This window comes from Candidatus Neptunochlamydia vexilliferae (genome assembly GCF_015356785.1).
In the GTDB taxonomy this organism is placed as follows: domain Bacteria; phylum Chlamydiota; class Chlamydiia; order Chlamydiales; family Simkaniaceae; genus Neptunichlamydia; species Neptunichlamydia vexilliferae.
The window spans coordinates 1-42298 of sequence record NZ_JAAEJV010000015.1; the positions used below are offsets into that span (position 1 = coordinate 1).

Annotated in this window: 47 protein-coding genes; 12 read left to right on the top strand and 35 right to left on the bottom strand. The window is 47.4% G+C overall.

From position 1 onward, the window contains the following. Window positions 1-605: 605 nt before the first annotated feature. The 7 genes from NEPTK9_RS03945 to cdaA form a co-directional block, all read right to left on the bottom strand. Window positions 606-899: a hypothetical protein gene (locus NEPTK9_RS03945; RefSeq protein WP_194847531.1), complete on the bottom strand. Its 294-nt coding sequence runs from the start codon at window positions 897-899 to the stop codon at window positions 606-608. Further along, window positions 896-1417 carry a TrmH family RNA methyltransferase gene (locus NEPTK9_RS03950; protein ID WP_194847532.1) on the bottom strand — a complete coding sequence of 174 codons (522 nt, stop codon included), beginning with the start codon at window positions 1415-1417 and terminating at the stop codon, window positions 896-898. Before NEPTK9_RS03950 ends, NEPTK9_RS03945 begins: the two co-directional genes overlap by 4 nt. A gap of 396 nt (window positions 1418-1813) precedes the next feature. Beyond that, window positions 1814-2494: an RsmE family RNA methyltransferase gene (locus tag NEPTK9_RS03955; RefSeq protein ID WP_194847533.1), complete on the bottom strand. Its 681-nt coding sequence runs from the start codon at window positions 2492-2494 to the stop codon at window positions 1814-1816. 161 nt (window positions 2495-2655) lie between these two features. After that, window positions 2656-3897 (bottom strand): lysophospholipid acyltransferase family protein, encoded by a 1242-nt coding sequence (locus NEPTK9_RS03960; protein WP_194847534.1) that lies wholly within the window; start codon window positions 3895-3897, stop codon window positions 2656-2658. Then, complete coding sequence (locus tag NEPTK9_RS03965) at window positions 3894-5048, bottom strand: glycosyltransferase family 4 protein (RefSeq protein ID WP_194847535.1); 1155 nt, start codon at window positions 5046-5048, stop codon at window positions 3894-3896. The genes NEPTK9_RS03960 and NEPTK9_RS03965 overlap by 4 nt, the downstream gene beginning before the upstream one ends. Then, the gene (locus tag NEPTK9_RS03970) at window positions 5011-6261 is read right to left on the bottom strand and encodes a YbbR-like domain-containing protein (protein WP_194847536.1); all 1251 of its coding nucleotides are present in this window, start codon (window positions 6259-6261) and stop codon (window positions 5011-5013) included. Before NEPTK9_RS03970 ends, NEPTK9_RS03965 begins: the two co-directional genes overlap by 38 nt. After that, a complete protein-coding gene (cdaA, locus tag NEPTK9_RS03975; RefSeq protein WP_194847537.1) occupies window positions 6258-7055 on the bottom strand; it encodes a diadenylate cyclase CdaA in 798 nt (265 codons plus the stop codon). The genes NEPTK9_RS03970 and cdaA overlap by 4 nt, the downstream gene beginning before the upstream one ends. 46 nt (window positions 7056-7101) lie before the next feature. On the opposite strand from cdaA, the gene NEPTK9_RS03980 reads away from it, so the two are divergent. The 3 genes from NEPTK9_RS03980 (at window position 7102) to NEPTK9_RS03990 (ending at window position 10012) form a co-directional block, all read left to right on the top strand. After that, a complete protein-coding gene (locus tag NEPTK9_RS03980) occupies window positions 7102-8520 on the top strand; it encodes a cytochrome ubiquinol oxidase subunit I (RefSeq protein ID WP_228547017.1) in 1419 nt (472 codons plus the stop codon). A 165-nt stretch (window positions 8521-8685) separates the two neighbouring features. Next, complete coding sequence (gene cydB / locus NEPTK9_RS03985; protein WP_194847538.1) at window positions 8686-9708, top strand: cytochrome d ubiquinol oxidase subunit II; 1023 nt, start codon at window positions 8686-8688, stop codon at window positions 9706-9708. A gap of 82 nt (window positions 9709-9790) precedes the next feature. Continuing rightward, complete coding sequence (locus NEPTK9_RS03990) at window positions 9791-10012, top strand: hypothetical protein (protein ID WP_194847539.1); 222 nt, start codon at window positions 9791-9793, stop codon at window positions 10010-10012. Window positions 10013-10014: 2 nt separating this feature from the next. Here NEPTK9_RS03990 and NEPTK9_RS03995 read toward each other — a convergent pair whose 3' ends face one another. The 7 genes from NEPTK9_RS03995 to NEPTK9_RS04025 all read right to left on the bottom strand — a co-directional run bounded on the left by NEPTK9_RS03995 (window position 10015) and on the right by NEPTK9_RS04025 (window position 15550). Beyond that, window positions 10015-10854, bottom strand: coding sequence for an NAD(+)/NADH kinase (locus NEPTK9_RS03995; RefSeq protein ID WP_194847540.1), 840 nt, complete (start codon window positions 10852-10854; stop codon window positions 10015-10017). Next, window positions 10851-12725 carry a 1-deoxy-D-xylulose-5-phosphate synthase gene (locus NEPTK9_RS04000; protein ID WP_194847541.1) on the bottom strand — a complete coding sequence of 625 codons (1875 nt, stop codon included), beginning with the start codon at window positions 12723-12725 and terminating at the stop codon, window positions 10851-10853. Before NEPTK9_RS04000 ends, NEPTK9_RS03995 begins: the two co-directional genes overlap by 4 nt. Further along, entirely contained in the window at window positions 12709-12939 is a 231-nt protein-coding gene (gene xseB, locus NEPTK9_RS04005) for an exodeoxyribonuclease VII small subunit (RefSeq protein ID WP_228547018.1), read from the bottom strand. Before xseB ends, NEPTK9_RS04000 begins: the two co-directional genes overlap by 17 nt. Beyond that, window positions 12929-14263 (bottom strand): exodeoxyribonuclease VII large subunit, encoded by a 1335-nt coding sequence (xseA, locus tag NEPTK9_RS04010; RefSeq protein ID WP_194847542.1) that lies wholly within the window; start codon window positions 14261-14263, stop codon window positions 12929-12931. The genes xseB and xseA overlap by 11 nt, the downstream gene beginning before the upstream one ends. Window positions 14264-14462: 199 nt before the next feature. Beyond that, window positions 14463-14786 carry a hypothetical protein gene (locus tag NEPTK9_RS04015; RefSeq protein ID WP_194847543.1) on the bottom strand — a complete coding sequence of 108 codons (324 nt, stop codon included), beginning with the start codon at window positions 14784-14786 and terminating at the stop codon, window positions 14463-14465. A 23-nt stretch (window positions 14787-14809) separates the two neighbouring features. Then, window positions 14810-15145, bottom strand: a complete 336-nt coding sequence (locus tag NEPTK9_RS04020) for a hypothetical protein (protein ID WP_194847544.1) — start codon at window positions 15143-15145, stop codon at window positions 14810-14812. Window positions 15146-15148: 3 nt separating this feature from the next. Then, on the bottom strand, window positions 15149-15550 hold the full coding sequence (locus NEPTK9_RS04025) for a hypothetical protein (RefSeq protein ID WP_194847545.1): 402 nt from the start codon (window positions 15548-15550) through the stop codon (window positions 15149-15151). 234 nt (window positions 15551-15784) lie between these two features. On the opposite strand from NEPTK9_RS04025, the gene tpiA reads away from it, so the two are divergent. The 3 genes from tpiA to def all read left to right on the top strand — a co-directional run bounded on the left by tpiA (window position 15785) and on the right by def (window position 17518). After that, window positions 15785-16534 (top strand): triose-phosphate isomerase, encoded by a 750-nt coding sequence (tpiA, locus tag NEPTK9_RS04030; protein WP_228547019.1) that lies wholly within the window; start codon window positions 15785-15787, stop codon window positions 16532-16534. Between the two features lie 166 nt (window positions 16535-16700). Then, complete coding sequence (gene secG, locus NEPTK9_RS04035) at window positions 16701-16991, top strand: preprotein translocase subunit SecG (protein ID WP_194847546.1); 291 nt, start codon at window positions 16701-16703, stop codon at window positions 16989-16991. Further along, window positions 16988-17518, top strand: a complete 531-nt coding sequence (gene def / locus NEPTK9_RS04040) for a peptide deformylase (protein ID WP_194847547.1) — start codon at window positions 16988-16990, stop codon at window positions 17516-17518. Before secG ends, def begins: the two co-directional genes overlap by 4 nt. Here def and NEPTK9_RS04045 read toward each other — a convergent pair whose 3' ends face one another. The 4 genes from NEPTK9_RS04045 to NEPTK9_RS04060 all read right to left on the bottom strand — a co-directional run bounded on the left by NEPTK9_RS04045 (window position 17519) and on the right by NEPTK9_RS04060 (window position 22582). After that, window positions 17519-17863, bottom strand: coding sequence for a HigA family addiction module antitoxin (locus NEPTK9_RS04045; RefSeq protein ID WP_194847548.1), 345 nt, complete (start codon window positions 17861-17863; stop codon window positions 17519-17521). It lies immediately after the preceding gene. A 12-nt stretch (window positions 17864-17875) separates the two neighbouring features. Next, window positions 17876-18157: a type II toxin-antitoxin system RelE/ParE family toxin gene (locus NEPTK9_RS04050; RefSeq protein WP_194847549.1), complete on the bottom strand. Its 282-nt coding sequence runs from the start codon at window positions 18155-18157 to the stop codon at window positions 17876-17878. 91 nt (window positions 18158-18248) lie between these two features. After that, a complete protein-coding gene (locus tag NEPTK9_RS04055) occupies window positions 18249-20354 on the bottom strand; it encodes an LPS-assembly protein LptD (RefSeq protein ID WP_194847550.1) in 2106 nt (701 codons plus the stop codon). 560 nt (window positions 20355-20914) lie between these two features. Further along, window positions 20915-22582, bottom strand: coding sequence for a HEAT repeat domain-containing protein (locus tag NEPTK9_RS04060; protein ID WP_194847551.1), 1668 nt, complete (start codon window positions 22580-22582; stop codon window positions 20915-20917). Between the two features lie 105 nt (window positions 22583-22687). On the opposite strand from NEPTK9_RS04060, the gene NEPTK9_RS04065 reads away from it, so the two are divergent. Next, window positions 22688-23086, top strand: coding sequence for a hypothetical protein (locus tag NEPTK9_RS04065; RefSeq protein ID WP_194847552.1), 399 nt, complete (start codon window positions 22688-22690; stop codon window positions 23084-23086). On the opposite strand, the gene NEPTK9_RS04070 is transcribed toward NEPTK9_RS04065, so the two are convergent. The 14 genes from NEPTK9_RS04070 to NEPTK9_RS04135 form a co-directional block, all read right to left on the bottom strand. Further along, window positions 23056-23220 carry a hypothetical protein gene (locus tag NEPTK9_RS04070; RefSeq protein ID WP_194847553.1) on the bottom strand — a complete coding sequence of 55 codons (165 nt, stop codon included), beginning with the start codon at window positions 23218-23220 and terminating at the stop codon, window positions 23056-23058. The genes NEPTK9_RS04065 and NEPTK9_RS04070 overlap by 31 nt on opposite strands. Further along, entirely contained in the window at window positions 23217-25121 is a 1905-nt protein-coding gene (locus tag NEPTK9_RS04075) for a DUF3604 domain-containing protein (RefSeq protein ID WP_194847554.1), read from the bottom strand. Before NEPTK9_RS04075 ends, NEPTK9_RS04070 begins: the two co-directional genes overlap by 4 nt. A 43-nt stretch (window positions 25122-25164) precedes the next feature. After that, window positions 25165-26415, bottom strand: coding sequence for a hemolysin family protein (locus tag NEPTK9_RS04080; protein WP_194847555.1), 1251 nt, complete (start codon window positions 26413-26415; stop codon window positions 25165-25167). Continuing rightward, complete coding sequence (locus NEPTK9_RS04085) at window positions 26412-27488, bottom strand: ankyrin repeat domain-containing protein (protein WP_194847556.1); 1077 nt, start codon at window positions 27486-27488, stop codon at window positions 26412-26414. Before NEPTK9_RS04085 ends, NEPTK9_RS04080 begins: the two co-directional genes overlap by 4 nt. Next, the gene (gene ybeY / locus NEPTK9_RS04090; protein WP_194847557.1) at window positions 27466-27915 is read right to left on the bottom strand and encodes an rRNA maturation RNase YbeY; all 450 of its coding nucleotides are present in this window, start codon (window positions 27913-27915) and stop codon (window positions 27466-27468) included. The genes NEPTK9_RS04085 and ybeY overlap by 23 nt, the downstream gene beginning before the upstream one ends. Continuing rightward, window positions 27912-28073, bottom strand: coding sequence for a small basic protein (locus NEPTK9_RS04095; RefSeq protein WP_194847558.1), 162 nt, complete (start codon window positions 28071-28073; stop codon window positions 27912-27914). Before NEPTK9_RS04095 ends, ybeY begins: the two co-directional genes overlap by 4 nt. Window positions 28074-28075: 2 nt before the next feature. After that, window positions 28076-28258, bottom strand: coding sequence for a hypothetical protein (locus tag NEPTK9_RS04100; protein ID WP_194847559.1), 183 nt, complete (start codon window positions 28256-28258; stop codon window positions 28076-28078). 60 nt (window positions 28259-28318) lie between these two features. Continuing rightward, window positions 28319-28741 carry a DNA polymerase III subunit chi gene (locus NEPTK9_RS04105; protein WP_194847560.1) on the bottom strand — a complete coding sequence of 141 codons (423 nt, stop codon included), beginning with the start codon at window positions 28739-28741 and terminating at the stop codon, window positions 28319-28321. Next, on the bottom strand, window positions 28734-29369 hold the full coding sequence (locus NEPTK9_RS04110; protein ID WP_194847561.1) for a DUF502 domain-containing protein: 636 nt from the start codon (window positions 29367-29369) through the stop codon (window positions 28734-28736). The genes NEPTK9_RS04105 and NEPTK9_RS04110 overlap by 8 nt, the downstream gene beginning before the upstream one ends. Then, window positions 29366-30028, bottom strand: coding sequence for a DUF502 domain-containing protein (locus NEPTK9_RS04115; RefSeq protein ID WP_194847562.1), 663 nt, complete (start codon window positions 30026-30028; stop codon window positions 29366-29368). Before NEPTK9_RS04115 ends, NEPTK9_RS04110 begins: the two co-directional genes overlap by 4 nt. A 211-nt stretch (window positions 30029-30239) precedes the next feature. Continuing rightward, on the bottom strand, window positions 30240-30599 hold the full coding sequence (locus tag NEPTK9_RS04120; protein WP_194847563.1) for a hypothetical protein: 360 nt from the start codon (window positions 30597-30599) through the stop codon (window positions 30240-30242). A gap of 505 nt (window positions 30600-31104) precedes the next feature. Then, on the bottom strand, window positions 31105-32043 hold the full coding sequence (locus tag NEPTK9_RS04125) for an F-box protein (RefSeq protein WP_194847564.1): 939 nt from the start codon (window positions 32041-32043) through the stop codon (window positions 31105-31107). 91 nt (window positions 32044-32134) lie between these two features. After that, window positions 32135-32917 carry a hypothetical protein gene (locus tag NEPTK9_RS04130; protein WP_194847565.1) on the bottom strand — a complete coding sequence of 261 codons (783 nt, stop codon included), beginning with the start codon at window positions 32915-32917 and terminating at the stop codon, window positions 32135-32137. Window positions 32918-32927: 10 nt separating this feature from the next. Then, window positions 32928-34688, bottom strand: a complete 1761-nt coding sequence (locus NEPTK9_RS04135; RefSeq protein ID WP_194847566.1) for a hypothetical protein — start codon at window positions 34686-34688, stop codon at window positions 32928-32930. Window positions 34689-34762: 74 nt separating this feature from the next. On the opposite strand from NEPTK9_RS04135, the gene thrS reads away from it, so the two are divergent. Genes thrS through NEPTK9_RS04155 form a run of 4 tightly spaced genes read left to right on the top strand, consistent with a single transcriptional unit; the run spans window position 34763 to window position 38833 of the window. Then, window positions 34763-36691, top strand: a complete 1929-nt coding sequence (thrS, locus tag NEPTK9_RS04140; protein WP_194847567.1) for a threonine--tRNA ligase — start codon at window positions 34763-34765, stop codon at window positions 36689-36691. Beyond that, a complete protein-coding gene (locus NEPTK9_RS04145) occupies window positions 36691-37473 on the top strand; it encodes a ParA family protein (RefSeq protein ID WP_194847568.1) in 783 nt (260 codons plus the stop codon). Before thrS ends, NEPTK9_RS04145 begins: the two co-directional genes overlap by 1 nt. Beyond that, the gene (locus NEPTK9_RS04150; RefSeq protein ID WP_194847569.1) at window positions 37449-38168 is read left to right on the top strand and encodes a CT583 family protein; all 720 of its coding nucleotides are present in this window, start codon (window positions 37449-37451) and stop codon (window positions 38166-38168) included. The genes NEPTK9_RS04145 and NEPTK9_RS04150 overlap by 25 nt, the downstream gene beginning before the upstream one ends. Next, window positions 38165-38833: a putative nucleotide-diphospho-sugar transferase gene (locus tag NEPTK9_RS04155; protein WP_194847570.1), complete on the top strand. Its 669-nt coding sequence runs from the start codon at window positions 38165-38167 to the stop codon at window positions 38831-38833. Before NEPTK9_RS04150 ends, NEPTK9_RS04155 begins: the two co-directional genes overlap by 4 nt. Here NEPTK9_RS04155 and NEPTK9_RS04160 read toward each other — a convergent pair. Genes NEPTK9_RS04160 through ung form a run of 3 tightly spaced genes read right to left on the bottom strand, consistent with a single transcriptional unit; the run spans window position 38807 to window position 41575 of the window. Next, a complete protein-coding gene (locus NEPTK9_RS04160; RefSeq protein ID WP_194847571.1) occupies window positions 38807-39670 on the bottom strand; it encodes a small ribosomal subunit Rsm22 family protein in 864 nt (287 codons plus the stop codon). The two genes, NEPTK9_RS04155 and NEPTK9_RS04160, sit on opposite strands and share 27 nt — an antisense overlap. Further along, entirely contained in the window at window positions 39667-40899 is a 1233-nt protein-coding gene (locus NEPTK9_RS04165; RefSeq protein WP_194847572.1) for an MFS transporter, read from the bottom strand. The genes NEPTK9_RS04160 and NEPTK9_RS04165 overlap by 4 nt, the downstream gene beginning before the upstream one ends. Then, window positions 40892-41575, bottom strand: a complete 684-nt coding sequence (ung, locus tag NEPTK9_RS04170) for a uracil-DNA glycosylase (protein ID WP_194847573.1) — start codon at window positions 41573-41575, stop codon at window positions 40892-40894. The genes NEPTK9_RS04165 and ung overlap by 8 nt, the downstream gene beginning before the upstream one ends. Window positions 41576-41715: 140 nt before the next feature. Here ung and NEPTK9_RS04175 point away from each other — a divergent pair, with 140 nt between their 5' ends. Continuing rightward, window positions 41716-42231: a hypothetical protein gene (locus NEPTK9_RS04175; RefSeq protein WP_194847574.1), complete on the top strand. Its 516-nt coding sequence runs from the start codon at window positions 41716-41718 to the stop codon at window positions 42229-42231. The last annotated feature ends 67 nt before the right edge of the window (window positions 42232-42298 follow it).

Here is a 42298-nt window from a genome sequence, read left to right on the forward strand (position 1 = left end):
AAGGTTGTGGAGAACAAGGATCGTTTTAGTTAACCGGTGCCTTTGAGGCACCCCTGTCTGCCAGTCCCTTTTTGGTTAAATGGGGGTAAAGCTTACCGGCAGCCCTTGGGGCTGCTCCTCACCGTTAAGCTCCTCGCTCTGCGAGGATGTCCTAACTGCGCGGCGCAAATCCGCAGGAAGCTTATTAACCTGAATTTCGGGTTTATTTTGCTCAGCTCCAGAGGGAGTTTTGCTTAAATTTTCTTCTTTTTGATCGAAGGTAAGGGTCTAAATGGCCCTTTCCGAGATCAAAAAAGAGAAAAGAAAGCTAAAATCCCCTGAGGTTGAATGAAATAAAATCGAAATTCAGGTTATTAGCTTTCAAGGAGTTGCAACAAAGCAGATGAAGATGTTATGGTTGCAGAAATGCATGAGTTATTCTTGCCCAGCTCCTAAGCAACCCAACTCAACGAAAAGAAAGCTTTTCTGCAGACTTTAGACACCAAGTGCGATAGCTTTGGAGAAGCAACGAAATCGTAGATATGATCGATAATCCTTACATGTCACCGATTCGGGTTTCAGCCATATTGCTAAAACCAAGTTTTGAAGTTGTTTGAGTATAAAGCTTAAAGCTTTTCACTTACTCTCATAATAAATTTGCGAAGATCATATGAAAGCTTAGGAGTATAGCCTTGTAAATTATTTTTAATCGCCTCTTCTAGGTATTTTTTAAACCGAATAATCCGAAAATTAACTGTGCCGTCCGGGTGTAGAGTAACATGGGCAGTTTCTGAAGTCCCTCCAATTTTATGTTGCAAAACTTCATCCCTACCTCTTCCATCTGACCTTCTATAGACCACATAATTTATGGTATTGGAACCCTTGGTATACTGTTCACTGGTTAATTGTACTTCCTTCACATTAGACTCCTTATGATTTCAAAAATCGCTATAGAGCAAGCGGTTGCTACGTTCATAGACGAACCATGACCCAGCATTGGAATATGAACCGCTTTGTCTGATAGATCTAAGAACTCTTGGCTTACACCTGTATTTTCAGAACCTATAATCAAACAGATTTTCTCATAATGAGCAAAGGATAGCTCTCTGATATCAACACTGTCAGAAGTAATCTCAAGGCTTAAGATTGTATATCCTTGAGACCTTAGGTTTTGCAACAAAAAGAGTGGGTCTTTTTCAAAAGAAAAAGAAACATACTTTTCAGTTGCTCTTGAAGTTTTTCGAATTTTGCTATTTGGAGGGGTAGGGGACGAACCAGATAAATAAATTTTTTCGATGCCAAATGCATCTGCTATGCGGAATAAGCTACCAACATTCATTGGGATGTCAATATTATGGGCAAACAATGAAAGAGGATACTTTTTAAAGCTTGGCAAATGGTGCACATGGTCTAGCTGTATGTTTTTTGTTTCACTCACATTAAGCTCCCGTAAAAAAAAATCTAGAGCCGGAATCGAACCGGCGACACAAGGACTTTCAGTCCTCTGCTCTAACAACTGAGTTATCCAGCTTTATACACAAATAAGCTTAAGAATCGATTTTCCTTCATCAGGTGCACGCTCCTATCTTCTGGATAGAAACGTTCTTTAATAAACTTAATCTAAGCCGCTGACCTTGGAAAACTCTAATTCTTTATCATGCCCGTTTATTAAAAGGCTATTGTAAAGCTTTAGGAGTTTTATTACAATGGATTTTCTAGTCCTGAGGCTTTTCCCAGCAATTATGAATGAACAGATGGAGGAGTGGACTTTCTCAACTCCTTAGCTAGTGTTTAGACAGCCTGGGAGTCCTCTTCCTTTAGGGAGAGGAGGATATCAAAGCGAGTAAGAACTTGCTAAAATTGAGATCCCCGCAAGAGCAGCGGTTTCTGTGCGGAGTGTATAGGAGGCGAGGCGGACCCCTTGGGCCAGGGTTTCGAGGTGCTTGACCTCATCGTCGGTAAAGCCCCCTTCAGGGCCAATGATAAGGGTAGCGGGCAGCTTGCTAACAGATGAGAGGGCAGGCGCACCACTCCTCAAGTCTCCAAAGTAAGCGTTCCCCTCAATGTTTGGGAAACCCCAGGTGAGCTGAGGAAGGTCCAAGCGGCCACACTGCTTCATCGCGCCGATAATAATCCGATGGAAGCGCGCTTCTTGATTTTTAGAAAGTTCTTTTTTTTCACTCCGCGCAGAGGGGTAGAGGGCAAAGGTCGACACCCCCAGCTCGGTTCCTTTTTGGAGGATGAGCTCGAGGTTAGACAGTTTGGGAAGGGCTTGGACCAAGGTGAGGGACGGAAGGGCTGGAGGATGGGTTGTACTTTGGCCGATCGTAATGTGCGCCTCTTTTTTGGTGATTGTTTCGATGGTGCTGGTTGCCAGGACATTTTTCCCATTGACGAGCTCGATGGTATCCCCCTCTTTTTTCCGCATGACGCGGGTAAGGTGGGAAAACTCTTCTCCCGTAAGGAGGACCTTTTTTTCTAACGGGGCATTGATGTAAAAGCGGTCATGAGGCATCTTTTTTCCTAGAGCCAGTTGTAAAATTACTGATTAATCGATTTTTGGAAGATTTTTGCAAATTTTGCTTTTTGATGCAAGCTCACATACCCTTTAGGGTAGGGGGATTGCATCAAAAAGCAAAATTTGTGAAAAGAGCCGAAAAGCGATCATCAGGAATTTTATAACTGGCTCCATAGTGTATTGGGGCGGGTGAGCGCCTTCTTTAAGAGGAGGGGAAGGGGGTCGCCTGGGTGAAGGTGTTCACGAGCAGCTTTTTTGAGTCCTTTGAGATCAAGCACCTTAAAGGCACTTTGTTTGAGGAAGTGGGGGTGGAGGGCGCTGACTGCGGTGAAGTTAAAGACGAGCTTAAACCGGTAGTCGGTGATAAAGAGGTCGCTTTCGTTTTCATAGGTCATGACCTCAACGTCATCTAAAGGGACTTCGGTCCCCTTGGGCACAAGGAGAGTGATGAAGGCTTGGGGGTAGATTTCGCGGAAGGTCGCTAGGACCGAGAGGTCAAAGTTTTGGGGAAGGATAATGAGAATCGTATCCCAGCGGAACCGGTAGTAGACGTTGAGGGGAGTTTCTTGTTTCCAACGGTTGTGTTGCCAGAGCCACTGCCCAGGCCTTTTCTCGATGTCTTCTTCTAAAATCGCAAGGGCACTTTTCATCATCCGGTGAATTTCGCTTTCGAGCTTTTCCTCTTTATTGGGCCAGATCGGGTCGGAGTAATGGATAAGATACTTCCCTTTTTCTCTTCGGATGGTGGCGGTCATAATGGGACACCCTGTCCGGTAAGAGAGAATGGCGGGAAGGGGAGTGGTCCACGCTCTTTTACCAAAGAAGTCAAAGGCGTAGGGGCTTTCTGGCATCCCTTGGTCCCCCACGATGCCGAGGAATTTTCCCTGCCGAAGGGCGCGGAGTCCCTCTTTAAGTCCTTGTTTGGGGGTGATGATCTTTCCTCCAAACTTTTCACGAATGGCAACGACCCAGTCGTAAAGGGCTTTGTTTTTAATCGGGCGGCCAATGGCCACTCCGGGCATCCGCTCGGTCCCTTCAAAGAAGAGGAGCTCCCAGTTGGCTTGGTGGCCACAAAAGAAGATCACGCCGGTTCCTGCGTCGATCAGTTTTTGGGCAATTTCAGGATTTTCACAGTGGATGATCTTGCCACTTTGTTTCAAGCGGGAAAATTTGGGGTACTCTAAGCAGGTAATGGCTAGGTTTTGGAACGCTTTGCGCGCCGTTTTTTTGAGGGGATGAATCCCCGCTAGGGCAAGGTTAGAGAGGGTTCTTTTCCGATACTTTGTCATGACGAAATAAGCAAGGGTGCCAAGCCCTTTTCCAAGAAGGTGGATCGCTCGGAAGGGGAGGATGCTAAAAGGATAGGTAAGGGTCCGAATGGCAATATAGGATAAGTTCATAAGCGCTCTAATGTGAGGTCGATGATGGAGGATACTTGGTTTGAAAGGTCGAGATGCTTCACACTTTCTCGGATCGTTTGGGAGCGGACCCACGTTTTTGGGTGCATCATCGCGGTCATCAGCGCCTCTTTTAAAGAGTCGGGGTCTTGAAGGGCTTCGATGACCGTTCCACTTTCTTCTTGGAGGACTTCATATCCTCCGTTATATTTTGAGGAGACGACAAAAAGACCCATCGAAAGGGCTTCGACAGTCACATTGGCAAAGGGGTCGTAGATCGAGGGGATGACAAGGGAGTCGGCGAGCTGATAGAAAGGGGTCACATCAGCCCTGGGACCGAAAAAGCTCACGTGCTTTGAGAGGCCGAGCTGATTGGCGCAGGTCATAAACCGCTCGATTTCTCGCTCTTTTCCGACAACGGAGAGGTGAAAGTCGCGGTTTGGCAAAAGGGAAAGGGCTTTGAGCAAAAAGGAGAGCCCTTTTCGCTGGTAGCCACTCCCCACAAAGAGGAAATGGTACTTTGCCGGATCGAGGAAAAGCTCCTCTGCCACCTTTTGTTTTTTGAGTGTCCACTCATTAAAATCCTTCTCTTTTAAGTGGGCTCCATTGTGGATCACTTCGATCTTTTCAGGGGAGACGTTGTAGTGGCGCAAGATCTCATTTTTCACCATATGGGAGTTGGTGAAAAGGGTCTTGAGAAGGGGGCTTTCAAAGGCTTTTTTCTCGAGGTGGAGAATCGTTTTGTTCAGGGGGTTTAGCGCCTCTTTTAGGGGGGAGTAGTTTTCAAAGGTTTTTCGCTGCTCCAAGTAGGTTTTATGGACCCCATTGCCAGCGCGGAGATGGGTCTGGTGGGTGGTCCGATCGATCCCAAAAATAATGGGGGACTTTGCCCACTTTTGACACTGCCGGTCAAAGGCTTTCATCTTCCCCCATCTTGTGAGGGGGAGAGTGTGGATGTTCATCAAGGGATGAAGGGGGGTTGTTGGGGCGGCGTCGGCTGTCAAAATGTCGACAGGGCAGCCCCGTTTAGCAAATCCTTGGGCGAGCAGGTTTGCCCATTTTTCGAGCCCTCCGCGGGACCGATAGTGGCGGGTAAGGAGGGTGACTTTAGGGAAGTTATTCATCGGCTTTTTGTTCGGTGATCGAGACGGCATTTCCCTGAAGTTTGGGGCAGAGATCGAGGAGGTCGTGCTCTGTTCTGTAAAATTGGAAGCGGTTCATATAGCTACGGAAGCGGTTGCGCAAATAGTCATCTCTAACCTGGGGCTGAAGATTACGGAGCTCTTCATCGGAGGCATCAGAGGTTAAAAGGCGGACATACCGGTCTTCAAGCGCTTTGGCATTGATGAACTGGATGCTGTAGTCAAGGCATCCCTTTTTGTTTTTATTGACGATGACGGTGAGTTCGACCATCTCCTTAACAACGTCTAAGAAGAGGGCACTCACCCCTTTGACATAGAGGGGAGGGGTAATCATCTTTATTCCGCCACGGTTTTGAATCAGCTCACTTGTCGTAAGGTTGACCTTGGAGGGGTTGATCGTTCCCTCTTGGCTAGGGGGGTAGTATAAAGAGATGGGAACGGGCGTATGATATTCGAGCACTCCGTAGCGCAAGAAATCGATCCGGAGATACTTTGCATTGGTGTCATTGATCTCAATCGGGGTGGAGGAAAGGAGGGGAAGGGAGATCTGCTTCCAGTGATTCGGCACAAAGAAACTGACCACATCTTTGTGTTCATCGGTATCTTTAGAGGTCAATTGGTCGAGCTGCCCCTTGGTAATATCGTTGAGGTTAAAGGTGAGCTTGAGTCCCCGGTGCTTAAGATTTTTGACCACATTTGCGGGGCCACTCACGGTCACTGAAAGCTCATAGGGCCACACATCGATAAACTGATAGCCTCGAGGAGCTTCTCCAATCGGTTTGGTGATGATAATCGGGATTTTTTCTGACATGAGATTTGTCAGTTTGATGATGAAGTTTTGCTGTGAAACTTTGCGGATTCCTTGTGAGACGTTGACGTCGGGGTTGTCTGAGCGGAGATTTTTCTTATTAATCGAGGCAATCCACTCACCTTCCCTTCCCGTTGCATCAAAAACCACCTGAAGATCGTTAGAATTGAGTTCGCTCAGGAGCTTTTTATTTCCCTCAATGGTGAGGTTGACCCGTTTGGTTAAAAAGCCATTTGACTGGATCCCCTCAACCGTTTTTCCTGGGGGGATGTTTTCAATTTTGACGGGGACATTGATCACAGTTTTGCTTGTGATGAGGGTATTATTGACCAAAAACCAAACGGCAATGGCTAAGATGATTGCGAGTAATTTCCGGTTCCGGTGCTCGAGGAAAAGTTTCTTAAAGAGGCTTTTCATTTCTTGATCCACTCCTTAAGCTGAAAGCGGGAGGGGAGGGTCTTCTTTGTTGGGGGGTTGAAGATGCTTCGGATAATTCCTTGAAACCGGTCTTTTTTAAGCCCTCGGGTCATGATCCCATCTCGGGCGATCGAAACCCGCCCGGTCTCTTCCGAAACAACAACCAGGAGAGCGTCGGTCAGTTGGCTCACCCCAAGGGCGGCGCGGTGACGGGTTCCCATCGACCGGGAGACCTGGACACCATCTTCCGCTAATGGGAGGATGCAGGCGGCTGCCACGATCGTTAAATCGTGGATGATCACCGCTCCATCGTGGAGGGGGGTGGTCCGTGCAAAGATCGATTCGAGGAGCTCGGGAGAGAAGTTGGCGTTGAGCAGCACCGCTTTTAGGGCAAAGTCGTTGAGAGAATCTTCATTTTCAATCGCGATGATTGCCCCTGTTTTTTTATCGGAGAGGCGGTAGACCGAGGCGGTGAGCTGCTCTAAAAATTTATCAAACTCGGTGATCTCTTTGTACCGTTTTCCTTTGAGGCTGAGTTTCGAAAGGGCAACGCGGAGCTCGGGCTGGAAGATGATCAAGATCCCGATAACCGCTACGCTTAAGATATCGAGCATCAGCTTATGGAGGACGGGGAGGTTGAAAACCGAGGAGGAGGCAAAGATCGCAAGGAAGGCAAGGAGCCCCAAAATGAGGTCCATCGAGCGGGTGTTCCAGAAGAACGAAAGGATATAGTTAATCATGATCGCAATGATCGCAATTTCTATGAAGGGACTGATCGCATAGTAGAACGCCATAACTCTCGCATTATAGGTCTTTATTGAGTTGCTGACAAGAGATGAATTGACAAATATTTTTTCAACAACTAACGTGAACGAAAAACTTGAGATGTATTTCATGGATGTAACCGCTCTTTCACGCATTCAGTTTGCTTTAACCGCAGGCTTTCACTATCTTTATCCTCCCCTTAGCATTGGACTGAGCCTAGTCATTGTGATCATGGAGGGGATTTATCTTAAAACCAAAGATCCCCGCTTCAAAAAGATCACCATCTTTTGGACGAGGATCTTTGCCTTGAGCTTTGCCCTTGGGGTGGCAACAGGACTGGTGCAGCTTTTTGCCTTTGGAAACAACTGGGCCCGTTACTCCCGCTTTGTGGGGGATGTCTTTGGAAGTGCCCTTGCTGCAGAAGGGGTCTTTGCCTTCTTTTTGGAGGCTGGTTTTATTGGACTGATGCTTTTTGGGTGGAACAAAGTCCGCCCGGGGATCCACTATTTGGCAACGATTTGTGTTGCCTTTGGGGCTCACTTTAGCGCTACTTGGATTGTAGCGGCCAACTCGTGGATGCAAACCCCAGCAGGGTATAAAATAGAGGAAGTCATGGGAGAAGCGCGCGCGACCCTGACCGACTTTTGGGGGATGATCTTTAACCCCACATTCCTCGATCGGCTCACCCATGTTCTTATTGGGTGTTGGCTTACCGGCGCTTTCATGGTCATTAGCATTTCGGCTTACTACTTTCTCAAAAAGCGGCACACCGACTTTGCCAAAGTCAGCTTAAAAGTTGGGCTCACCATTGCCTCGGTGATGGTCATCTTGCAGCTCGTTTCTGCCGACAGTTCGGCGCGGAAAGTTGCCGAATACCAGCCCGCCAAGCTTGCAGCGATGGAAGGGGTTTATCGGACAGAGTCCCATGCCGCGATGAACCTGATCGGCTGGGCTGATAGTAAAACCCGTACGGTAAAAGCCCTCCAAGTGCCAGGTCTTTTAAGCTTTCTTGTTTACCGCAATACCGAGACCCCCGTTACAGGGCTCGATCAATTTCCCGAAGACGATTGGCCGATGGTCAACGCTGTTTTTCAAACCTACCACCTCATGATCTACATGTGGGTTGGGATGTTTATTGCGGCGGTTTTAGGACTCATCCTTTGGAAGAGGAAAACCTTTGAGACGGGGAAGTGGATCCACCGCTACCTTGTCCTCAGTGTTTTCTTTCCCTTCGTTGCTAATGAGGCGGGATGGTTTACCGCTGAGATGGGGCGGCAACCGTGGATCGTCTATAACGTTCTTCGGACCGCAGATGGGACCTCCCTTTCCATTGACCGGGGGCAGGTGATCGGCTCCCTGATCATGTTTAGCTTTATTTATATTTGCCTCTTTTCCCTCTTTATCTTTCTGCTCAATCGGAAGATCCAACATGGCCCCGAAGAAACTAAAGAAGATATTGGTTACCGCGACCCTTATAAGCTAGGAGCAACATAATGAACCTATCCCTAAACTCTATCATTTTTCCTTTCCCCCTTTTCTGCATCTTTTTGCCGCTCTATGTTTCACCCTTGTCTTTTGGACAATGTGCTCAAATAGAGCGACAAAAACCTGCTAGAAAATTTTGGAAAATTAAAAACGATTTAATTTAGGGATAGGTTCATGTTCGAAGCTTTTCAAGTGATTTGGTATTTAGTGATTGGAGCGAGTGTCATTTTTTACACTGTGCTCGATGGATTTGATCTTGGGGTGGGGTGCCTCCATCTCTTTACCCGAAGCGACACTGAGCGGCGGGTGATGCTCAATGCGATTGGCCCCGTGTGGGATGGGAACGAGGTGTGGCTGGTCATCGCCTTTGGAGCCCTTTTTGTTGGCTTTCCTCCCGTTTATGCCACCGTTTGCTCTGGCTTTTACACCCCCATCATGATCCTCATTGCGGGGCTCATGTTCCGGGCTGTGGCGATCGAGTTCCGCTCCAAGCAAGAGTCTCCTCGGTGGCGCTCCTTTTGGGATGTGATGTTTAGCTTGGGATCCTACCTGATCGCCTTTATCATTGGGATCATGATGGCCAACCTCATTATTGGGATTCCCATTGATAAGGATCAGATTTTCTATGGGAACTTTTGGAGCTTTTTCACCCCTTACACCGTTCTTGTAGCGATCACCGGTGTGGCTCTCTTTTCGATGCATGGGGCGATCTTTATGCTCATGAAAACCGAAGGGGAGATGCACGAGCGGATCCGCCGGTGGGTCAACCCTGCCATTATCCTTTTTGTGATCCTCTATGTCCTCGTCACCTTTTCCACCCTTGTTCACCAGCCTCATATGATCGCAGTGATGAAGGAGCACCCCTGGCTTTTTGGTGTGGGACTTTTGGCAGCCTTGGCCATTGCCTACATCCCCGCTTGCGTTAAGCGCGGGTGGGATGGAACCGCTTTCCTCTCCTCGTGCGCCAGTATTGCCCTTCTCTTTTCCCTGTTTGGGATTGGAACCTATCCTAACCTCGTCCGCTCTACCCTCGACCCCCAAAATAGCCTAACCCTCTTCAACGCCTCGGCCGGATTCAACACCCTTAAGGTGGTCCTCATCGTAGCGATTATCGGTGTCCCCCTCGTCCTTGGCTACGGCTGGTGGATCTACCGGATCTTCCGAGGGAAGGTTTCCCTCGACGAAGCAAGCTATTGACCCCCTAAACTTCAGAACTTAAAAAATATATTGAAGTTTCCGAGGCACTATGGTACCATAAAGCCATAAACAGAGGTTAACTATGGATTGGACTCAGTCTTTTGCAATCATCTGTATATTTGCCGCATTTTTTATCTATCTAATCGCTAAGCTTGAAAAGCTTTCTGAAAGGGTTAGTTCTGTGGAAACACGTCTATCTGTCATGGAAAATGAATTAAAAAATAACAATCAACGTCTGTCCTCGATTGAGGGATATCTCGTTCCAAAAAAAGTCTTCAAGTTTGAAGACAGAGAAGCCAAGTAAAATTAGCGCAACTTCCCGGACCACCCCAGCTTGTGGCGGAGGGTCGAGAAGTAGTCGGTGCGGTTAAGGCTCACCAGCTTGAAGGTACGGGTTGACTTGGTGAGGGTGATCGTGTCGCCAGGCTTGAGCTCGAAGTGGTGGAGGCCATCAGCGACAAACTCAATGAGACTTGTGTGACCGTGGTAGGTGATCTCGATGTTTTCCTTAGGGGTAAAGACGATTGGCCGGTTCGAGATGGTGTGTGGGCAGATGGGGGTGAGGACGCAGGCATCGATGGTGGGGCTGATGATCGGCCCCCCGGCGGCAAGGGAGTAGGCGGTCGAGCCATTCGGGGTTGCGATGATCACTCCGTCAGCTTGGAAGGTATTGAGGAAAAGACCATCGACATGGATCGAGACTTCAACGAGATGGGGGGTGCGTGCCCGGTGGAGGACACAGTCGTTCATCGCAAAAAAGGTTTGTCCACCGCTTGACTTCCCTTCAAACATCAGCCGCTCTTCTATCGTATAGGCGCCACTGACAAGATCTTCTAAGCTGGAGAGCATATCGGGGATGGGAACATCGGCCATAAAGCCTAAGTGCCCGAGGTTAATCCCAAGGATGGCGCCGCTTAGGTGGGAGTATTGATGGGCCACCCGAAGGATCGAACCATCACCTCCCATTGTCATGAGGACCTCAATCGATTGGGGATCGACCGAAGAAAGAGGGTCAGTCCTAAGCGCCTCTGCTTTGTCATCTTCAACCACCACTTGACATCCCTTTTTAGTGAGAAATGCAAGAGCCTCTTCAGCGAGCTTTTTCGCCTCTTTTTCGTGAACTTTGGGGAAGAGAGCAATGATCATGAAGCGACCTGGACATTCAAAGCTTTTGCAATGTTTTCTGGGGTGATCCCATACCGCTCTAGAAGATCGCTATGCTTCCCATGCTCGATCAGCTGATCGGGAATTCCAAAGTTTTTCACCCGGAGGTGGGAAAGCTCATTTTGGAGAATAAAGGTATTGATCATTGAGCCAAGTCCTCCCTGCAGTGCATGTTCCTCGATGGTCACGACCATCTCTGCCTCTTGGAAGTAACGGAGAAGGAGCTCTTTGTCAAGGGGCTTGATAAAGACGGGGTCGATGACCGCTGCAGAAATCCCTTCCTCAGCAAGAAGTTCGCGCGTTTTTAAGGCCACCTGATCTAGATGTCCTAGCGAGAGAATGACCACGTCTTTCCCTTCTGCGAGGACTTCTCCTTTACCAACTTGACGTTTGTAAAGCGGCTTTACATCTTCATCTGTTGGGAGATTGGGATAACGGATGGCTGCGGGGGACCTCCAGTCGAAAGCGCTTTCGAAAAGTTCTTTGAGAACGTGGCCATTTCTAGGTTGGGCGATCACCATATTGGGCATGCTACCCAAGTAGGAGATGTCATAAAGTCCTTGGGCAGTCACTCCGTCGCCTGTGGCAAGGCCGGCGCGGTCGATGGCGATGACGACAGGGGAGTTTTGGACGCAGATGTCGTGGTAGACGCTATCGAATGCCCGCTGCAAGAAGGAGGAGTAGACGGAGGTGACCACTTTGAGTTTTCCTTCCCGGGCGATTCCGCCGGCGTAGGTGAGGGAGTGCCCTTCGGCAATTCCGACATCGATACACCTTTCAGGATATTTTTTCATGAAGGGGTCGAGACAAGAACCGACCGGCATCGCGGGGGTAATGGCAACAATATTCGGATCTTCATCGGCCATTTTTAGGAGGTGGCTCCCAAAAACCTTGGGGAAGGAGGGGGTGGAGCTTTTCGGGGGAAGGAACTCTCCGGTCACCCGGTTAAAGGGCTTGGCACCATGGTAAGGGGTGGGGTTGTTAATCGCATTTTGCATCCCTTGCCCTTTGACCGTGAGGACATGGACAAGGGTAGGATGTTCCACCTCTTTAAGGGCTTCGAAGGTGTCAACCAGCTTCTTGATGTCGTGTCCGTCGATCGGGCCGACATAGGAGAGGCCAAACTGTTCAAAGAAAGGGGCGGTGCTGATGAGGTTTTTCATCGACTCTTTCATCTTATTTCCCTGTTTAGCCAGGGTTTCTCCATACCCCGGAATCTTCGAAACAATTTCGGTGAGCTCTTCGTAGATATTATTGGCGGTGGGGCTATTGAAAAAGCGGCTGAGGATCCCGGTGATTGCCCCGACATTTTTGGAGATCGACATCGCATTGTCATTGAGGACAACGAGAAATTTTTTCGTCTTGCGGGGGATATTGTTCATCGCCTCTAAGGTGAGGCCGCAGGTGAGCGCTGCATCGCCGAGGATGGGGAGGATCGTCTCTTCTTGTCCTCTAAGGTCCCGGTTTTTTGCCATTCCCAGAGCAAGCGAAAGGGCATTGCCCGCATGACCGGTAAAGAAGTGGTCGTGGGGAGATTCGGGGGGGTGGACAAATCCTGAAAGGCCATCGGTCTGCCTGATGGTGGGAAAGAGGGGGTTACGTCCCGTTAATAGCTTATGGATATAGGACTGGTGGCCGACATCGAAGATGAATTTATCTTCAGGGGAGTTAAAGACCCGGTGGAGGGCGATGGTCAGCTCGACGATCCCTAAGTTCGAAGAGAGGTGTCCTCCTGTGACCGACAAGACATCCATGACGCGAACGCGGATCTCTTCGGCAAGCCTTTTAAGTTCCCCATGGGAGAATTCTTTAAGCTGCTGAGGATGGGTGAGGGTGTCAAGGATAGGTGTCATTGGCGGCGGCAAAGGGGGCTGTCTGAGGGGTTTCTCCTCGTCCTTTGATCAAGGTTTCAATTTTTTGCTCCGCCTGGCTTAGTTTTGACGAACAAAGGGTGATGAGTTTGTTCGCCTCCTCATATAGCGCAAGCGATTTTTCAAGGGGCGTTTCGCCGCTATTTAGTTCTCCTAAGATCTGTTCCAGTCTTTCGTAGGCCTTTTCAAACTCCATTGATCTCCTCAACTCGTGTTTTGATACTTCCATCATGGAAGCGGAGAGAAATTCTCTCACCTTTCTCTATGGCATTGGATGACAGCATAACCGAATTTGTTTTTTCCGCAAAGGGAATGCAATACCCCTTTTTTAAGACTGTCTCTGGGTTGACCGCATCGAGGTGGCCTATAAGCTGGGCGAGGCGCTCTTTTTTTCGCCTTAGGAGGTGAGCCATTGCCACCCCAACCCCCTCCTGAAAACGGCCTAATTTTTCCTTAAGATGGATGAGCTGCGCCGTCGGTTTTTTCCCTTCAATCGCCCGACTCGCAGCTGTTAAGCGAAGTTTTTCCTGTCCCACCCTATAGCGGATCGCCTGATCGATCCGGGTTGAAAAGTCGTCCACCCGCTGGATATGCTCTTTTAAAACCCCATAGGGGGAGGCGAGTAAGGGATGGCGCTTTGCCCCGGCTACCAGCTCTTTTTTGTGGGCGATGTGCCGTTTTAAAAACTGGTCGAGCTGCGCCGCTGCCCCTTTTAAAAAGTCGATCTGGGCGCTGTATTCCCGAACAGAAATCTCCGCAGCAGCTGATGGAGTGGGGGCGCGCACATCGGCGACAAAGTCGGCCAGCGTTGTATCGGTCTCATGCCCCACCGCTGAAATGACCGGGATCTTTGAGTGGAAAATTGCCTCTGCCACAACCTCCTCGTTGAAGGGCCAAAGGTCCTCCAAGCTACCGCCGCCCCGTCCCACAATCATCAGATCGACGAGGTGGTGCGCATTAAATTCTTTAATCGCCGCTGCAATCTCTTTTGCCGCTTCTGCTCCCTGAACCCGGACAGGATTTAAAATCAGGTGGAAGTGGGGGAAGCGCCGTTTCAGCACATGCAAAATGTCTTGGATGACTGACCCCGTAGGACTCGTCACGACCCCAATTGTCTTTGGATACTTCGGTAAAAGCTTTTTATGCTCGGGGGCGAACCATCCCCGTCTCTTAAGCTCCTCCTTGAGCTGGTGGAATTTTAGCAGGAGCTCGCCTACCCCCGCATGTTCCAGCTCCCGGACGATGATCTGGTAGCTTCCTCGTGGGGCGTAGAGGCTCAGCTCTCCTCGGACGATCACCTGGTCGCCTGCCTTAGGGAGGCGGGCGACCCGCTGTGCATTGCCGCGGAAAAGGACCGCCGAGATCTGGGCATCCCGATCCTTGAGGCTGAAGTAGAGGTGGCCCGAGGCCTGCTGCCTGAGGTTGGTTACTTCTCCTTGCACCTGCAGCTGAGCAAAGCGGGGCTCCAGCTCCCGCTTAATCGCCAAGGTGAGTTCTGTGACCGTTAGAGTCTTCGTCATGTTAAAAGATTAGGGCGTGTCATTAATTAAAACAAGTTGAAAGAGTTTTTCAGGGGAGAAAAGTTCAAGGCGCCTGATGCAGGGAGCCCGAATTGGGCTCTCGAAGGAAGGCAACGATGAAATTTTCCTCATGAAAAACTAAGGCAACGAAGTGTAATTAATGACACGCTCCAATCGATCAGAGGGGAAATAGCAAGGGCTATTTTCCAAAGGTAATATCGAAAAAATAGAGTAAGAAAAAGATTATTGAGATAATAAAAAGAATGATCGAAGTGAAATAGTAAATGGAGTTTTTATTTTTATGAGCATCGAAGGCTAGAACTCCTGAAAAAAGGAGGCTTATTCCAGAAAAGCTTAGCCAAGTGCTTAAATAAATCGGCCAGCTGGTTGCACATATGAAACCAATCACTCCACCAATTAAGATATCGAGGACTCGTCTTTTATAGTCTTTGGCCTTGAAAATGCGCCAGGCTTGGTAAGGAATAAGGGTGATAAGCACAATAAAAGGTATTTTCTCAAGCATCACTAATAGCTCCTGTTCCTAACTTATTCGTACGTTTCATATTCTTCATCCCCTTCGCTCTCTTCATATTCTAAATTTTCGGAATACTTATTGGCAGCATCTAAGAACTTTTCTGTTCCAATGATAATTCCACCGATAGTACCGGGGATGTTACCACTTGCAGCAGCAACTCCTGCCCCGGCTGATGCAACAACACCCTTCATAACATCCATTGCAATCTCTCCACTGCTGTAAGGCTTTTCTGAGGTTTCTTCTTGTTGGTTAGTTTCAGTCTCAGTCGTTTGGGCTTCCTCAGTAGCAGAAAGATTGGATGCGGTAAAACAAAAAGATAAAGAAAATAAAATCAGTAATTTTTTCATCTATCACTCCACTTTTTGTAATGCTGAGTTTATCTTTATGAGTCCTATTCCCCAATCTGTGAAGGACTCTGCAAATCGGTCTGTTTCTGGTTCAGCATATCTAAAGTGTTTTCTAATGGCTTTTATTGAAGAAAGTCTATTCCCTTTGACAACATAAAATGCTGATTTATTAAAAGAGTCTTCCATTTCGGATTCTTTATCTGTTGACCATTTTACAAATTGATCTGCCAAAAAATCAGTAATATAGGTCTTTTGGTCAAAGCAACTAGCAAGAACCTCTTCAGCTTCTTTCCCAAACCCTGACTTTGCTAATAGATAGCTCATGTGAAGAGTTTGTGGAGTTACAGAGCAAAAAAGGGCTCCAGGAAAGATAAAGCAGAATAGCAAAAAAAATCTCTTTAACATGGTACTTCCTCGACCTTTGCGTTAAATCGAAATAATCGTACCAAGAAATAATTTTTCATTTCAATGAAAAATTTGCATGAATCTCTGGTGCCTAGGGCGTGCCATTAATGACACGTCCCAATCGATCAGAGGAGAAATAGCAAGGGTTTCCTCGAGGAAAAATTTGCACGAATCTTCGGTTGAACGTTAACAAAAAAAATGTTATCCTGGGGGAATCAAAAAAAATGGTTAATTATGAGACAACAATTTCTCGTTGGAAACTGGAAGATGCACATGGGGACAAAGGAGACGGCTGAGTTTGTGGCTGCCCTCCTCCCTCAGATTGGAGAAACCACCACGTTTATTGGGATTGCTCCTCCTTTCACCTCGATAGAGGTGGCGGCGAAGAGTGCTGAAGGGAGCTACCTCCAGGTGGGAGCGCAGAATATGAGCGAATATCCCCACGGCGCTTATACGGGAGAGATTTCGTCGGCGATGGTTAAGGAGTGTGGTGCCACCTTTGTATTGGTGGGGCACTCGGAGCGGCGGGCCATTTTTCACGAGGATCATGCAACCATTCACCGGAAGGTGAAGTGGGCGATTAAGGAAGAGCTTTTGCCGATTCTCTGTATTGGGGAAACCCAGGAGCAACGGGACAAAGAGATGACGCGGGAGGTTCTTGCCGAGCAGCTCGGGAAGGCCCTTGAGGGATTTTCGGGAGGGGATCTAGGGAATCTTGCCGTTGCTTATGAGCCGGTATGGGCGATCGGAACGGGAAAGACAGCGACTCCAGACATCGCGCAGGAAACCCATCACCTGATCCGCACCTTCGTCCGGGAAAAATGGGGCGATGAGGTGGCTGACCGCTTGCCTCTTCTCTATGGAGGATCGGTCAAACCTGACAACATCAAGGCTCTTATGGCAGAGCCCGATATCGACGGGGCCTTAGTGGGGGGCGCTTCCCTCAAGGTCGAGTCATTTGCACAACTTATCAAGGAAATATGAACCTATCCTGCGTCAAATTAATTTCTTTATTTCAGCCTTTTTGGCACCTTTTGAAAGTCTCCATTGAGCCCTTGTCTCATGGACAATGTACTCAATGGAGACTTTCAAAATCTGCTCAAAAATTCAAGAAATCAATTAAATTTTTTAACACAGGATAAGGTTCTTAATGAGCGTACTTTTTTACATCTTTTTATTTTTATTCGTGGGACTTTGCACCCTCCTTTGCTTTGTGATCTTGATTCAAGAGAGCAAGAGCTTGGGGCTGGGCGCCTCTTTTGGAGGAGATGCAAGCGATTCCCTTTTTGGAACGTCGACAGCGGCGGTCCTGAAGAAGTTTACCGCCTACCTTGCGGGATTTTTTCTTCTGGTTTGCCTCGTTCTCTCTATATGGTCGTCGTCTATCGGGCGCTCTGCTGCCAAAGCTCCCATGGGTGTAACCATTGAAGAGGGTCCATGATTCGCGATCTTGTCTACTACGGCCATCCTGCTCTTCGGACTAAGTGCACCGAGATCACTGAGATCACCGAAGATATGCGTCAGCTGGCCCAAGACCTGATCGAGACCGCTCTAGAAAAAGATGGGGCAGGTCTTGCGGCTCCTCAGATCGGCTACACCGTGCGGATGTTTGTCTCCCGTTATGACAATGGAGCTGACGCCGAAGGGTGGCCGATCCTCTGCCCTCCTAAGATCTACATCAACCCCAAACTCTCGAACCCCTCCAAGGAGATGGATACCCATGGAGAGGGGTGCCTTTCGATTCCTGGCCTTTATGAAAAGGTGACCCGTCCTTTAGAGATTGATGTGGAGTGGATGGACCTTGATGGGAATATCCAGACTGAGCGAGCGACGGGCTGGAGGGCCCGGAACCTGATGCATGAGAATGATCACCTCAATGGAGTTCTCCATATCGATCGGATCCACCCCAACCGGCGGAAAAAGATCGATCCTGCCCTCCGCAAACTTAAGAAAAAATATAATCCTTAATTATGCAGGGATTTTTCGGGTCATTTCATCATTTTCTTTGATTGAAATGAACTTACCATTTTTAAGAATTGGTTGGATAAAATCGTGTTCGTACTCTGTTTCTTCTACCCATAAGTCATAAGTTTGCTGCAAATTAAGCCAAAGTTGAGGAGTCGTATCAAAGGCTTCTGATAAAGCAATTGCTATTGCAGGAGTTACACTTGCTCTACCAGTCCTAATCTTAAATAATGTATTCCGTGCAATCAACAACCTATCTGCAAGCTTCTGCAAATTAAGATCAAGAGGCTTAATATAAAGTTCATCCAAGATTTTTCCTGGATGAGTTGGTTTTCTTTTCCGCTTCATAACTAACTCACTCTAATGGTAGTCGATTAAATTTACATCATGTGCATCGCCTTTTTCAAAGCGAAATATTATTGTCCAATTCCCGTTCACATGAACAGAGAAAAAACCTTTTAAGTCACCCTTTAAAGGGTGAAAATTTGACCCGGGAAAATTCATATCCTTAGCTTCCTGGGCTGCATCAAGAAGGTCTAGAATAAGTTCGATTTTAGCTGCATGTGCTGCCTGAATACCGGCCTTAATGCCAGACTCAAAAAACTTTTTCAGTCCCTTGTGCTTGAATTTCTTAATTGCCATGTAGTTTTCTACTTTCTCTTATTGTAACCTATATGGTTACATTATGTCAAGCGTTGGAGAAATATTTTTTAATCGACTGGTTTCCAGTTTGTTATTGCTTCACCACGGAGATGGCGCCATAGACCTGGTCGTCGTTACGCTCGGGTGTTAAGGTATGGGCGACTGTGAGGCGGAGGCGCCAGCTGGTGCTAATGGTGGTGATCAGATCGACCTTTGCTTCGTTGTAGTTCGGTTCGCCACCCCGTCCCCAGCCGATGTGGGACTCGAGACGGGCGGTCCACTGGGGAGCGAGCTTGATTTGAAGGCGGGAAAGGAGCGTATTGCGCCCATCGGAAAGGGGAGAGTCAAGAAGCTCTGAAATGGGACGGGTCACCTCCATAATAAAGTTGTCGGGATCATTATCCCGCCAGTCAAACCGTCCCCGATGGCGAAACTCGGTCTTAAAAGCAAAGTTCTCGTTGATTGTCCAGGCAAGCCCGACGTTGGCGTAGTTGAGAGTTTGTTCTTCGATGTTCCAGCCAACGCGACCGGTGAGCTTCCAAGAGGGGAAGTTCCAGATGAAAATGCCGCGGAGCTTGGGAATGGTTTTCTTAAACGTCGAGTCACCAAAGAAGGCATAGGCATGGAGATCGACGACGATATTGGGATCGAAGAGGGGATGTTTTTTAGAGAAAAAGAGGTTGCGCACCCCCGATTGGATAATGTTAAAGCGGTTAAAGCCATCTTGGGTGCTAAAGATGTAGGGAGTCGTAGGTGAAATAGTGGGATGGGTCATCCCATTATAGTAGACATAGGGCTTGAGAACATGGCGGACCGTTTGGTAGTGTTTTTTGAGGGTCAGATCAAGGAGGAGCTGATAGGTGAGGACTCCTAAGGCTGCGGTCCGATCTTTTTGGCTATCGCTGTAGAAAACCCCTTTGGCGCCGATGAGGGGGGTGAGGGTAAAGCCGCGGAAGGAAAAGGGGCGGTAAAGTTGGTTGTAGGTGGAGAGGCGGGCAGCGTTAAAGTCGGGAACAGCCGATTCGATATCGCGGGCAGAGACATAGTCAAGATAGGCCACTTTAAAACGGTTTTCAGAGATGATGCCGCTATTGCCAATTTCAAAGGAGCGGGGAGTCCAAAAAGACTCGGGAAGCTTTTGCTTCATCCCTTGGAAGCCATTGACACGGAATTTTCCGTCGACCCCAACGATCATCCAATCTTGATAGTTCCGGAATTCCAGCCGGGTTTGCTTGGCAGGGCCTAGCTCAAAGTTTTCACTTCCAAAGTCGGTTTGCATATTGCGGTCGCTTAGCCAGTCATAGGTGGCATAAAACTGGGTGTTTTCATCTTCCGTTTTTGCTTTATAGATCCCTTGGAGGCGGTAGTGGGTGCGGGCCTTTTTGGAGTTGGTATCCCGGAAGAAGACATCATGATCGAGATAGCTACGCGTGCGAAACTCTTTCCGCTTATCGAGGGAGTGGTAGTCTGACTCAAGTGCGCCTCCAACCCCTTTAGTGGGGCGAACGTTGAGTTTAAAGAAGAGGTCGAACTGTTCCCAAGAGTAGATCCGGTAGCGCATCCCAAGCTTGGGGCTGAGTTTCTTTTCCCAGCCGATACTATAACGGACAGGGGAATCTCCTGTTGACTTGAGGTTACTTTTAAAGGCGGGGAGCCACAAAATCGGAGTGTCGAAGAAGCGGAAGGTGACATTGTCAGCAGCAAGGAGGCGATCCTTGGTGATCTTGAGCTCTCTCGACTGGATTTTCCAATCACTTTTTTTACTTTCACTGGTGGTGACAAAGGCGTTGTAGAGATAAAAGCTTTTGTCGCTATTGAGGCGGATTTTTTCTCCCCCTAAAAACCACATATCAACAGCCGTCACCCCTTCATGAACGACCCCTGTTTTGGTGATGAAGTCATACTCGAGTCGCTGTCCTACATAGACCCGTCCCCCACTTTCTAGCATGAGATCGCCCTCGGCAACCACCTGGTGGATCCGCTTTCCCTTTTCCATCTTGTTGGTGTAGAAGATGTGGCGGGCTTGGATCCGCAGCTCTGGCGAAGAGATGACTCCGCCCTGATTGGTTGAAACGACCCCTCCTTGGTATTCGGGATCTTTTAGGTGCACGGTGAACTCTTGGTCCCCGAATAGGGGCAAGAGGAGCAAAAGGAAGAGAAGAAAATAAGCGCGCATGCTAATGAGTATACCCCTCATGACCACCTGATGTCAATTGGAGGGTTTTTTGATTGTTCTTGATTCAAACCACTTAGAACTTCTAAAGAGCCATATAGAGATGCGTCGGGGCTGGTGCCCCCGCTGCCCCTTGAGCTTCAATCTGGCAAGCCAAATCGATCTTCCTCGGGGGCCCGGGTTACAACCCTGTGCGGGCCCCTCGTTCAGATCGATTTTTCACAGCCATCTTGAAGCCGCGGACAGCTCACGGCATGGCTTTTCTCCGCCTCCGGCTTCGAAGCCATGTCCGTTCACTGGAGAGTTTTCTTTTTTTATCTCCCCAGCGAACTGACGTGAGTTCAAGCCCGAAGGGCGCTGAAGCGAACGCGGTGAGCTGTCCGCGGCTTCAGGGCGAACCTGTAAAATTGGCATGAAGGAGGGGCTTGTCTAGGGCTGCGCCCAGCCCCCCGACTGAAGGTCCGATTTGACTGTTCGCTTGAAGCTCAAGGGGCAGCGGGGGCGCAGCCCCGACGTATCTATATATGAACCCTTGGATTTATCAGCTGGTTTAATATCTAAACTTTTATACAGCACAAACCATTTTACTGAATAGCCTTAAGCAAAAGGCCCGCAAGGGCAAACCGGTTTTTTTTGTTTCCCCGATGAATCGCTCGGAGGAGAAGATCGATCCCTTCTTTTTCGTGACTCTCGGCAAGGGTCTCGTAAATCTCGATGAGAAGGCGGGAGGTCTCCTTTGGAGTGAGAATAAAAGAGCCTGCGGCTTCCTTCCGGTCGGTCCAAGCGAGCATCTCCCGAAACTGGAAAAGCTCATGGTCCCGCTCCTGTTCAAGCCATCTGTAGAGGGTCTCTTTGTGAGGTCCTTCGACTCTCATTCGGTAGAGAACCAGGTGGCAGTAGGTGCGGATGAAGGGGGCTCCAGCGCGGCGCGACTCCTCCTGAAGAAGGGCAATGGCCCCTTTGGTGCTCAGGTTTTCCAGAAGGTGGATCAACATGGGGATGAGATCGTTTTCTTTTTTATTAAAGATCTCCCGGGCAATGGTTAGAAAATCTTCTTCGGGAAGCTCTAGGGCATCTTGGAGAATTTGCTCTCGCAGGGCCAGGGTGATCGCAGAAATGTCTTGCTGGATCTTTTTGGAGTATTGAGTTGCTGAGGGAATCACTTTCCAGGTCATCAGCGCATGGCCTAGAGAGTAGACGGGCTGAAAACCGAGATCTTTCTCATCCTTGATGAGGATATTTAAAAGGGTGGGAATCGCGTTCGATTGTCGCTTCTTGAGTAGCGCAAGGGCGGCATTTGCTCGGACATGGAAGTTATAATCGGAAAGGAGGGTACTTAAAAGACGGTCGGTATTGGGCATATCGACAAGGAGGGGAATGGCAAGGGGATTTTTCTCTAAGGCGCTTTTCATAATCGTTTCGCGGTAGGTGATCTCCCCAAGCTTTTCAAGGGAGCGACAGGCGGCAAGTTTCACATTGGAATGGGGGGACTGCGCCAATTTTTTTAAAAGGGGAATCGAGTGAGAATCTTTGAGATACCCTAAAGCTGCGGCGCAGGTCTCTTGCTCTGCTTGATCGGCATGGGTTGCAGCGGCGCGGATCTCACTTAAAAAGTCATCCCGCCCATAGCGCGCTGCAGAAAGGATCGAGGCAATGCGGACACTTAAGTAGCGGTGCCCCACCAGCCGCTTGAGAACCCCTGCGGCATCGGCCGTTCCAATCATCGCAAAAAGCTCAGGAAAGTAGACGTGCATATAGGGGGGAAGCTTGTGCATGAGGGAGTCGATCATCCCCGTCACTTTTTCAGAGCGGCGCATCGCTAAGGCATATGCTGACTCCATCCGAACTAGAAGATAAGGGGAGGAGAACGCTTTAAAAAGGAGGTCTTCAACCAGATCATCTTGAAGGCGGCTTAGGAACTGAATCGTTGCCATTTGGATGACGGGGTTTTGGCTGGCAATCCCCATCTCATAGAGCTCCATCCCTTCCTGGGAACCGGCGGTTCCTAGCCCATACATGCTGAGGAGTTGGCTTTCCTCATCATTGCTTCGGGCTCCTTGAGAGATGAGGATATGGCCCATCTGCTCCAAAATGGTGAAGTCATGTTTCTTATTTTCCTTGACCCATGCCTCATAAAGGGCGAGCCCCCGCTCGATCTCTCCAGCCTGCATGAGGTAGAGGACCTGGTGCTTGGAAGCCGCTCCCCATAAGGAGGAGACAGTCAGAATGATTAAAAAAAAGAATCGCTTCATTTCCTATAAGGATTGAGTTTTTTTTATTAAAACGCCACCCTAAAAATTTTTCTGGCGATTTACTCGCTTTTTCTCTATCATTTTAGTCAAGCTGAGGAGGCTAATATGCTACCTGTAACAATCAATGAATGTCAGAATATATCTACTGATACCGGCGATGGAGAGGGACTCTGGGCCCTTTACAAGATGGTTGAAAGCGTTGTTGTCTTTGCGTATAGCATTATTTTTAGGTGCTTTCCTGTGCAGACAAGTCTAGAAGGGAGAGGCTCCTCTAGTGCTTCTAAGATCTTTATAGACGAGTTGACTAAGACTCAAATAACTCAGCTTCTGGACTTGCATAAACAAGACAAGCTTACTCCACAAAATCTTACAAAAAACATTAAGAACTTTCCTGAAGATATACTAGAGGACATGAAAAAACATCTTAATGTGCAAACAGCAGAAGAGGCTGCTCAGTCCGCTAATATCATCAGCTACTTGCAGCTTTTGTTGCTTGTATCGTGACAAACGTCACACTCTTTTTTTTCTGGATTTCCACACCGCTTACATTTTAAGGGGTGTTGCGACTTTAAAAGATGCCCGATCCCAAGCCCGAGCATACAAAGGAGGACGATGATGATCGCTAAAAGGATGGTCACTTGCCTTTCTTCTTTTCAGGGGCTGATGGAGCGCCAAGATCAACCCAAATCGGGGAGGTCCACGCAAGGTGGCCATCGGCTTGCATCACGCGCATATAGTAGTAGACAAAAGGAGGACGGTCATCCTTTGATTTTAGGGTAATCTTCTCAAGGAGCTCGTCATCATCAAAGGCAAAATCGAAGGTCTCCCCTTTAGGGGTGAGGGTGTGGAACGGTTTTCCATTCCGGATGATAAGGATCTCCTTGATCGGGGCAATACCGACAGCATAGCCGGTGATGTGGCGGTTATAGGCAAGGCCGGGCTTTGCCTTGGTATTGAGCTCTGATCCCATGGGGTGTCCAGCAATTTCAAGGCCTGCCAATATGCGGGGGCCGGTCGTTGCGTAGCACGATTTTTTATCGAGCGCTTGGACGAGTCCATCGCGGGAGTGATTTGCGGCAAGAATAGCGGTCAGGCCTGGGGAGTATTGGGCCTGGGCCTCATCGAAAAGTCCTTTGAAAACTCCACGATCGTCAAGGCCGCCAGCGACGAAGCCAAAGCGGTAGTTTTTGTTAAGCGCTTTTCGAATCGATCCGTCAGCCTTTTCCTTGATTCCTTTCTTTGACTTAGAAGCGATGGGGCGAGGGTTTCCTTCAGCTTTGGTACATTCGGAGGAGCCCCAAGCGTTGTAGATCTCGACTACTTTTTCATATTCGGGATTAAAGTTTTCAAAGTCGTAAAGGGTTTCCGATCCCATGGTAAAGATGGGGATAGAAACGAAATCTTTTGGGGTGTGACTTTTATAGATTTTTTTCAGGTGGCTTGCTTTACTCTCTTTTTTCCGCAGGAGGGGTTTCGAGTCTTTAAGGTAGACGATTTGGCGGAGCCCCTCTTCTCCTGGCGTTCCGGTCCATTGGAGACCGAGGAAAGTGGTGAACCGGTCATCTTCGTTAAACTCAGAAACGTGAGCGCCGATCCCTTTCCAGATATCGGCAGAGGTCTCTTCCTCACTTTCAAAGGATGAGGTTCCAAAGAATTGGAGGGCCTCATCATCACGGATGTGACGCAGACAGGACTCGATATTTTCCTTCGCGTCGTGGAGGACCAATTCCCCATGAAAATTTCCCCAGTAGAGTTGGCGACTGGTATCGGAAAAACACTTAATCGGGGCCGATAGGAAAACTTCATCCGTAGAAAGGTTTTTTAGCTGGATCTTGTAGACCCCCGGCTCGTTAAAGTAGAGGTTGGGGAGGTTGATAAATCCTGTTTCGGGGACAAACAGTTTCCAGCTGATATTTTCTCTCAGTTGCTCGTAGGAAAATTCGATGAGGGTGCCTTCTGGAGCATGCCCGGTGAGGTTTCCAAACTCATCCTCAAAGCGGACGATTACATCGAACCGCTGGTTTTTATTGACGACAGAGGGAACGATGATCCGGATTGAGTGGAGCTGCCCTCCCTTCACATCGACATGGAAGGTTTCATGCTCTTTGTATTCTCCTTTCCCCTTGGGGTCGACATAGAGGTTAAAGGGGCGGCGGCGGAAGGTGTGGGACTGCGCGCGGTTCCCTTTTTTTTCAATACCGGTCTCTTCAGGGGTTCCAAGGAAGATGGCGATCTCCTCACCCGCTTTGACATCGCCGGGGAGGGTGAACTCGAACTGAGGAAGAGAAGATTCGGGTGTTGCTACTTCGGTTGCCGCCAGAGACTTTTTATTGGGCGTTTCCATCCAAATCAGATTTTTTTTGCTTTTGAGGTTTGACTGGGGGATTTCCCAGTCGAAGTTGCGCCCTTTGGAGCCTAGGTCGAATTTGAGGCGGGCTCCTTTTGGAAGGTCGTTTGCGGGGGCGTAGATGAATTTCCACGTTTTTTTCTCCCCTGCAAGGGCGGTTTTTGGTTCGGCGTAACTGATTGAACGGCGCATAGATCTCTTGAGGTTAAATTTTTATACCCATTTTAACACAGGATTAATTGTTGTTCAAGAGGAGCTTTTCAATGGCTCGATCGCTCGATTTCAACACTTCCAAATCAAAATTATCGTTATGAATCTTCCATCCCTTAGTGGGGATCGTCTCCGCTCGGTGGAAGACATACCCCCCAATCGTGTCATACTCAGGGCCTTTTGGAATGGAGACTCCCAGCTCTTTTTCGATGTCGACGATGGTCATCTTCCCATCGACCACCCATCCCCCATCGGGGTGGGGCGTGTGGTGCTGCTCCTCTTCGATACTATCATGCTCATCGATAATTTCCCCGACAAGCTCTTCCAAAATATCTTCGATCGTCACCACCCCTTCCGTTCCTCCATACTCATCGACGATGATGGCGAGGTGAATCTGCTCACTCCTAAACTCTTGGAGGAGGGCGGCAATCTTTTTCGTTTCGGGAGCATACAAGACAGGCTTAATGAGGTTTTCTAGGGGTGTTTCAAGGGGAGACTGCTCATTTTTTTCGATGCTTTTAAAGTAGTATTCGATCACATCTTTGTAGAGAAGAACCCCGACAATCTCATCGACATTTTCTTTGTAGACGGGGATCCGGCTATATCCTTCTGAGATGAACTTTTGGGCGGCCTCGTGGACCGTTTGGTTGATCGATAGAGAAAAGATATCGATCCGCGGGACCATGATTTCTCGGGCGATCCGCCCTTGCATCGAAGCAAGCGCGCTAATGATTCGCTTGTCAAAAGGTTCCAGATAGTCAGAAAGTTCCGACTCAAACGCAAGCTCCAAGATCTTATCTTTGATTCTCCCTTTAGAAACTTTTCCTCTCAGGAGGCTTTTTTGGACCTTGAGAAGGAGGAAAGTGATCGGCGAGAAGAGAAGAAGGAAAAAACTTGCTACAGGGGTGGTCATCCGGAGGAAGAGGGGAGGGGCAGAGTGGGCAATAAGGCGGAAGAAAGCGTCACAAACAAGGGCAATAGCCAATAGCAGGCAAACCCCCAAAAGAGAGAGAGGAGCAAAGTAGATCAGGAAGGAGATCGCATAGAGGAGATAAAGGAGGTGCTTTGTCGCACTTAAAAGGTAAAAGAGGTTGTCCCATGGATTTTTTGAGAAGAGCTTTTTGACAAATGTGTAGGTAAAAAAGTAGTGGGGCTTTTTCTGGAACTCCTTTTTACTTTCGATTCTTCCTAAGATATGGAGCGCTTTCGTCAGTCCTGTGATTGCGCAGGCGCCAATAAGGAAAAGGATGGGGAGGAGGAGATATTCAATGCTCATTCACGGGCCTTTTTGGGATTTTTCAAAAGAGCCTGGATGATACTCACCGAGGTGAGCTCTAAGGGGGTTTTTTCTGCTGCACACTTGGTTTTTGGGTTGGCCCCATGCTGAATCAAGAGCTTGGCCGTTTCGAAGACATTGACCGAATCAGGGTTTAAAACGACAAAGTGGAGGGGGGTAAACCCATTATAGACCCCTGCGGTGAGCATGGCTTGGACATGAGCGCGCCCCGTTTCAACAAGCGCTCTGACGATCTCTGTCTCTGCTTGCATCGCTGCAAAATGAAGGGGAGTGGCTCCCCCATAATTCTGGCCGTGCTGGGGAGCATTAATATCAGTGCTGGGACAGTTGATCAAAAGCTTTGCCTCCTCCTCGAGCCCCTGCATCGCTGCAAAGTGTAAGGGGGTCGCGCCATCGCGCGTTCCAAAGTTGGGGTTGACCCCAGGATGGTTTAAAAGGAGCTTAATCAGAGGAGGCGCCCGGTTCGTGACCGCAATGTGGAGAGGGGTAAACCCTTCCTGAGTCGGTTGATTGACCTTGATCTCCTTTTGCTTAAGGAGAAGCTCCGTTGCCTCATAATTCCCATTGGAAACCGCAATAATCAGAGGGGTCGATTGGTAGTTGTTAGGGGCATTCACATTCACCCCCTTGGAGAGGAGGAAGGTGATGATCTCTTTTTTGTGTCCCCCTTTTTTCGAGCAGCAAGCCAAGTGAAGGGGGGTGTTTCCATCCTTGTCGCGGGCATAAACAAGACGCATCCCCTCTTTTTCATATAAAGAGACGACGCCTACGAGGTCACCACTTAGGCAAGCGCGAAAGAATTCCGACTCAGGGCCCCCAAAGAGGAGCGCTTGAGCCATCAATGCAAGGAAGAAAAAATACTTGGGGACCTGTTGAGAGAGCCGCTTTCTCCAGATTTCACGATGACTTTCGAGAAAAATCCGGAAGTTTGCAAATTGACATATGCCTAAGTATAGGAGATTTGCAAACCTCCGGGTTTTTCCGGAAGGGGAGTGAAAGGTGGAGGAATGGGCTTTTTCAACAGGCCCCTTATTGGCTGAGAAGAAGGTCATGCTCTCTAAAATAATTGATTGCCGATTTTTCTTCACCCCTCATGATCTGAATATCTTCAGGATTTTGGTCATCGAAGCCCAAAAGGTGGAGGAGGCCATGGGTGATGTAGAGGGAAACCTCTTCGTAAGGATCGCCCCCTTTTTTTGTCAGATAATCGAGGGCCACTTCGGGGCAGACAAAGATTTCGCCCAAAACAATATACCCCTCTTCCATCGGATCGTCGATGGGGAAGGAGATGCAGTCTGTGGGGGAGGGGTCATTAAAGTAGAGGTCGTGAAGGTGGGAAATTTCCTCTTTGTTAACGAAGTGGAGGGTCACTTCATCAATCCGAATGCTTTTCCATTTTAGGAAAGCTTCAACGAGGCGCTCCACCTTTTCTTCAGAAATGGGAAGAGCGCTTTGACTAGAAATGCAGTGGATGTTCACTGCATGGTGGGCGTTTTAGGAAGGCCAGTGACCTTTTTATCCTCGCCCTCTTTCCAGCGGCCGAGTTTTTTGAGGACATCGATCCGCTCGAATCGCTTGAGGACGTTCCGTTTTTTCGCCCCTTTACTTGATTTTCCGTAACTTGGGTGACGTGACATGGTTAACTCCTCCCTCCTTTCACTTTAGGGATGAAGGTGCTATGGGCGGCCTCTCCCGTAAAAACGTTCGCATGTTCTTTAAATCCCTTGGGGAGGTTGTCCTTGAGGGGACCTGTTTTTTCTGAGCCGTAGCGGGGTTTTCTAGGGCACCGCTTGAGGCGATCTTTCTTACTTACTCGTGTCATAATAGCTTACTCCGTTAATAAGAAATAACTATAGCAGTTTAGGCGGAATCTTTCAAGCTTTTAATGAGTGATGATGGTGAAGCCGGCTGTTTTATAGGCCTGGTAGCGCTCCTGGGCAGTCTTATTCTTCTGCGTGGAGGCGAGATCTTCGATTTCATAAATTTTTATAAAGGAAAAATTTTTATTGTCGACCGGCTCCGGGCAGAGGTTAAGGATGCTTCGGGCTTCATTGGGGTTTTCCTTGGATGAGGTGAGGACAATCAGGTCCTTGCAGGGGGCATCTTTGATCACATGGGGGAGAAAGCTATCAGGGGGCGAGCGCCATAAAAGAAGGTCGACATACTCCAGCCCCTTTTCGTGAGGGACGCGGATCAGGAGAGGCTCTTTTTTTTCAAAATATTCCTCAGCAAGGCGGACAATCAGCCCCTTTTTCTCCTGATCGCTTCGCACCTGAAAGAAAAGGGCACGGATCTCCTTATGCATCCTTTTCCTCCTCGGGATGGTAGATTCCGCAGGAAAGAAGGAATTTAAGGAGATCTTCGGTCTCGAGATTGGTCTCTTTGATCTCATCTTTTTGGTACATGACCAAAAAGCCCGAGATGGGGTGAGGAGCCGTTGGGATGAAGATCGACTGGAGGTCTTTCTTCTTTTCGGTGATCTCTTCTGGGGGATCTCCAGAAAGAAGCCCCATCGCGCGGGTCTTTTCATGGGGGAAAGGAACGGTCACCGTCCCTTTAAAGAGCTGTTTTTTCCTTTCGCTAAAGACGCTGCTACTCACCTCACGAGAGATCCGGTAGATCGTCTTGATAAAGGGGATCTTTGCAAAGATCCGGTCGGTGAGCTTAATAATCCAAGAGAAAAAGATCCTCCGTCCTAAAAAACCGAGAAATAGCGTAAGAAAAAAAAGCAAAATCAGAACGATAATCCGGCTGACAAAAAGGAGGATATACTTATGGCGGGATCCCAGCTCAGCTAAGCCATGACCCGTAATAAAGTCAGAAACCATCCCTGCAAAAGGGGCCGTGAGAACATCGACGATAAAGACAACGACAACAAGGGTAATCGTAATAGGGAGAAGGGTCGCTAGACCTGCGAGGAAGGTTTTTTTCATGGCGCCGGTTCTTCTGGGATTTGGGTCGGGTGCTCAGGGGTAATCACACCACACGAGACGATATATTTGATCGCTTGTTCCGGCTTAAGATCGAGGAAGATCATCTCCTCTTTTTTGTACATCAGAAGAAACCCTGTTGTCGGGTTAGGAGTCGTTGGGACCAAAACGGAGTAGAGCTCTTCGCCTACCCCCTCACAGCACACCTTAGGCGACTCTCTCGAAACCAGCCCCATCACATAGGAGCCCCCCTTGGGGAAGGGGACCATGACCACCTGCTTAAAGGAGCTCTTATCAGTGACAAAAATGGTCTTAATGATCTCTTGCGTTGTCTTGTAAACCTTGTTAACAAGGGGGATCCGGTGGAGGATTTTATCACTGAGGTTGATCAACGCCTTAAAGAAGAACCAGCGGGCAATCATCCCTAAAAGGAAGGTGAAAAGAACAAGGCAGAGCAAGATCAGGAGCTTACTGCCGTAGAGGACCACCTGCTCGGGTGTTAAGAACAAAAACCCCTTGTTTAGGAGATTCATGTCTTGCAAAAAGCCAGAGACAATGCCGATGAAAGGCTTGGTTAAAAAGTCGACGATAAAGACAACGATGGCGATCGTCACCGCCAGGGGCAAAAGAATGACGAGCCCCGTCACAAGATATTTTTTCATAAAAACCTGAGTGTTGGTTTTGCTTTACTTCGATCTCAGCGAGAGTTTTGTTTAAATTTTTTTCTTCTTTTTCGAAGGTAAGGGTCTAAAATGGCCCTTTCCGAGGGAAAGAAGGGGAAAAGAAAACAAAAATCACCTGAGGCGGGGTGAAAGAAAACCAACACTCAGGTTACTAGATCCTTTAGCTCATAGGATATGAGCTAGATCTTTATTAATCAACCTTGGTGAAGTGTTTGCCAAGGTCATTGAGAGATTTGGCTAGGGCATCTCTGGCTTCGGTATAAGGTTTATTATTTTCTCGCCCATTAGCAATAAGCCAAGGACTGGAGCCATGCGCCCGGATCGCATTACGAAAAGCTAGAAACTGGGTATGGATTTTGTTGATTTCTTCTTGGGAGACTTGTTGTAGTCCTTCATAGAGCCCTTCTTCAATCCTATCACAGTCTGATTGTGCTGTTTCACCACCTTTCCAACCGAGAGTTGCAAAGTGGTTTAAGTCTATAGCACTTCCACTTAGTGCGATTAAGTCTTCGTACATAGCGACAAAGCATAAGATACTTTTGTAGTTCATGTCCTCGAACCACTGCATGGTTCAAAGTAGGGTAACAATTTTTGGTCTTATGAAAGATGCGTCGGGGGCAAGCCCCCTGCTGCCCCCTTGAGCTTCAATCTGGCAAGCCAAATCGACCCTCCTCGGGGGGCCGTGCAAAGCACTGTTCCACCCCTCGTGCGGGGCGATTTTGCAGAGCCATTTTGAAGCCGCGGACAGCTCACCGCATGGCTTTTCTTCGCCTTCGGCTCCGAAGCCATGTCAGTTCGCTGGAAAGGTTCTTTCCTAGAAAACCTTGCACATCTTTCACCAAGGAACAAGCCTCTTTTTTTCCAGGTTTTTAGCCACTTACCATATTCGCTTTGCTCGACTTTCAGCTTAACAAAAAAAATCCACTGAACCGACACAGCTTCGGAGCCGAAGGCGAAGAAAAGCTACGTCGTGAAGTGTTACCTCAGCATGCTGTATTTTGAACCATGCCAAAGATAAGGATATTTTCCAATTTTTTTCGGTACAAACCAGGGCACTACTTCTGATCCCTACCTTTCTCGTTAATGGCCATAATTCCCGAGCTACCATATACGCCCATTCTTCGATATTCGCTAGAATAATGATAAATATCAACTCCTCCCCAGTGTCCAAAAGCTCCAACAGTTGCTGACTCTTTAATGTCTCCAGCCTTACTGCTTTGGCACTGAATATAAGACGGACAAGAACTGTCATTAAATAGAAAATCACCTGTTCTTGCATGGTCTGTAAGAACAGAAACAACGGCCTCTAAAGGTGTAGGGGTACGATAGGAGAATTGATTGTTTTTGCTTAATAGGTCGAGAAATTTTTGATGTTTAGCTATACCATTATAGATGGTTTTTGGGATTAAACCTCGGGTCATCATTATCCATTTTGTATTTGGAAAGGACTCACCTTCTAATTTTTTCTTTGCTTTTTTGTCGTCATGAAATACGTATGCTAACTTATATCCCTTTATAGGTGCTTTAGCTTTTTTAAAAAAAGTCTTCAGAGAGAACGGTTCTCCATTAAACACACTTGGAATAAGGGTCAAAATATGGGTATCCTTAATCTTCTTTTCTTTCCATATCGGGCAAGGACTATCCAATAGTGCTCCAATGCTTGGTGGTAGAGAAGGCTCCAGACCAATTTTCCCAAAGTAGTTTTCCCAGTCCCTTTTTCCAAAGCAAAATTCTCTGACCATTTTTAATTTTTTATCCTCTCCAATCTTTCTCCAGCTCTTACACACACATGTAGCTGCTTCTTGGTCTCTAGGAGATAAAAGCTTAAAAATAACAAGTAAAAGCTCCTCAGGAAGCCCTCCAAAAGTCCCTTTTGTGCTCCCACTCTTCTTCATTCTTTTTTTGTCCACTTGGCTTAATTCAGTGTTTTGAGAAAACCCAATCTCAATATCCCTTTTTATCCCTCTTCTACCTGCTTGCCCAATAGCACTCATCACAACACCTTACTGTTAAAGACAATATCGATACTAAGGGAAAAGAAGTATTTCTACAAAATTTTTTTTCGCCTACAGCCCAACCAGCAACCTAAAACCGAATGTTCCCATTTAGGGTGATCGCCCTTTCCCCAATCATCCGGGACTCTAGATTGAAGCTCACCCCTCGAATCTTTGTAAGTCCAACTCCTATCAGGAGCAGGAAGGGTTGCCCCGTTTTAATATCTTCATCGGCAACTTGAAAGGAAAAATTAGGGTCATTGGGAACATTATAAAGGTTCGAATGCATCGATGCATAGGCAAGACCAACATAGGGAATGAAGAGGCCTATCTCTCTTGAAAAACTCACCCCTAGCTGCCACTCGGCATACTTAAAACGGGCCCCAGAGGTCCGCCGACTTCCTCCATTTTGAAAGATCCGGTCGATCCGCATAAAAGATCCCGAATAAAGGGCATTGAACCCCATCACCATTTCATCCCAGTAGACCAAAATGACCCTTCCCCCAATACCCCACATGAACTGACTATTGGTTTGGTATTCCATTAAAACGGTATCGGTGGGGCGCTGGGCCAAATCGAGCTTCATCACCCCCAACTTTCCATAAAGCTCAAACCGATCACTCGCATTAAAGGTGAGAGTCCCCTGATTTTTAAGCGATTTGTAGGTATCGAAGCGCTCCCGAATGCTCGACTCCCGCCCATCCACCTTCACCTTCTTGTCAAAAGTCCGGTCCCATTCATATCCGAGCTTGATTCCCCACCAAGCATCGTTCGATGACCAAATTCCCTCTTCGGGCATGTTGGGGAGGGAGGGATTGCCATTGTAGAGGGCAAAAAGAGCCGGTGTCAATAATAGGAAAATCCAAAGTTTCATGCGTTGAACTTTAAACTTTTTTGAGTTTCAAGGCAAGATCGGCAAACGCTACACTGGCAAGATCACTCGGGCGGGTCAACACTCCCCAAGGCTCAGATGAGGAACCATTCAGGTAGGGACGCCACTCATTCATCGGAAGGGCGCGGGTTTCATCAGCACTCACCCGGTAAAGATCAAGCTCTAAGCTTGCTGGGTTTACAGCAAAGGCAAAAAAATAATCGGCCCAGTTCGTGTCAGCAAAGATGAGGGGTTCGGGTGGATGTAAATCCGGATTTACAACGTGCGCTTTTCCCGGGTTAATCACATGGTCACGGACCCAGGTATAGGTAAATCCTTTGTCAAGCCACCCTTCCTTAAAGCGGGGTTGCCCCGGCTTGAGGAGAAAGGCATGGGTCGGGGAGTACATGAGAAGGCTTGCCAGAGGATCGATTTCAAAAGGTTTGGTGACATGGTAGGGGAGCGATTTGAGAAGGTCTAGAAGGAAAATCAAAAGGTCGGTCGGGTTTTTAATCGCCCTCTTTTCTTCAGCGATTTCTCCTTCAATGCAATAATATCCTTTGAGGAGGGTATGCAAACTTCCTCCCGAAGTGTAGCTCCAAGGATTTTTCTTTTTGAGGGCAAAGGAGAGAAACTCTTTGGTTTCAATAAAGTGGATGATGGCGGTTGTCAGTGAGGCGATTTCTTCCTCATCCCAGTCAGAAGCGGCGATAATTTGAGGTTCAACGGCAAGAAAAAACTGGCGAAGAGCTCCAATAAATTCTTCGGCATTATGGATCAAGGTCCAGGAGGACGGGTCGCTCCTACCATGTTTGTAACAAAGGCGAAAGCCGGCAGGACTATCTTCGTAGAGGGTTTCACAAACCTCCTCTGTATCGGCATCAAAAACTTCAAGAAAATACTCCTGAAACTTTTCGGTATATTGCTCAATAATAAAAGGGAAAAATTTTGCGATGTATTCCCCTTTTTGGTGAGCCTCATCACGCATCTCTTTACAAACATTGGCATGGTGGGAGCGGACCTGAAGTTCTCCTTTCCGAAGACGGATCCGATCGGGAGAGTCGGCTTGCCTGAGAAGCGCTTGAGCAACGCGCGCTTCATCAACTGCGCGGACATACTCTTCATGCAGCTTATCGACTTCCTTATTCGCCGCCTCAAGTTTTTCCTGTAAAGCCCCATAAATAAGGTGGCCGATCCCTCCTTCTTTCTTTGGGTCAAGGCCCAGTGATTCAAAAAGATTCCACTTGCTAAAAGTGGTTTTATAGTCGGAAAAGGAAGCAAGTGTGTACTCCCAAGCTCTAAGTAAGGGGTGATCGGTCTCTCTCCCTCCCCACTTAGGGCTGAGGGGGACAGCAAATTCTTCTCCCCCAAAGGTCCTTTTCATCTTCCCAAGCATCATCAGATCGTAAAGGTCGAGAAGGAGGCGCTCTGGTTGTTTTTGCTGAATAAAAATCGCAGGTGCTGTTGCAAAACAAGATCCAACAATCTGTCTTAAAGGGCAAAGGAGGGCAGAGATGACACTTTCTTGGAGATGTTTGTTTTCAATTTTTTCCTTTTCAGGAAGACCCACACTTTTTCGGATGAGGGTTTCAATATAAGGGTTTGCCACGGGGAGCCTAAACCGCTTGAGAAGGGTCTTTGACTCTTTTGTCTCTAAATAATAGAGGGCATGGAGGCGATACTCGTCCCAGATCGACTGGGTTGCACGGGCAACCTCCTCTCCGGAGATGATTGCACGGGCTAAAGTTCGGGCGATTTCAAGATGATGAGACATGATATCCTTAGTTGTAGCAATTCCTTTCCCTTTTTTACAATCTCTTGTACAATGTAACTAAGGAAACAAAAAAAATGTTCATAAACGTGAAGTGTGAAAGTGAAAAATTAGAGCTCCCTGCGGGAAGTTCTGCGAAAGAGCTAGCTGAAAAAATGAACCTGCGGGAGCCTCACCAGGCTTTAATAGTCAGTATTAATGGTGAAGTTTACGATTTAGATACCGCGCTAAGCGATGGAGATGATGTTAAGTTTCTCGACTTCGATACCGATCAAGGGAAAGAAGTTTTTTGGCACACCTCTGCCCACGTTTTGGCGCAAGCAATCCTCAGACTCTGGCCCAATGCCAAACCCACAATTGGTCCCCCCATTGACAATGGGTTTTACTATGACTTTGACAACCTAGATATCTCAGAAGCTGATTTTCCAAAGATTGAAAAAGAGATCAAAAAAATCCTCAGCGAAAATTTTAAGCCAGAAAAACATCTTTTCGACGGAAAGAAAGATGCCTTAAAAGAATTTGGAGATAACCCCTATAAAAAAGAGCTGATTGAAGGATTCGATGATCAAGGACCCATTACCGCTTATCGACAAGGAGAATTTTTTGATCTTTGCCGCGGCCCCCACCTTCCCAACCTAGGAAAGATTAAAGCGTTTAAAATTCTGAAAACCTCAGGCGCTTATTGGAGAGGAGATTCAGAAAACGCCATGCTCACCCGGATCTATGGGATTTCGTTTCCTAATCGGGAACTCTTAAAGGCCTACCTCCACCTCCTCGAAGAGGCGAAGAAACGGGACCACCGCGTTTTAGGGGCCAAGCTCAACCTCTTCTCCTTTAAAGAAGAGGCACCAGCCATGCCCTTTTTCCATCCCCGAGGGATGGCGGTTTGGGATCATCTCGTCGACTACTGGAAAGAGCTTCACTTAAGGGAAGGGTATAAGATCATCAAAACCCCTCAGCTCATGACCAAAGAGCTTTGGGAGCTATCGGGTCACTGGGATCACTACCGAGAAAATATGTTCACCGTTGAGGTCGATGATGAGCGGGCCTATGCTGTAAAGCCAATGAACTGCCCAGGATGCATGCTCTACTATAAGGGTCACTCCCATAGCTATCGGGAGTTTCCACTTCGGATCGCCGAGTTTGGCCATGTCCACCGGAAAGAACCTTCGGGAGCACTCAACGGTCTTTTCCGCGTCCAAAGTTTCCACCAAGATGATGCTCACCTCTTTATGCAACCGGTGCAGATCAAAGATGAGATCTTAGGGGTTCTTGACTTGGTAAAAGAGATCTATCAAGCGTTCGGCTTGGAGTATACCTTTGAGCTTTCGACCCGCCCCAAAAAGTCGATTGGATCCGATGAAGATTGGGAAATAACAACGGCAGGACTCAGAGAGGCCCTAGATGAGTGGGGGGAACCCTACAAAATCAATGAAGGGGATGGTGCCTTTTATGGACCCAAGATCGACCTCCATGTTCATGATGCTCTGGGAAGACGGTGGCAGTGTGGAACCATCCAGCTCGATATGTCCCTTCCAGAGAAGTTTGAGCTTGAATACAAAGATAGTGATGGAGCGCTCAAACGTCCTATCATGATCCACCGGGCCATTTTTGGATCGATCGAGCGCTTTTTAGGGATTTTGATCGAACACTTTGCGGGAAAATTCCCTTTCTGGATGAGTCCTCTTCCCATCCGCCTCATTCCGGTTGCCGATAAGCATGTTCCTTATGCCCTTGAGGTGATGAAAAAGATTCAAGAGGCTGGCTTTACATGTGACTGTGACGATGCTCCAGACTCTGTGGGGAAAAAAGTGCGAAATGCCCAGCTTCTTAAGGTCAACTACATGCTGACCGTTGGGGATAAAGAGGTAGAAAACAACACCATTTCATTAAGGACGCGCGATAATGTCGTCCATGGGGAAGTTATCATCGATGATTTCCTAAACAATTGTGCAATCGAATATAAGGAAAAAAAACTAACATCTCCTTACCATAAAGAGTCGTGATGAAAACAATATCTGTCTGTAGTTTTAAAGGGGGAACAGCAAAAACCTCGATCTCCTTAAACCTTGGAGCTGCTCTTGCCCGTTTCCATAACAAACGGGTCCTGATGGTCGACTTTGATGCCCAAGCCAACCTAACAGCAGGACTGGGTCTCGATCCTGACAACCATGATAGTTTAGCAGCTGTTCTTCAAGATACTAAAACGGTTGGGGAAGTCATTGTCCATACCGATCACCCCTCAATCGACCTCATTCCAGCAGATACCTGGCTTGAGCGGGTCGAATCGACAGGAAACTTAGCAACAGACCGCTACTCCCACGAAAAGCTAAAAAAAATTCTCGCTCCTCTAGGTTACGACTTTGCCATTATCGACACTCCACCATCCCTTTGCTGGCTGACAGAGTCCTCTCTCATTGCTTGTGACTATGGACTTGTCTGTGCAACCCCTGAGTTTTACAGCATCAAAGGACTTCAGCGCCTCTCTTACTTCATGCACTATATTTCAGAAAGACATCCCTTCGAACTTCTTGGCGTTGTCCTCTCTTTTTGGAATTCCCGAGGAAAAAACAATCAAGAATTTTTAGAAGTGATTGAAGACACTTTTCCTGAAAAAGTGTTAAACACAAAAGTTAGAAGAGATATTGCAGTTTCTGAAGCTTCGATCCATGGGAAACCTGTTTTCGAAACCCGCCCTAAATCGCGCGCCGCCGAAGATTTCAGAGAGCTTACCCAAGAACTATTACCAAAACTGGAGTCACCATGTCTAAGTTCAACTCACTCTTAATCGGCCGTTTTAAAAGCCAGCCCAAAAAAGAAAAAATGGGTGAACTTGTTGAACGGAACCCTTTTGCGGGAGCTTTTCAGGTGAGCCCCATGAGTGAGCAAGAAAAAAAAGAACTTAAAACCCTCCTAGAAAAATATCAGACAAAAGAAAATGACCTAACTTCCGACTTTAAATTCCTTTCCGACATCACTTCCGAGGTAAAATCGATCAGCAACCAAGCGGTTATTTTGCACGGTGAGCGGATCAAAAAGGCGCAAGAAGTCTTGAAAGATTATAAAGATGGGGCGTTTAGTAGCTGGCTCCTCCAAACCTATGGAAACCGGCAAACACCTTACAACTTTATGCAATACTATGAGCTTTACAACGCCCTTCCCACAAAGTTAAAAGGGATTGTCAACGAGATGCCGCGCCAAGCGATCTACAGCCTCTCAAGTCGCTCCGTTCCCCAAGAGAAAAAAGAAGCTTTTGTCGAAGAGTATAAAGGAGAGTCGAAAGCAGAACTCCTTGAAAAACTCCGCACCACCTTCCCTATCCCACAAAAAGATAAGCGCTACCACACCAAAGCAAAAAATGCGATTGATACTCTAAAGCGGGCGATTAAGCTCATGGAGGATGACCGCTTCGACCCCAAGGTGGGCGAAAAAGCAGAAATCGAAAAGCTCTTACGAAAACTTCAAGCTCTTCTTCACACATGACACCAACCATCATCTCCTTTTACACCCCTAACACCGGGTATGAAAAAGAGATCGAAGGGCTCATTACCTCTTGCAAAAAGCAGAGCCTTCCCTACTCGATAGACCCCATTCCAAACTTTGGAACCTGGGAGAAAAACTGCTGCTTTAAACCGAAGTACATCCTGAAAAAGTTGTTGGATTTACAAGGTCCCGTTCTCTGGCTTGACGCCGATGCGATTGTCTTCCAAAGACCTTTTCTATTCAAAGACTTAGATGCTGATGTCGCAGTCCGCATTGTCGACGAACTTCCCGATGATCACCCCTCCAAAATGATTTCCGGCACCCTCTTTTTCAATAATACACCCGCTGCCATAGAAGTTTTAAAGGAGTGGGACGAAGAAACCGAGCGCCTCTTCAGAACCGACCCAGAGCTTTGGGACCAGGTTTCTCTCCGCAATGTCCTTCTAAACTCTCAAGCTAAGGTCTACCCTTTGGATGCCCGCTATTACCAAGTCTTTAACAAAATCGAAGATGAAAAAACCTTAGAAGAAGCATTTATTATCCACTTCCAAGCCTCCCGCACCCTAAAGAAAACCCTCAATCACGAAGTGGTCCCATTTTGGGATGAGTCAGCTTACATTGATGAAAAAAAACATCGCCTAATCAAGCAAATCGCCCCAGCTTAAGTCTTTCCTCTCTTTGCCCGTAAACGTTTTTTCGATAAGCCCCTCCTTTGTACAAAGGGTAGCCACACTATGCCCCTTTCTCTTCAGTGGGTGACGGAGAATGCGGGCACCACTGGGACTATGAGGCTCTTTAGAAGCAATAAGGTAGGAGTATTTTTCATCCTCATAACCAAGCGACCCCTTTTTAAGCTTCCTATGGAGTGAAGTCCGCGGAAGGCGGACCGAAAAGTGACACCAATTAGAGCCTACCATCGGGCAAGTTTCATGGTGAGGGCAGGGGGCATGGATAGACATCCCCAAACCCAAGAGTTGTTTTCGAATGGCGCGGATCCTTTCAAACCCCTCTGGAGTTCCTGGTTCAATCACCACAATAAAGTTATCGGTTTGGGCATAAGCCTTTTCGATTGCTAAAGAAACTTTTTCTGGAGGAATTTCATTGAGCGAATAGGAAAATAAAATCAGGTCAGCGCGGTCGGTGAGAGAAAGGAAGCTTTGTGTTTTCCACATAGCTTCGCGAGGGGCTAGCCGTTTTCCTAGCTTTACAAACTCCCCATCTTGCTCGATTAGAGTGATAGAGGATTCTGGAAGGGCCCAAAGAGATGTTCCAGGGCCAGCGCCACAATCAATCACCCGCTCAGGAACCTCAATTTCGCTAAAAACCTTCTTCAAAACGGCATAGGTGGCAGGAAGTCGGGTAGCAAGGTAAGCGACTCGATGGAGATGGGTATCATGAGCACGTTGAGAGTGGTACCGCGTTGTTAAATCTTCAGCAGCACGAAGAAGCTCCTTCTCCGAGTACTGAGAACACTCCTTTTCAATGGCACCTTCTAGATTCATTCGACCTTTGCCCTAAGGAGGATGGCTCCCGCTGCAAGGGAAGAAAAACTTGAAAAGACAAAGGGAATCAGAGAGTGGGCGTGGAGAAAGAGCCCCCCAATAATCGAAGCAAGCATCATCGTAATGGAGAGCATCGACTGGCTGAGTCCCAAAACTTTTCCCTGAATATCTTTAGGGGCAGCATTTGAAATTGCGCTAGTGCAAAGAGGCCAAATCAGACCGGAGATGATCGTACATCCCCCTAAAATAAATAAAAAGCCCCGTAAATAGTTGGGATAAGGAATGAAAACAACCAGCAAAGAAAACAAGGCAAAAGAGGTTAAGAGAATCCATTTAGCACTCATCGTTTTATGGAAGAGGCGGTGAAGAACTCCCGTTCCAAAGATCCAGCAAACCCCTAGGAGGGCGCAGACATCACCAATTTGAGAATTACTGAGGTGAAAGTTTTCTACAACAAAAGCAGGGACAAAGAGGAAAACAATATTCCAAGAGAAAAGATAGAAAAAGTAGATGAAGTAGAGACGACGGATCGCCCGTGTCCTTAAAGCAGCCTGAATGTTATGAATCCCCTTGATAAAATCGAAAGGTTTCTTAGAAGGATTGTCAAGAGTTTCTACAAAAGCAAACAAAATAAAGAGAACGTTAACCAGACCCAAAATGGCCCCAATAATCATCGGAAATGCTGAGTCAAAAACAGGAGAAACCGTTGGATCTGAAAGCTTTCCTCCCACAAAAGGGCCCAAGATGAATGTCAAACCAGCAACAGCCGATCCATAACTGTAATAACGGGTTTTCTTCTTCGGGCTCGGGCTGAGATCAGAAAGAGAGGAGAGACAGATCGAAAGATTTCCCGCTCCCACCCCCATGATCATCCGACCAACAAAAATTCCCACCATCGAGTGGTAGTGAATGCCTAAAGCACTTAATCCATATCCAACAAAGGTCAAAAAGGTGGTGAGAAAAAGAGCTTTTTTCCTTCCACAGTGATCAGCATACTCTCCCATAATCGGGGCAAAGATAAACTGCATAAAAGGAAAAATCCCGAGGAAGATCCCAAGCATTGCCGTCTTATAGGTGAGGGAAACATCACTCCCCAAAAGCCCTTTGGAAGGGTCTAAAAAGAGGGGAGCAAAAATGGGAAAGATGATCGTTGCACCCAAGTTGTCGACAGCAAAAGTAAAAAAAATAGAAAATAGAGAACTTTTTTGCTTAACCGCTTCCTTATCCATCAACCGACCAATTAATAGGTTCCTTTCCCCACTTTTGCAATAAATCATTAGTTTTTGAAAAGTGGCGACACCCAAAGAATTTAGGAGCGGAGTAGGGAGAGGGGTGAGCAGATGTTAAAATGGCGTGGGGATGACTCATCGTATTTAAAATATTTTCACACTTATCCTTAGCAGACCGTCCCCAAAGGATGAAAACCAAAGGATCCTTCCTTTGACAAAGAACCCGAATAACCGCATCGGTAAAGGTTTCCCATCCCTTGCCATAGTGAGATTTAGGCTCTCCACGCTGCACAGTCAGCGTTGCATTGAGCATCAAAACCCCTTGCTTGGCCCAGTTGATCAAACAGCCATGACTCGCAGGAGGAATCCCCAAATCAGCTTCCATTTCTTTATAGATATTTTTTAGCGATGGCGGCGTGGTAACCCCTTTTTGAACACTAAAGCAAAGGCCATGGGCCTGACCAGGGCCATGATAGGGATCTTGCCCCATCAAAACGACCTTCACCTTATCAAAAGGGGTTTGCCGAAAAGCGTTGAGGACATTTTCCTCAGGAGGAAAAATCGTAGCACCACGCCCTTTTTCTCCCTCTAAAAAATGCTTTAGTTCGAGGATATAAGGCTTTTGAACCTCACCTTCGAGAGCCTTGTGCCAACTTTTTTCTAACATCATGACCATGAGAAAAGGATACCATGAAAAAACTTTTTGCCACAACCCAATCAGCAATTCCCGCTAAAATTTTAAGCCCTTGATTGTGATTAATTTGCAGTTTTTATAAAATTTTGTTTTCGCAAACTATTAAAAGGTAAGGGCAGAAAGTGAGTAGAAGACTTATAGAAAAGAGCACCCTTTCGGCGAAAGGGTTGCTTGCAAATGCAAAAGACCAATTCAAGAAAATTGCAGAACCTTTAGTGGGAAATCAGGGGAAAGCAAGGGAAATTAGCATTGCAGATTGTTGTATGTCTGCGTTGGCAATGTTTAAACTAAAATTTCCTTCATTATTGCAGTTTGACTCTCAAAAAGAAGAAAAGCCAATAAAGGCAAATATTAAAAACTTGTTTAAGGTCAGTCGAGTTCCTTGTGATACGTACATGAGAGAGCGATTAGATGACATCAATCCTAGAGATTTGCGATCACCATTCAAGTCTATCTTTGCAAAATTACAAAGGGGTAAAGTTTTAGAAAAGTATAAATTTCTTAATGGTAAGCTTCTTATGCTCAATGACGGCACAGGCTACTTCTCCTCCTCAAAAATACACTGTGACAATTGCTGTACGAAAAACCATAAAAATGGATCTATAACCCACATTCCGCAGGTTAGTGTAGAAAGTTGAGCATTTTTAGAGGGCAACTTTTTTTAGAAAATGTAAAGACATAATAATCGAATTGTCGTACATTGTC

Bases quoted from the DNA above. Each gene is read 5' to 3' on its own strand.
- def (WP_194847547.1), top strand. From the start codon at position 16,988: ATGATTCGCGATCTTGTCTACTACGGCCATCCTGCTCTTCGGACTAAG.
- NEPTK9_RS04015 (WP_194847543.1), bottom strand. From the start codon at position 14,786: ATGCTTGAGAAAATACCTTTTATTGTGCTTATCACCCTTATTCCTTAC.
- xseA (WP_194847542.1), bottom strand. From the start codon at position 14,263: ATGACGAAGACTCTAACGGTCACAGAACTCACCTTGGCGATTAAGCGG.
- NEPTK9_RS04105 (WP_194847560.1), bottom strand. From the start codon at position 28,741: ATGCATAAGGAGATCCGTGCCCTTTTCTTTCAGGTGCGAAGCGATCAG.
- NEPTK9_RS04135 (WP_194847566.1), bottom strand. From the start codon at position 34,688: ATGTCTCATCATCTTGAAATCGCCCGAACTTTAGCCCGTGCAATCATC.
- NEPTK9_RS04160 (WP_194847571.1), bottom strand. From the start codon at position 39,670: ATGAATCTAGAAGGTGCCATTGAAAAGGAGTGTTCTCAGTACTCGGAG.
- thrS (WP_194847567.1), top strand. From the start codon at position 34,763: ATGTTCATAAACGTGAAGTGTGAAAGTGAAAAATTAGAGCTCCCTGCG.
- NEPTK9_RS04065 (WP_194847552.1), top strand. From the start codon at position 22,688: ATGCTACCTGTAACAATCAATGAATGTCAGAATATATCTACTGATACC.
- NEPTK9_RS03970 (WP_194847536.1), bottom strand. From the start codon at position 6,261: ATGAAAAGCCTCTTTAAGAAACTTTTCCTCGAGCACCGGAACCGGAAA.
- NEPTK9_RS04020 (WP_194847544.1), bottom strand. From the start codon at position 15,145: ATGAAAAAATTACTGATTTTATTTTCTTTATCTTTTTGTTTTACCGCA.
- NEPTK9_RS04165 (WP_194847572.1), bottom strand. From the start codon at position 40,899: ATGGATAAGGAAGCGGTTAAGCAAAAAAGTTCTCTATTTTCTATTTTT.
- NEPTK9_RS04120 (WP_194847563.1), bottom strand. From the start codon at position 30,599: ATGAACTACAAAAGTATCTTATGCTTTGTCGCTATGTACGAAGACTTA.
- xseB (WP_228547018.1), bottom strand. From the start codon at position 12,939: ATGGAGTTTGAAAAGGCCTACGAAAGACTGGAACAGATCTTAGGAGAA.
- NEPTK9_RS04080 (WP_194847555.1), bottom strand. From the start codon at position 26,415: ATGAGCATTGAATATCTCCTCCTCCCCATCCTTTTCCTTATTGGCGCC.
- NEPTK9_RS04045 (WP_194847548.1), bottom strand. From the start codon at position 17,863: ATGAAGCGGAAAAGAAAACCAACTCATCCAGGAAAAATCTTGGATGAA.
- secG (WP_194847546.1), top strand. From the start codon at position 16,701: ATGAGCGTACTTTTTTACATCTTTTTATTTTTATTCGTGGGACTTTGC.
- NEPTK9_RS03955 (WP_194847533.1), bottom strand. From the start codon at position 2,494: ATGCCTCATGACCGCTTTTACATCAATGCCCCGTTAGAAAAAAAGGTC.
- NEPTK9_RS04125 (WP_194847564.1), bottom strand. From the start codon at position 32,043: ATGAGTGCTATTGGGCAAGCAGGTAGAAGAGGGATAAAAAGGGATATT.
- NEPTK9_RS03960 (WP_194847534.1), bottom strand. From the start codon at position 3,897: ATGAACTTATCCTATATTGCCATTCGGACCCTTACCTATCCTTTTAGC.
- NEPTK9_RS03995 (WP_194847540.1), bottom strand. From the start codon at position 10,854: ATGATCATTGCTCTCTTCCCCAAAGTTCACGAAAAAGAGGCGAAAAAG.
- NEPTK9_RS04115 (WP_194847562.1), bottom strand. From the start codon at position 30,028: ATGAAAAAATATCTTGTGACGGGGCTCGTCATTCTTTTGCCCCTGGCG.
- NEPTK9_RS04145 (WP_194847568.1), top strand. From the start codon at position 36,691: ATGAAAACAATATCTGTCTGTAGTTTTAAAGGGGGAACAGCAAAAACC.
- NEPTK9_RS04085 (WP_194847556.1), bottom strand. From the start codon at position 27,488: ATGACCTTCTTCTCAGCCAATAAGGGGCCTGTTGAAAAAGCCCATTCC.
- ung (WP_194847573.1), bottom strand. From the start codon at position 41,575: ATGGTCATGATGTTAGAAAAAAGTTGGCACAAGGCTCTCGAAGGTGAG.
- NEPTK9_RS04110 (WP_194847561.1), bottom strand. From the start codon at position 29,369: ATGAAAAAAACCTTCCTCGCAGGTCTAGCGACCCTTCTCCCTATTACG.
- NEPTK9_RS04100 (WP_194847559.1), bottom strand. From the start codon at position 28,258: ATGACACGAGTAAGTAAGAAAGATCGCCTCAAGCGGTGCCCTAGAAAA.
- NEPTK9_RS04155 (WP_194847570.1), top strand. From the start codon at position 38,165: ATGACACCAACCATCATCTCCTTTTACACCCCTAACACCGGGTATGAA.
- NEPTK9_RS04050 (WP_194847549.1), bottom strand. From the start codon at position 18,157: ATGGCAATTAAGAAATTCAAGCACAAGGGACTGAAAAAGTTTTTTGAG.
- NEPTK9_RS04130 (WP_194847565.1), bottom strand. From the start codon at position 32,917: ATGAAACTTTGGATTTTCCTATTATTGACACCGGCTCTTTTTGCCCTC.
- NEPTK9_RS04075 (WP_194847554.1), bottom strand. From the start codon at position 25,121: ATGCGCCGTTCAATCAGTTACGCCGAACCAAAAACCGCCCTTGCAGGG.
- NEPTK9_RS03965 (WP_194847535.1), bottom strand. From the start codon at position 5,048: ATGCCGTCTCGATCACCGAACAAAAAGCCGATGAATAACTTCCCTAAA.
- NEPTK9_RS04025 (WP_194847545.1), bottom strand. From the start codon at position 15,550: ATGTTAAAGAGATTTTTTTTGCTATTCTGCTTTATCTTTCCTGGAGCC.
- tpiA (WP_228547019.1), top strand. From the start codon at position 15,785: ATGAGACAACAATTTCTCGTTGGAAACTGGAAGATGCACATGGGGACA.
- NEPTK9_RS04150 (WP_194847569.1), top strand. From the start codon at position 37,449: ATGTCTAAGTTCAACTCACTCTTAATCGGCCGTTTTAAAAGCCAGCCC.
- NEPTK9_RS03990 (WP_194847539.1), top strand. From the start codon at position 9,791: ATGGATTGGACTCAGTCTTTTGCAATCATCTGTATATTTGCCGCATTT.
- NEPTK9_RS04000 (WP_194847541.1), bottom strand. From the start codon at position 12,725: ATGACACCTATCCTTGACACCCTCACCCATCCTCAGCAGCTTAAAGAA.
- cdaA (WP_194847537.1), bottom strand. From the start codon at position 7,055: ATGGCGTTCTACTATGCGATCAGTCCCTTCATAGAAATTGCGATCATT.
- NEPTK9_RS04060 (WP_194847551.1), bottom strand. From the start codon at position 22,582: ATGAAGCGATTCTTTTTTTTAATCATTCTGACTGTCTCCTCCTTATGG.
- NEPTK9_RS04095 (WP_194847558.1), bottom strand. From the start codon at position 28,073: ATGTCACGTCACCCAAGTTACGGAAAATCAAGTAAAGGGGCGAAAAAA.
- cydB (WP_194847538.1), top strand. From the start codon at position 8,686: ATGTTCGAAGCTTTTCAAGTGATTTGGTATTTAGTGATTGGAGCGAGT.
- NEPTK9_RS04055 (WP_194847550.1), bottom strand. From the start codon at position 20,354: ATGAGGGGTATACTCATTAGCATGCGCGCTTATTTTCTTCTCTTCCTT.